The organism is Amycolatopsis sp. NPDC051128, from assembly GCF_040682715.1.
GTDB lineage: Bacteria > Actinomycetota > Actinomycetes > Mycobacteriales > Pseudonocardiaceae > Amycolatopsis.
In genome coordinates, this window is sequence record NZ_JBFBBN010000025.1 from 1 (window position 1) to 57216 (window position 57216).

General features: G+C 70.9%; 48 protein-coding genes (1 of these 48 only partly in view). 16 read left to right on the top strand and 32 right to left on the bottom strand.

Going from position 1 to position 57216, the window contains the following annotated elements; all coding sequences use genetic code 11:
• Positions 1 to 194: 194 nt before the first annotated feature.
• The 9 genes from AB0M82_RS24205 to AB0M82_RS24245 form a co-directional block, all read right to left on the bottom strand.
• Positions 195 to 1082, bottom strand: coding sequence for an alpha/beta hydrolase (locus AB0M82_RS24205; RefSeq protein WP_364725802.1), 888 nt, complete (start codon positions 1080 to 1082; stop codon positions 195 to 197).
• A gap of 189 nt (positions 1083 to 1271) precedes the next feature.
• Positions 1272 to 4025: a hypothetical protein gene (locus tag AB0M82_RS24210; protein WP_364725805.1), complete on the bottom strand. Its 2754-nt coding sequence runs from the start codon at positions 4023 to 4025 to the stop codon at positions 1272 to 1274.
• A 166-nt stretch (positions 4026 to 4191) separates the two neighbouring features.
• Positions 4192 to 5298 (bottom strand): acyl-CoA dehydrogenase family protein, encoded by a 1107-nt coding sequence (locus tag AB0M82_RS24215; RefSeq protein WP_364725808.1) that lies wholly within the window; start codon positions 5296 to 5298, stop codon positions 4192 to 4194.
• The gene (locus tag AB0M82_RS24220) at positions 5295 to 6479 is read right to left on the bottom strand and encodes an acyl-CoA dehydrogenase family protein (RefSeq protein WP_364725811.1); all 1185 of its coding nucleotides are present in this window, start codon (positions 6477 to 6479) and stop codon (positions 5295 to 5297) included. The genes AB0M82_RS24215 and AB0M82_RS24220 overlap by 4 nt, the downstream gene beginning before the upstream one ends.
• Positions 6476 to 7699 (bottom strand): acyl-CoA dehydrogenase family protein, encoded by a 1224-nt coding sequence (locus AB0M82_RS24225; protein ID WP_364725814.1) that lies wholly within the window; start codon positions 7697 to 7699, stop codon positions 6476 to 6478. Before AB0M82_RS24225 ends, AB0M82_RS24220 begins: the two co-directional genes overlap by 4 nt.
• On the bottom strand, positions 7699 to 8724 hold the full coding sequence (locus AB0M82_RS24230) for a phosphotransferase family protein (RefSeq protein WP_364725817.1): 1026 nt from the start codon (positions 8722 to 8724) through the stop codon (positions 7699 to 7701). The genes AB0M82_RS24225 and AB0M82_RS24230 overlap by 1 nt, the downstream gene beginning before the upstream one ends.
• A gap of 151 nt (positions 8725 to 8875) precedes the next feature.
• Positions 8876 to 9328, bottom strand: a complete 453-nt coding sequence (locus AB0M82_RS24235; RefSeq protein WP_364725820.1) for a MaoC family dehydratase — start codon at positions 9326 to 9328, stop codon at positions 8876 to 8878.
• Positions 9329 to 9333: 5 nt separating this feature from the next.
• Entirely contained in the window at positions 9334 to 10095 is a 762-nt protein-coding gene (fabG, locus tag AB0M82_RS24240) for a 3-oxoacyl-ACP reductase FabG (protein WP_364725823.1), read from the bottom strand.
• 335 nt (positions 10096 to 10430) lie between these two features.
• Positions 10431 to 10733 (bottom strand): hypothetical protein, encoded by a 303-nt coding sequence (locus AB0M82_RS24245; RefSeq protein WP_364725825.1) that lies wholly within the window; start codon positions 10731 to 10733, stop codon positions 10431 to 10433.
• Positions 10734 to 10890: 157 nt separating this feature from the next.
• Here AB0M82_RS24245 and AB0M82_RS24250 point away from each other — a divergent pair, with 157 nt between their 5' ends.
• Complete coding sequence (locus AB0M82_RS24250; protein ID WP_364725828.1) at positions 10891 to 12153, top strand: MFS transporter; 1263 nt, start codon at positions 10891 to 10893, stop codon at positions 12151 to 12153.
• 322 nt (positions 12154 to 12475) lie between these two features.
• Here AB0M82_RS24250 and AB0M82_RS24255 read toward each other — a convergent pair whose 3' ends face one another.
• Positions 12476 to 13219 carry a helix-turn-helix domain-containing protein gene (locus tag AB0M82_RS24255; RefSeq protein ID WP_364725831.1) on the bottom strand — a complete coding sequence of 248 codons (744 nt, stop codon included), beginning with the start codon at positions 13217 to 13219 and terminating at the stop codon, positions 12476 to 12478.
• Between the two features lie 146 nt (positions 13220 to 13365).
• Positions 13366 to 14814 carry an amino acid adenylation domain-containing protein gene (locus AB0M82_RS24260; protein ID WP_364725834.1) on the bottom strand — a complete coding sequence of 483 codons (1449 nt, stop codon included), beginning with the start codon at positions 14812 to 14814 and terminating at the stop codon, positions 13366 to 13368.
• A gap of 78 nt (positions 14815 to 14892) precedes the next feature.
• Here AB0M82_RS24260 and AB0M82_RS24265 point away from each other — a divergent pair, with 78 nt between their 5' ends.
• Entirely contained in the window at positions 14893 to 15651 is a 759-nt protein-coding gene (locus tag AB0M82_RS24265; RefSeq protein ID WP_364725837.1) for an NAD(P)H-binding protein, read from the top strand.
• Between the two features lie 203 nt (positions 15652 to 15854).
• Here the strand turns inward: AB0M82_RS24265 and AB0M82_RS24270 are convergent, their stop codons facing one another.
• Positions 15855 to 16181 (bottom strand): hypothetical protein, encoded by a 327-nt coding sequence (locus AB0M82_RS24270; RefSeq protein ID WP_364725840.1) that lies wholly within the window; start codon positions 16179 to 16181, stop codon positions 15855 to 15857.
• Between the two features lie 316 nt (positions 16182 to 16497).
• Here AB0M82_RS24270 and AB0M82_RS24275 point away from each other — a divergent pair, with 316 nt between their 5' ends.
• Entirely contained in the window at positions 16498 to 17460 is a 963-nt protein-coding gene (locus tag AB0M82_RS24275; protein ID WP_364725843.1) for a zinc-binding dehydrogenase, read from the top strand.
• Between the two features lie 39 nt (positions 17461 to 17499).
• Here AB0M82_RS24275 and AB0M82_RS24280 read toward each other — a convergent pair whose 3' ends face one another.
• Entirely contained in the window at positions 17500 to 18081 is a 582-nt protein-coding gene (locus AB0M82_RS24280) for an SMI1/KNR4 family protein (RefSeq protein ID WP_364725846.1), read from the bottom strand.
• A gap of 490 nt (positions 18082 to 18571) precedes the next feature.
• Here AB0M82_RS24280 and AB0M82_RS24285 point away from each other — a divergent pair, with 490 nt between their 5' ends.
• The 4 genes from AB0M82_RS24285 to AB0M82_RS24300 all read left to right on the top strand — a co-directional run bounded on the left by AB0M82_RS24285 (position 18572) and on the right by AB0M82_RS24300 (position 25376).
• Positions 18572 to 20971, top strand: a complete 2400-nt coding sequence (locus tag AB0M82_RS24285) for a ricin-type beta-trefoil lectin domain protein (RefSeq protein WP_364725849.1) — start codon at positions 18572 to 18574, stop codon at positions 20969 to 20971.
• Between the two features lie 34 nt (positions 20972 to 21005).
• Positions 21006 to 22460: an arabinofuranosidase catalytic domain-containing protein gene (locus AB0M82_RS24290; protein ID WP_364725852.1), complete on the top strand. Its 1455-nt coding sequence runs from the start codon at positions 21006 to 21008 to the stop codon at positions 22458 to 22460.
• An 84-nt stretch (positions 22461 to 22544) separates the two neighbouring features.
• Positions 22545 to 23927: an endo-1,4-beta-xylanase gene (locus AB0M82_RS24295; protein ID WP_364725855.1), complete on the top strand. Its 1383-nt coding sequence runs from the start codon at positions 22545 to 22547 to the stop codon at positions 23925 to 23927.
• 159 nt (positions 23928 to 24086) lie between these two features.
• Positions 24087 to 25376 (top strand): ricin-type beta-trefoil lectin domain protein, encoded by a 1290-nt coding sequence (locus AB0M82_RS24300; protein WP_364725858.1) that lies wholly within the window; start codon positions 24087 to 24089, stop codon positions 25374 to 25376.
• On the opposite strand, the gene AB0M82_RS24305 is transcribed toward AB0M82_RS24300, so the two are convergent.
• Both AB0M82_RS24305 and AB0M82_RS24310 read right to left on the bottom strand, forming a co-directional pair.
• On the bottom strand, positions 25321 to 26265 hold the full coding sequence (locus AB0M82_RS24305; protein ID WP_364725861.1) for an ROK family protein: 945 nt from the start codon (positions 26263 to 26265) through the stop codon (positions 25321 to 25323). The genes AB0M82_RS24300 and AB0M82_RS24305 overlap by 56 nt on opposite strands.
• 548 nt (positions 26266 to 26813) lie before the next feature.
• A complete protein-coding gene (locus AB0M82_RS24310; RefSeq protein ID WP_364725864.1) occupies positions 26814 to 27245 on the bottom strand; it encodes a VOC family protein in 432 nt (143 codons plus the stop codon).
• 73 nt (positions 27246 to 27318) lie between these two features.
• On the opposite strand from AB0M82_RS24310, the gene AB0M82_RS24315 reads away from it, so the two are divergent.
• Positions 27319 to 27984, top strand: a complete 666-nt coding sequence (locus AB0M82_RS24315; protein ID WP_364725867.1) for a GntR family transcriptional regulator — start codon at positions 27319 to 27321, stop codon at positions 27982 to 27984.
• 250 nt (positions 27985 to 28234) lie between these two features.
• Positions 28235 to 28858, top strand: a complete 624-nt coding sequence (locus AB0M82_RS24320) for a hypothetical protein (protein ID WP_364725870.1) — start codon at positions 28235 to 28237, stop codon at positions 28856 to 28858.
• 293 nt (positions 28859 to 29151) lie between these two features.
• Here the strand turns inward: AB0M82_RS24320 and AB0M82_RS24325 are convergent, their stop codons facing one another.
• The 3 genes from AB0M82_RS24325 to AB0M82_RS24335 all read right to left on the bottom strand — a co-directional run bounded on the left by AB0M82_RS24325 (position 29152) and on the right by AB0M82_RS24335 (position 32122).
• Positions 29152 to 29844 (bottom strand): DUF4142 domain-containing protein, encoded by a 693-nt coding sequence (locus AB0M82_RS24325; RefSeq protein WP_364725873.1) that lies wholly within the window; start codon positions 29842 to 29844, stop codon positions 29152 to 29154.
• A 542-nt stretch (positions 29845 to 30386) separates the two neighbouring features.
• Complete coding sequence (locus tag AB0M82_RS24330) at positions 30387 to 31703, bottom strand: replication-associated recombination protein A (RefSeq protein ID WP_364725875.1); 1317 nt, start codon at positions 31701 to 31703, stop codon at positions 30387 to 30389.
• A 41-nt stretch (positions 31704 to 31744) separates the two neighbouring features.
• Positions 31745 to 32122 carry a VOC family protein gene (locus AB0M82_RS24335; protein ID WP_364725878.1) on the bottom strand — a complete coding sequence of 126 codons (378 nt, stop codon included), beginning with the start codon at positions 32120 to 32122 and terminating at the stop codon, positions 31745 to 31747.
• Between the two features lie 90 nt (positions 32123 to 32212).
• On the opposite strand from AB0M82_RS24335, the gene AB0M82_RS24340 reads away from it, so the two are divergent.
• The 3 genes from AB0M82_RS24340 (at position 32213) to AB0M82_RS24350 (ending at position 34760) form a co-directional block, all read left to right on the top strand.
• Positions 32213 to 33208 carry a YafY family protein gene (locus tag AB0M82_RS24340; RefSeq protein ID WP_364725881.1) on the top strand — a complete coding sequence of 332 codons (996 nt, stop codon included), beginning with the start codon at positions 32213 to 32215 and terminating at the stop codon, positions 33206 to 33208.
• 101 nt (positions 33209 to 33309) lie between these two features.
• Positions 33310 to 33648, top strand: coding sequence for a PadR family transcriptional regulator (locus AB0M82_RS24345; RefSeq protein WP_364725883.1), 339 nt, complete (start codon positions 33310 to 33312; stop codon positions 33646 to 33648).
• The gene (locus tag AB0M82_RS24350) at positions 33645 to 34760 is read left to right on the top strand and encodes a hypothetical protein (RefSeq protein WP_364725885.1); all 1116 of its coding nucleotides are present in this window, start codon (positions 33645 to 33647) and stop codon (positions 34758 to 34760) included. Before AB0M82_RS24345 ends, AB0M82_RS24350 begins: the two co-directional genes overlap by 4 nt.
• A 33-nt stretch (positions 34761 to 34793) precedes the next feature.
• Here AB0M82_RS24350 and AB0M82_RS24355 read toward each other — a convergent pair whose 3' ends face one another.
• Positions 34794 to 35240: a hypothetical protein gene (locus tag AB0M82_RS24355; protein WP_364725887.1), complete on the bottom strand. Its 447-nt coding sequence runs from the start codon at positions 35238 to 35240 to the stop codon at positions 34794 to 34796.
• A 249-nt stretch (positions 35241 to 35489) separates the two neighbouring features.
• Between AB0M82_RS24355 and AB0M82_RS24360 the strand changes: the two genes are divergently transcribed.
• On the top strand, positions 35490 to 36581 hold the full coding sequence (locus tag AB0M82_RS24360) for a DUF2235 domain-containing protein (RefSeq protein ID WP_364725890.1): 1092 nt from the start codon (positions 35490 to 35492) through the stop codon (positions 36579 to 36581).
• A 3-nt stretch (positions 36582 to 36584) separates the two neighbouring features.
• On the opposite strand, the gene ligA is transcribed toward AB0M82_RS24360, so the two are convergent.
• The 4 genes from ligA to AB0M82_RS24380 form a co-directional block, all read right to left on the bottom strand.
• A complete protein-coding gene (gene ligA, locus AB0M82_RS24365) occupies positions 36585 to 38576 on the bottom strand; it encodes an NAD-dependent DNA ligase LigA (protein WP_364725892.1) in 1992 nt (663 codons plus the stop codon).
• Positions 38577 to 38626: 50 nt separating this feature from the next.
• Positions 38627 to 39265 (bottom strand): DedA family protein, encoded by a 639-nt coding sequence (locus tag AB0M82_RS24370; RefSeq protein ID WP_364725895.1) that lies wholly within the window; start codon positions 39263 to 39265, stop codon positions 38627 to 38629.
• 287 nt (positions 39266 to 39552) lie between these two features.
• Complete coding sequence (locus tag AB0M82_RS24375; RefSeq protein WP_364725898.1) at positions 39553 to 39948, bottom strand: bacteriophage spanin2 family protein; 396 nt, start codon at positions 39946 to 39948, stop codon at positions 39553 to 39555.
• A 22-nt stretch (positions 39949 to 39970) separates the two neighbouring features.
• Positions 39971 to 40897 (bottom strand): TerC family protein, encoded by a 927-nt coding sequence (locus tag AB0M82_RS24380; protein WP_364725901.1) that lies wholly within the window; start codon positions 40895 to 40897, stop codon positions 39971 to 39973.
• A 185-nt stretch (positions 40898 to 41082) separates the two neighbouring features.
• Between AB0M82_RS24380 and AB0M82_RS24385 the strand changes: the two genes are divergently transcribed.
• Positions 41083 to 41397: a winged helix-turn-helix domain-containing protein gene (locus tag AB0M82_RS24385; protein WP_364725904.1), complete on the top strand. Its 315-nt coding sequence runs from the start codon at positions 41083 to 41085 to the stop codon at positions 41395 to 41397.
• 78 nt (positions 41398 to 41475) lie between these two features.
• Here AB0M82_RS24385 and AB0M82_RS24390 read toward each other — a convergent pair whose 3' ends face one another.
• The 6 genes from AB0M82_RS24390 to AB0M82_RS24415 all read right to left on the bottom strand — a co-directional run bounded on the left by AB0M82_RS24390 (position 41476) and on the right by AB0M82_RS24415 (position 51434).
• On the bottom strand, positions 41476 to 45174 hold the full coding sequence (locus tag AB0M82_RS24390; RefSeq protein WP_364725906.1) for a glycoside hydrolase family 2 TIM barrel-domain containing protein: 3699 nt from the start codon (positions 45172 to 45174) through the stop codon (positions 41476 to 41478).
• 123 nt (positions 45175 to 45297) lie between these two features.
• Positions 45298 to 47313, bottom strand: a complete 2016-nt coding sequence (locus tag AB0M82_RS24395; RefSeq protein WP_364725909.1) for a DUF2264 domain-containing protein — start codon at positions 47311 to 47313, stop codon at positions 45298 to 45300.
• The gene (locus AB0M82_RS24400) at positions 47310 to 48323 is read right to left on the bottom strand and encodes a hydroxyacid dehydrogenase (protein ID WP_364725912.1); all 1014 of its coding nucleotides are present in this window, start codon (positions 48321 to 48323) and stop codon (positions 47310 to 47312) included. Before AB0M82_RS24400 ends, AB0M82_RS24395 begins: the two co-directional genes overlap by 4 nt.
• A complete protein-coding gene (locus AB0M82_RS24405; protein WP_364726113.1) occupies positions 48320 to 49129 on the bottom strand; it encodes a carbohydrate ABC transporter permease in 810 nt (269 codons plus the stop codon). Before AB0M82_RS24405 ends, AB0M82_RS24400 begins: the two co-directional genes overlap by 4 nt.
• 53 nt (positions 49130 to 49182) lie before the next feature.
• Positions 49183 to 50118, bottom strand: a complete 936-nt coding sequence (locus AB0M82_RS24410; protein WP_364725915.1) for a sugar ABC transporter permease — start codon at positions 50116 to 50118, stop codon at positions 49183 to 49185.
• Positions 50118 to 51434, bottom strand: a complete 1317-nt coding sequence (locus AB0M82_RS24415; protein WP_364725918.1) for a sugar ABC transporter substrate-binding protein — start codon at positions 51432 to 51434, stop codon at positions 50118 to 50120. The genes AB0M82_RS24410 and AB0M82_RS24415 overlap by 1 nt, the downstream gene beginning before the upstream one ends.
• Positions 51435 to 51543: 109 nt before the next feature.
• Here AB0M82_RS24415 and AB0M82_RS24420 point away from each other — a divergent pair, with 109 nt between their 5' ends.
• Together AB0M82_RS24420 and AB0M82_RS24425 are read left to right on the top strand one after the other, a co-directional pair.
• Positions 51544 to 53352, top strand: a complete 1809-nt coding sequence (locus AB0M82_RS24420) for a heparinase (protein ID WP_364725921.1) — start codon at positions 51544 to 51546, stop codon at positions 53350 to 53352.
• Complete coding sequence (locus AB0M82_RS24425; RefSeq protein ID WP_364725924.1) at positions 53352 to 54446, top strand: substrate-binding domain-containing protein; 1095 nt, start codon at positions 53352 to 53354, stop codon at positions 54444 to 54446. The genes AB0M82_RS24420 and AB0M82_RS24425 overlap by 1 nt, the downstream gene beginning before the upstream one ends.
• A 181-nt stretch (positions 54447 to 54627) precedes the next feature.
• Here the strand turns inward: AB0M82_RS24425 and AB0M82_RS24430 are convergent, their stop codons facing one another.
• From AB0M82_RS24430 to AB0M82_RS24440, 3 genes are all read right to left on the bottom strand, one after another.
• Positions 54628 to 55677, bottom strand: coding sequence for a LacI family DNA-binding transcriptional regulator (locus AB0M82_RS24430; RefSeq protein WP_364725927.1), 1050 nt, complete (start codon positions 55675 to 55677; stop codon positions 54628 to 54630).
• A 146-nt stretch (positions 55678 to 55823) separates the two neighbouring features.
• Complete coding sequence (locus AB0M82_RS24435) at positions 55824 to 55970, bottom strand: hypothetical protein (protein ID WP_364725929.1); 147 nt, start codon at positions 55968 to 55970, stop codon at positions 55824 to 55826.
• A gap of 48 nt (positions 55971 to 56018) precedes the next feature.
• Positions 56019 to 57216, bottom strand: the 3' portion of a protein-coding gene (locus tag AB0M82_RS24440; protein WP_364725931.1) for a protein kinase. The gene runs 188 nt beyond the window's last position; only the last 1198 of its 1386 coding nucleotides appear in the window; its start codon lies off the right edge, out of view — the gene reads right to left on this strand; it ends in the stop codon at positions 56019 to 56021.

Sequence of the window (57216 nt, forward strand, 5' to 3'; positions counted from 1 at the left end):
CATCAGCCTCTGCCCCCACCGCATCGGCCCGATCGTCCAAGCAGCACTCGTCCTCACCCACCACGAACACCACGGACGCTACTGAGAAAACCTCATTGGGGCCCTCGTACCCGGGTTGTACTCGGGCGATCCCGCGGTGCCGCCAGGGGCCGCCTGGGCCCGGCTATCGCGAACACGGATCCGGGAAACACGCCCTAGTGCCGCCGGAGGTGGTCGAGCAGCAGGGCGATGACCTCGTCCGGGGCTTCCATCGCCATCCACTGGCTCGCGCCCTCGATGATCTGGAACCGGTACTCGGCGTCGATGTGGTGGACGGTCAGTTCGGCGGCGTTCTGGCCGAGGTACGGGTCCTCGCTGCCCCAGAGGTAGAGCGTCGGCACGGCGATCCGGCCGGCGGGGATCTCGAAAAGGTCGTTCGTGGCGCCGCGGTACCAATTCAGCGTCGCGGTGAGCGCGCCCGGTTCGGAAAGGCGCGCGATCGTGCGTTCGACGAACTCGGCCGGAATCCGGCGGTTGTAGACAGCGCGTAATTGCGCGGCTTCGTCGTGTAAAAGATATTTCTCGGCTTTGCCGCCGCCGCGGCGGAAGAAGCGGATGTAGCCGAGGTCGTGGAGTTGCCCGTCGTCGGTCGCGACCGCGGCCTGCAGGGCCGCCGGGTGCGGCGTGGAGAGCACGGTCAGCGACCGCAGCCGGTCCGGGTGCGCGGTCGCGAGCGCCCAGGCCACCATGCCGCCCCAGTCGCGGGCGACCAGGTGGAACCGCTCGGCGCCCTGGCTGTCGGCGAAGGCCAGCGCGTCGCCGACCAGGGCGTCGAGCGAATAGTGCTCGACGCCGTCCGGGCGTGCTCTCGGGGCGTAGCCGCGCTGGTCGACGGCCACCGCGCGGTAGCCGGCCTCGCCGAGGGCATGGAGCTGCTCGGTCCAGGCTTCGGCGAACTCCGGCCAGCCGTGCAGGAACAGGACGAACTCGCCCGACGCGGGCCCGGCGGCGAGCGCGCTGTGGCGGTGGCCGCCGACGGCGATGGTCAATTCCTCGAGCCTGCCGGGCGAACCCGCGTCCGTCGGCGCGACGGCGATTTCCATGGCGCCAGGCTAGAGCGGAGCCGTCGGGAAAAACCATGGGAAGAAGGGCATTTTTGCCACCCTTTTGCCACGGCGGTGTCCTGGCTCACAGGATTTTCGCTCAAGTGAGCGAAAATATGAAAGAAAGCTGAAGTTTCTTCATGAACCGGGCGGGGCTCACCGGTTCCGGAAAGCCCCGCCCGTGTGTGCTCAGTCGCCCGCCGCCGACGCGTCCCGGACGGAGAACGAGTAGTACGCCGTCTCGGTGAGCCCGCCGTCGGCCCGCCGGCCCTGGACGGTGAAGTAGTAGCTGCCGTAGCTCTCCGGGGTCCAGTCGATCGCCGCCGTCCCGTCCGTCCCGGCCGGGACGGCGCGTTCCGGCTCGTCGGTGCTGTCCGGCCAGCTCTTGTGCACCTGGTAGACGTACTCGGTCATCCCGGGCGCGTTCGGGGTGAAGGTGAAGGTCCCGGGCACCCCCGGCCCGACGGAGGTCTCGTCGGCGGGGTAACCCGCCGACGACACCAGCGGCTTGTCGGTCACGGTGAACGAGTAGTACCCCCATTCGGACGTCCGGCCGTCCGCGGCCCGGGCCCGCACGTAGACGGTGTGGTATCCGGACGTCGTCGGCGTGTACGCCGCGGTCGCCTTGCCGTCGGGACCCGCCGGGACGTCCGTCGTGGTGTAGCTGTCCACCGCGAACTCGAACGCCACCGTGCCCGCCATCCGCGAGCTCAGCTGGAACGTGCCGGGCCGCATCGGCCCGGCCGGCCACCGGACGAAGTCGGCCGACGTGACGACCGGGCTGTCGTACACGGTGAAGAACGTCGAACCCTCGGCCGAGAGCACTCCTGCCGTGTTGCGCGCCTGCGCGGTGAACCAGACGTTCCCGGCCTCGGTGGGTGTCCAGGTGACCTCGGCCGTGCCATCCGGCCGGGCCGGCACGGTCAGCTTGTGCGCGGGGTCGGTGGACGGCCAGTAGACGAACTCTGCGGTGTCCTTCATCGACGACCGGAAGGTGAACGTGCCCGGCTGCCCGGGCGCGTCCGCGCCGCCGGTGCGCGTGACGTACGGTGCCGCGCCGTCGACCAGCAGGCTCAGGTAGCGCACTTCGGACCGGACTCCGGCCGCGTCGGTGCTGCGGACCCGCAGGCTCACCGAGCCGGGCTTCGGCGGCGTCCAGGTGAACGAGCCCGTGCCGTCGGCCCGGGCGGGCACGGTGACCGGGTCGCCGATCGGCGCGTCCTGGTAGTCGGTGAACCAGTAGGTGTACGAAGTGGTGCCGGCCAGCCGGGGCGTCAGCTGGAACGTGGTCGCCGAACCGATCTGGACGCCGCCGTCCACGGTGATGTCCGGCGCGGTGTCGACCTGGAACTTGTACTCGCGGTCGAGCGAAACCGTCCCGTCAGCGCCGGTGTTGCGCACGTACAGCACGTTCTCGCCGCCGTGCGTCGGCGCCAGTGTCACGTGGGCGTTGCCGTCGGCGTCGGCCGCCACGGTCTGCTCCGGCGCGTTCTCCAGGTGGTAGGTGTAGCTCACCGTGTCCGGCAGGCCCGGACTGAGGTCGAACACCCCGGGCACGCCGACGTTGCCGTCGCGGTTGGGGTAGTAGGGCGGGTAGAGCGTCGACCAGACGTACGGCCGGATGTCCTTGACGGTGAAGACGCGGCCCTGGTCCCAGGAGTAGTTGTTCGCGCGGTCGACGCTGCGGACCACGACTTCGAACAGGCCGCTGTCCCGTGGCGTGAAGGTGATCGTCGCGGGTCCGCCGAGCGATTCGGCCGGCACCGACGTCCACTCGATCGGGTCCTGGCTGTCGAGGTCGTAGATCCGGTACTCGTAGCGCGCGACGTCGGTGGACCCGTGTGCCGTGAACGTGAACTGCCCGGGCACGCCGATGCCGCCGCGCGGCTCCCACTGGTTGTCGGTCAGGTAGACGTCGGAGGTGACGTCGGGAACCTCCGGCTTGATGCTGTCCGGGGTGAGGTAGCAGGTCGGGGACCAGTCCGAGGTGTCGACGCCGTCGGTGACCCGCAGCCGCCACGCGTAGGTGTGGTCCGCCGGCAGCCAGGGGTTGTCGAACTGGGCGTACGCGTGCCCGTCCGTCACCGCCCAGTCGAGGTCGCGGCGCACCGACGGGTCGTCGACCGACCACATCTCCCAGTGCGCGGTCAGCTCCTGGCCGGGATCCGGATCGGTGACGTCGGCGTAGTGGCCGGTGATCGGGATGTCGTAGGCCCGGGTGAACACTCCGGGCGCGGTCGTCGCGCACGGCGCGTCGGGGTAGGCCGTACGCAGGTTCGCCGGCACGCTCGGCGGCGTGTTGTAGGAGACCTTCAGGCTGACGTCATCGGCGAACCAGCGGCCGTAGCGGGGGTCCAGCTCGTGCGCCGCGGGCACCCGAAGCTCGAGGGTGAGCGTCTTTTCCCCACCCTGCACGGCTTTCGTGACGGCGGCGGTGAGGTCGAGGTCCGTGAGGTCGGCCGGGCAGCCGGCGGTAAGCGCCCCGGCCGTCGCCAGCCGGGTCTGCTCCTTGGGCGGGTTCGCCCACGACGACTTCCCGGTGAGCGGGGCGGTTGACCAGAGTTCGACCGCGCGGTGCGCGCAGTCGGTGGCGCGCTTCTCCGGGATGGTCAGGGCGGCGGTGACGACGTGCTTGCCGCGCAGCGACGTCAGGTCGAGCGTGTAGTACGAGCGGGACACGTGCGGCCCCTTGGCGTCCACTCGCGCGCCGACCGGCGCGTCACCGGGCGGGTTCACCTTGACGTGCAAGGGATCGGCGGCGTCGGTGAACGCCCACGACGACCGCGACAGCGTCTTCACGGGCAGGGGTGGCGGTTCGGCGGCCGAGGCGACGGACGGCAGCACGGCCGCCGTCCCGGTGAGCAGCAGCGTGGTGGTCAGCAGCGTGACCACCCGTCTTCTTCGTCCGGGCAGCGTCGAGCGCCGCACATGGGTGCGCAACATCGGTGGGTCCCCTCGAAACGCGGGGGCAACCGGTAGCCACCCCCAGGCGTGTTCACCTCAGCACCCGGACAACCGGGTCGTCAAGGGATCACCAGGTCGCAGCGGATCGCGCGTGACACAACCGAAACACGCCGTGTTTCGGCGGTGCCACGCGCGATCGTGCGGCTCAAACCGGCAGGTTCACCAGGTCCGCCAGCCGGGCCCGGTGGCGGCCCGGGGTGCCGAGGGCGAGCTCGTCGGCCTTGGCGCGCTTGAGGTACAGGTGCGCCGGGTGCTCCCACGTCATCCCGATGCCGCCGTGCAGCTGGATGGCCTCCTCCGTCGCGTGGACCGCGATCGGCGCGTTGCGGGCCTGCGCGACCGCCACCGCGATCGGCACGTCGGTGCCCGTCGCCAGGGAGTCGGCCGCGTAGCGCGCGGCCGCCCGGGCGAGCACCAGGTCCGTGTAGAGGTTCGCCAGCCGGTGCTTGAGCGACTGGAACCCGCCGACCGGGCGGCCGAACTGGTACCGGCCCTTCAGGTACCGCACCGTCTCGGTGAGCGCCCACTCGGCGACCCCGGTCTGCTCCGAAGCCAGGATGCCGGCCCCGAACAGCAGCGCCTCCTCCAGCGCGGAAGCCGCCTGCGCGCCGGACGCCACCAAAGTCGCGGGCGCGTTCGCCAGCACCACGTCGGACACGCGCCGCGTCAGGTCGAACGAGACCAGTTCGGTCACCGTCGCGGCCGCGGCCTCGACGACGTACAGCGCTGGCCCGTCCGGGCCGGCCGCGGGGACGACGAGCAGGTCCGCCACCGACGCGTCGGCGACCGTGCCCACCCGGCCGCTCAAGGTCCCGGAAGCCGATGCCGTCACCGACGACGGGAAGCCCGCGCCCGGCGCCGTCGACAGCGGCACGGCCAGCGCGCCGATCGCCGAACCCGCGGCGAGCCGGCCGACGAAGTCGCGGTCCGGCGTGTGCAGCAGCGCCGTCGTCGCCAGGACGACGCTGCCCAGGAACGGCACCGGCGCCACGCTGCGGCCCAGCTCCTCGGCCACCACGGCGACCTCGCGGGCCGACGCGCCGTGCCCGCCCAGCTCCTCCGGCACCGCCAGTCCGGCCACCCCGACCTCGTCGGCCAGCGTGCGCCACAGCTTCAGGTCGTAGCCCTCGGGGGTCTCGATGCGCGCCAGCAACGAGGCAGCGTCGGCCTTCGCGGTGAGCAGGTTCCGGACCGAAGCCCGCAGGTCGGTTTCAATGTCGGAATACAACAGATCGGGCGGTGTTTGACTCATCGGGGGAGGTCCTTCCAGGCGACGTCCTTGTCGACGCGGGGTTCCGAGGGCAGCCCCAGCACGCGCTCGGCGATGATGTTGCGCAGGACCTCCGAGGTGCCACCCTCGATGGAGTTCCCCTTGGCGCGCAGGTAGCGGTAGCCGGCTTCGCGGCCGGTGAAGTCGACGATCGCCGGGCGCCGGAACGACCAGTCGTCGTACGCCAGGCCCTCATCGCCGAGCAGCTCGACCTCCAGCCCGGTCAGCGCCTGGTTCAGCTCCGAGAAGGCGACCTTCATCGCCGAGCCCTCCGGGCCGGGCGCGCCGGCCGTCAGCTGCTGGCGCAGCCGGGTGCCGGCCAGCCGCAGGGTCTCCGCCTCGACCCAGTGCCGCACCAGCCGGTCGCGCAGCTCCGGCGTGCGCAGCTCGGGCCGCTCGCGCCAGGTCTTCGCGACGATGCCGATCAGCCCGCCCTCGCGCGGCTGGACGTACCCGCCGATCGCGACGCGCTCGTTCATCAGCGTGGTCTGCGCGACCTTCCAGCCCTCGCCGACCGCGCCGAGCCGGTGGGCGTCCGGGATCCGGACGTCGGTGAGGAACACCTCGTTGAACTCGGCCTCGCCGGTGATCTGGCGCAGCGGCCGGACCTCGACGCCGGGCGCGGTCATGTCGCACAGGAAGTACGTCATGCCCTGGTGCTTCGGCACGTCCGGGTCGGTGCGGGTGACCAGGATCGCCCACTGCGACTCGTGCGCCCCGGACGTCCACACCTTCTGGCCGGTGACGATCCAGTCGTCGCCGTCGCGGACGGCGCGGGTGCCCAGCGCGGCGAGGTCGGAGCCGGCGCCCGGTTCGCTGAACAGCTGGCACCAGACCTCCTCGCCGGTCCACAGTGGACGCAGGAAGCGCTCGCGCTGCTCCGGCGTGCCGAAGGCGAGGATGGTCGGCGCGGCCATGCCGAGGCCGATGCCGATCCGGCGCGGGTTGTTGTCCGGCGCGCCCGCGTCGGTGAACACGGCGTCCACAACGGACTGCAGCGCGCGCGGCGCGTTCTGCCCGCCGAGGCCGGCGGGGAAGTGGACCCAGGCGAGCCCGGCGTCGAACCGGGCCCGCAGGAAGTCCATCCGCTCAGTCGTCTTCGGGTCGTGCGTGGCCAGGAATTCGGTCGCCTGGCGGGTCAGGTCTTCGGCGGTGACAGTCACTTCGCGCCCTCCGAGAGGTACTTCTTCAGTTCGCGGCGGGCCAGCGACCGCTTGTGCACCTCGTCCGGCCCGTCGGCCAAGCGCAGCGTGCGGTTCCCCGCCCACATCGCGGCCAGCGGGAAGTCCTGGCTGACGCCGCCCGCGCCGTGCACCTGCACGGCCTTGTCGAGGATCCACTCCACGGTGCTGGGGGTGGAGATCTTGATCGCCTGGATCTCGGTGTGCGCGCCCTGGTTGCCGACGGTGTCCATCAGCCAGGCGGTCTTGAGCACGAGCAGCCGCTGCTGCTCGATCTTCACGCGCGACTCGGCGATCCAGTCCTGCACCACGCCCTGCTGGGCGATCGGCTTGCCGAACGCCTCGCGCGAGATCGCACGGCGGCACATCAGCTCCAGCGCGCGTTCGGCCATTCCGATGGCGCGCATGCAGTGGTGGATCCGGCCCGGCCCGAGCCGGGCCTGGGCGATGGCGAACCCGTCGCCTTCACCGGCGACGAGGTTCTCGACCGGCACCCGGACGTCCTCGAACAGCACCTCGGCGTGGCCGCCGTGGTCGCTGTCGTCGTAGCCGAAGACGTGCATGCCGCGCTTGACCGTGAGGCCCGGCGTGTCGCGGGGGACCAGGATCATGCTCTGCTGCTTGTGCGGCGCGGCGTCCGGATCGGTCTTGCCCATCACGATGAAGATCTTGCAGGCCGGGTTCATCGCCCCGGAGATGTACCACTTGCGGCCGTTGATCACGTACTCGTCGCCGTCGCGGCGGATGGCGGTCTCGATGTTGCGGGCGTCGGAGGAGGCGACGTCCGGCTCGGTCATCGCGAACGCGGAGCGGATCTCGCCGTTCAGCAGCGGGTCCAGCCACTGCTTCTGCTGCGCCTCGGTGCCGAACATGGCCAGCACTTCCATGTTCCCGGTGTCCGGGGCGGCGCAGTTGAGCGCGGTCGGGGCGAGCCGGATGCTGCGGCCGGTGATCTCGGCCAGCGGCGCGTACTGCAGGTTCGTCAGGCCCGCGCCGTGCTCGCCGGGGAGGAAGAAGTTCCACAGGCCGCGCTTGCGCGCTTCGGCCTTGAGCTCCTCGACGACGGGCGGGATCGCCCACGGGTCGTCGCGTTCGGCGAGCTGCTGCTCGAACACCGGCTCGGCGGGATAGATGTGCGAGTCCATGAACTCGAGGAGCTTCCCGCGCAGCTCCTCGGTCTTCTCGTCGAACGCGAAGTCCATTACTTCTCCTCTTTGAGAATCTCGTTGCCGTGCGAGATGAGCGGCGCGACCCCGGCGCCGACGCCTTCGAAGCCCGCCCCGACCGTCTGGCCCTTGGTGTAGCGGTAGTAGATGCCTTCCAGGATCACGGCCAGCTTGAAGAACGCGAAGCTGACGTACCAGCCGAGCTGGGAGACGTCCCGCCCCGAGCGCTCGGCGTAGCGGGCGACGACCTCGTCGGTGCCCGGGTAGCCGGGGGCCGAGCTGGCGTTCGACACGAACGGCAGCGACACCTTGTCGCGCTCGGCGTAGGCCACCAGCAGCGCGAGGTCGGTCAGCGGGTCGCCCAGGGTCGACATCTCCCAGTCGAGCACGGCCGAAATCTCGTCGTTCCCGTCGACCAGCACGTTGTCCAGGCGGTAGTCGCCGTGGATGATCGACGGTTCGCCGGAGACCGGCACCGCCGCGGCGAGCCGGTCGTGCAGGTCCTCGATGCCGGGCAGGTCCCGGCTGCGGGACGCGTCGAGCTGCTTCTTCCACCGCCGCAGCTGCCGCTCCAGGAAGCCCTCCGGCCGGCCGAAGTCACCCAGCCCAAGGGCTTCCTGGTCCACCGCGTGCAGGTCGACGAGGGTGTCGACCAGTGCGTCGGCGATGGCCCGGGTGCGCTCCGGCCCGAGGTTCGCGAGTTCGGCCGCGGTCCGGTAGGGCGTGCCGTCGACGAAGCTCATGACGTAGAACCGCGCCCCGACGACGTCGGCGTCCTCGCACAGCAGCAGGGCTTCGGGCACCGGGACAGCGGTGTCGCGCAGGCCCGAGATCACCCGGAACTCGCGGCCCATGTCGTGCGCGGTGGGCAGCACGTGACCCAGCGGCGGGCGGCGCACCACCCAGCGTGACCGGCCGTCGCCCACCACGTAGGTGAGGTTCGACCGGCCGCCTTCCACGACGTCCGCGGTCAGCTCCCCGGCGACCAGGCCGGGGAGCCGCGCGTCGAGGTAGGCGCGCAGGCGGCCCAGGTCGAGACCCGGCGGGTCGGTCTTGCTCATTCGGCCTCCTCAAGCAGGGCGCGAGGATAGCATACCGACTAGTCGGTATGGCGCAAAACAGACTTGGTGAAGCCGCACTTTCCCTATGAAAGATACGTCCAGGGGGCCTTCGGACGTCACTTTCATAGGGAAAGATGCGTTCGGGAGGGTGTCACGCCAGGAACCGCGTCACCCATTCGGCGACGCAGGCGGGCTTCGCCTCGCCGTCGATCTCGACGGTCCACCGCGAAACGGCCTGCTTGCCGCCCGGGATGTCGGTGATCTCGACCAGCTCGGCCCCGGCGCGCACCTTCGAGCCGACCTTCACCGGCTGCGGGAAGCGCACCTTGTTGAGGCCGTAGTTGATGCCCATCTTGATGCCGTTGACCCGGTAGATCTTCGGCCCGAACGCCGACAGCAGCGACAGCGTCAGGAAGCCGTGGGCGATGGTGCCGCCGAACGGCCCCGCGGCTGCCCGCGGCTCGTCCACGTGGATCCACTGGTGGTCGTCGGTGGCGTCGGCGAACTGGTTCACCCGCTCCTGAGTGATCGTGTGCCACTCGCTGTACCCGAGGTGCTCGCCGACCGCGGCGGCGAACTCGTCGAGGTTCTGGAACTCGCGCATCGGCCTCAGTCCTTCGGTCCGCCGGCTACGTAGATGACCTGGCCCGAGATGAACCCGGCGCCCTCGCTGACCAGGAACGACGTCAGGTTGGCGATGTCGTCCGGCGTGCCGACGCGCTGCACCGGGATCTGCGCCGCGGCCGCCGCCTTGAAGTCCTCGAAGCTCATGCCGATCCGCTCGGCCGTCGCGGCCGTCATGTCGGTGGCGATGAAGCCCGGCGCGATCGCGTTGGCGGTGACGTTGAACTTGCCCAGCTCGATGGCGAGGGTCTTGGTGAAGCCCTGCATGCCGGCCTTCGCCGCGGAGTAGTTGACCTGGCCGCGGTTGCCGAGCGCCGAGGTGCTGGACAGGTTGACGATCCGGCCCCACTTCTGCTCGGTCATGTGCTTCTGCACCGCGCGGGTCATCAGGAACGAGCCCTTGAGGTGCACGCCGAGTACGGAGTCCCAGTCCTGCTCGGTCATCTTGAAGAGGAGGTTGTCGCGGGTGATGCCGGCGTTGTTGACCAGCACGACCGGCGGGCCGAGCTCGTCGGCGACCCGGGTGACGGCGGCCTCGACCTGCTCGGCGTCACTGACGTCCAGCGTGACGCCGACGGCCTTGCCGCCCTGGGCGATGATCGCCTCGGCACCCTGCTTGACGCCGGCCTCGTCCAGGTCCAGCAGGCCGACGGCGAACCCGTCGGCGGCCAGCCGCGCCGCGACGGCGGCGCCGATGCCGCGGCCGGCACCGGTGACCACGGCGACACGGGAAGGGGAATCGGTCACGGGGGACCTCCTCGTCGTTGAGAAAGCGGGCTCGTGCCCGCGAGCCTACTAAGCGGTTGGTCACTGACGATACGCGAGAGGTCCCCGAAGTGGTGACACCATGCGCAGGATCATAGCCACTGTCGGGGTCGAGAAGCCGGTAGTCCGCTTGGGGGAACCGCTTCGGGTAGACGTGACTCGCGTGATTGGGCCCGTAACTCGCGTGATTGAGGCCGTAACTCGCGAGTTACGGCTCCAGTCACGCGGGTTACGGCTCTGATCACGTCGGTTACGGCCCCGGTCACGCGGGTTACGGGTTTGGGACCAGCCGGCTGGGCCCTTGAACTTGGCCGGCGTCAGCCCGGGATATTTGAGCGCTGGAGTACCTCGTCTCTGTCGCCGACGCCTTGGCCGTGCCCGCGGACTTGCGCCGAGCAGTCAGGCCGATCGGTGGCGTCGAGGTGACCTGCCTGCACCATCGTCGGCGCTCGAGTGTCATGTCTACGGGTCAGCTCGTCGCGGTCGATGTCGGCGGCGCCGAGGTGCTGGCGGGCGGCGTCGGTGAGGTGCTGGCTGATCGCAGCGGCCAGGCTTCCGCAGTATCTGATTCGAATATCGATACCTGTCACTTGGAAGCCGCAACTGAATCTCTTCCGCACGTTCTCTCGTATGCCTGCTGTTTGGTCGTCGAGAGAGTTGGAAGCTGGGTTCCAGCAGTGGTGGGACGAGTGAATATGCGATCCTGTAGCGCGGATCTGCTAATCTTGCTGCCAGGAGTAACCAGCTTCTAACGCCTGACTGAAGGAACTCTTGAAGGTGTGTAAAAAGGAATACGGTAACGCTAAGGTGAAATTAGGCGGCCGCTTCCACCGGCTCTTTGCTGCCACGTTGGTGTCGGCTACCGGCACCGGCATGCATGCGGCCGCGTTACCCCTGCTGGTCCTCCAAATCACCAGTAGTCCGGTGGCGTTGAGTCTTGTTGTCGTGGCTGTCGAGATTCCCTGGGTGCTGGTTTCGCTGCACGCCGGTGTCGTGGTCGATCGGCTGGATCGCAGGCGGGTGATGGTGTGGGCGGACGTCGCCCGTTTCGCGGTCCTGGTCGCTCTCGTGGTACTGATCCTGACTGCGCGAGTAAACCTGACCTGGCTGGTGCTTGCGGCCTTCCTGTTGGGTGTTGGCCAGGTCTTCTTCGATCTGGCGGCTCAGTCGGCTGTTCCTGATTTCGTGTCACGGGATCAACGGCGCCTCTCGATCGCGAACGGGCGGATCGCCGCGGCGGAAATCAACGGCGAGGACTTCGTCGGGCCACCGCTGGGCTCCACGTTGTTCGGTTTGTGGAATGTCCTGCCATTCGCAGGTAACGCACTCTCCTTCGCGGCCAGTGGTGTGTTGATCCGGTCGATCCGTGCGGGCGCCACGACTGAGGTGACGTCCGACGATCCACGCAAAAGCGCGCGGAAGGAAATCGTCGAGGGTATCCGGTGGCTGCTCGGAAACCGCACCCTTCGGGCACTGGCCGCGATCACCTGCCTTAGCAACATTGTCGCCTCGGCTCAGTTTGCGATGCTGGCCCTGCTCGCCAAGCAAGTTCTCGGACTTCCGGACTTCGGTTTCGGCTTGTTGTTGACTGCCACCGCGGTGGGGGCAACGGCTGGGGGGCTGGCGTCCTCGGTCGTCAGCAAGCGATTCGGCCCCGGCACGGTATTGCTTGCGGGGAAGGCGGGCGTAGGTGTGGCCGTTCTGGTGCTGGGACTCGTCGCCAATACATGGGTTGCGGCTCTCATGATGATGGCGACCGGTGCGCTGACGACTGCGCAGAATGTCGTAGTCAGCACGCTCCGCCAGCAGATCGTGCCCCGTCGCCTCTTGGGAAGGGTGCTCTCGTCGAGCAGGATGGTAGTAATGATCGGAGGCCCGGTTGGTGCCGCACTCAGCGGCGTCCTTGCCAATGCGTTTGGGGTCCAGATCCCGTATGTGGCGGGCGGAGTTTTCCTCTTCTTGGTGACGCTGATCGCCTATCCCAGACTGAATAGCCGCGCGCTGGCAAGCGCCATGGAAGAATCAGCCGTGCGGACGTGACCATCAGAAACTTCACGCAGCGCGGTATTGACTTTCGGTTAGCGATTTCTGCAGCGTAGCCGGGCCGGGTGTTGCCCGCATCCTGTGACCATCGTGTCGCTCGGTTGACGCTGATGCCGAGAAGTCCGCTGACGGCGGCGGCAGACATTTCGGCCGCCAGTTCGAACAACGCGCTGTTGCGGCTTGCGGGCAGGATCGGCTGCCCGGGCACGACCCCTTCGGCACCACGTCATCGCGAGGCCGGATGTCCGCCTCCGCACGTCAGGTCGCTGGTTGAGTCGGGCAGCGCGCATGGACCCACACGCAGATCCGGGGAGGCGGGCTAATACCGCTGCGCGTACCAGGTCGGCGGCTCGCCGAACATGCTCTTGAAGTCGCGGATGAAGTGGCCCTGGTCGGCGTAGCCGAGGTCCGCCGCCAGCGCGGCCCAGTCGATCACCCCGCCGGCGGCCATGCGTGCGGTCACCTCGTGCAGGCGGTAGCGGCGGATCACCCACTTGGGCCCGATGCCGACGTACTCCGCGAACAGCCGTTGCAGCGCCCGCATGCTCAGCCCCAGCTCGGCGGCGAGGCGTTCAACCCTGGTCACGGCCTTGTCCTTGGCGACCAGGTCGACCGCGGCCACCGCCTGGCGCACCCGGGGATCGTCGTCCGGCAGGTGGTTCAGCAGGAACGCATCCACGGTCGGCACGTCGAGCGTCGTGGGCAGGTCCGGGCCGAACACCTCGGCCGCGGGGACGACGCGGTCGGTGATCGTCGAGACGGAGGCACCGAGGAACGGGCGGAAGCAGCCCGGCCGGAACGCGACGCCGAAGACGTGATCGCGGCCCTCGAGGACCCTGAGCTGGTAGCCGCTGCACACGCCGTTGACGTTCGCGCGGCCGCCGCCGAACGACAGGTGCACGTTCGGGTACGGCACGATCTTCTGCCGGTAGGGCTCGGCGTAGTCCCAGCGAGCCTCCCAGTACCGCGCTACCCATGGCGCAAGCGCCGGCGACGGGTCGTGGAACGCGTGGCGCTGATAGCTGGTCCACGCACTCCGCAGCTCACGAACGTCCCGCCCCACACCGCAGAGTGTACGTCGCCTTTGTTCAAGGATTCCTCTGCCGCGCAAGCGGTCAACGGAACGGCCGTGAATGGCCCGGCCTGACGGCGATGTCGTCACCCGGCCTCTGCCTCGGCGCGTACGGACAGAAGGGGCCGGACACGACGTCACCCGGCTGGCGTAGGCAGCTCGCGGCGGTTCAGCTTCCCGTTGGGCAGCAACGGCATCCGGTCGAGGACGAGCACCCGATACGGGATCAGGTGCGCCGGCAACCGCGCGGCGAGCGCGGACCGCAGGTGTCCGGCGTCGGCGGGGCCCACGACGTAGCCGATCACCCGCCCGTCGCGCAGCGCGGCGGCGGCGCGGACGACCCCCGGCTCCCGCAGCAGCGCGTCCTCGATCGCGCCGAGCTCCACCCGCTGACCCCGCTGCTCGACCTGCTCGGTGCCGCGGCCGAGGTAGTCGTGGTTGCCGTCGGCGCGGGCCCGCACGACGTCGCCGGTGCGGTACATCCGCGCACCCGGCACGAACGGGTCGGCGACGAACAGCGACGCGGTCAACGCGGGCCGCTCGCGGTACCCACGGGCCACGCCCGCGCCGCCGATGTAGAGCTCGCCGATCCCGCCCGGCTCGACCGGCCGGAGCCGGCCGTCGAGAACGTAGGCGTGGACACGGGGTATCGGCGTGCCGAGCGGCACGATCGCGGTGTCGCCGAGCACGTCGACGTCCGGGCGCAGCAGGAGGGAGTCCACGGTGGTTTCGGTGAGGCCGTAGGCGTTGAGCACCACCGAGCCCGGTCGCAGCCGCCCGGCGAGCTCGCGGAAGTCGGCTGCCGGCCATCCTTCCGAGCCGACCGACATCAGCCGCATGACGGGCAGTTCCCCCGCACGGCCGAGGGCCTTCGCCTGGGCGGGGACCAGTTCGGTCGCGTCGGCGCCGTAGCGGCGGAACTCGGCGAGCAGCTCGACCGGATCGGCCACCGCCTCGCGGGTCGCGATGACCATCGTCCCGCCGGCGAACACCGAGCGCAGCAGGTCGGCGAAGAAGAGATCCACGCCGATCCCGATGACGGAGACGAAGGTCAGCGGCTTCTCGCGCAGCCCGAACAGCTCGTCCCACGCCGCGAAGACGTGCTCGAGGTGGCGGTGCTCGACGCCCACCGGCTTGGGCTTGCCCGACGTGCCCGAGGTGTACATGACGTAGGCGAGGTTCTCGGGCCGGAGCTCGACGTCCGGGGCGTGGTCGGGCTGCCCGGCCACGGCGTCGCCGAGCCGCACGTCGTCCGCGACCTCCGTGGTGTTGGTGAGCACGAGCGAGACACCCGCGTCCGCCCCCATCCAGGCCACGAGGTCGGACGGGTACACCGGATCGAGCGGCAGGCAGGCCGCACCGGATTTGAGGACGCCGAGCGCGCCGACCGCCATCTCGAACCCGCGGTCCATCCGCAGCCCCACCAGGTCCTCGGGCCGCAGGCCCCGCCCGACGACGTACTGGGCGACCCGGTTGGCCTCGCGGTCGAGCTGCGCGAAGGACATGCGCTCGCCCGCGTGGACGAGAGCGGTGGCGTCGGGCGTCTCGGCGACCCTGGCCGCGAAGAGATCGAGCAAACGTTCCATGAGTGCCCCCAGACAGTCGTATTCTCATCGTGCGCGAACGGGCGCGCTCTTGCAGCGTGGATGGTGGGAGGAGAAAGAGTGCACATCGCCGTGGCCGGAGCGGACGAACTGGTCGGCCCGCACGTCGTCGAGGCGGCTCGCGGGCGCGGCCACACGGTGGTCGCGCTGGCCCCCTCGACCGGCGTCGACCTCCTGGACGAAGCCGGGCTGAGCGCCGCGCTGGAAGGCGTCGACGTCGTGGTCGACGTCAGCAATTCCGCGTCCCTGGACGAGGAGCCTGCCCGGCGGTTCTTCACCGGTGCCGCGGCCAACCTGCAGCGCGTCGGCGCCGAGCGGGGGGTGCGGCACATCGTGACCCTGTCGGTCGTGGGGATCGACGACACCGGTTTCGGCTACTTCCGCGCGAAGGTGGACCACGAGCGCGCGGCGGGTTCGGGCCCGGTCCCCGCCACGATCGTGCGCGCGACCCATTTCCACGAGTTCCCCGGGCAGCTGGTGGGCCGGACCCGCGACGGCGACCACGCCACGGTGTTCGACCTGCGCGTGCAGACCGTGGCCGCGACGGCCGTGGCCGCGGCGCTCGTCGAGGTCGCCGAGGGCCCCGCGCAGGGCCGCACACCGGATATCGCCGGCCCTGAGCCTGCCGAGGTGCTCGACTTGGCCCGTGCGTTCGTCGACTACTTCGACCTGCGGCTGGAGCTGCGAACCGACGACCACACGGTGACCGGCATCGCCGAGAACGGCCTCCTCCCCCGGCCGGGCGCGACCATCCTCGGGCCGACCTATGCCGAGTGGCTCCACAGTGCCGAGGCCGCCGCGCTGGTTTCCGACGGCTGACCCGCAACCACACATGGTTGCCGCGAAACTCGGCAGTCGGCCGTCGAGATACCGACATTCGGCGGTAGTCAGGAGTCCCACGCGCTTCTTCAGGAACGGCTTGCCGACGCGGTACGAGCGAGCAGGGCGGACGTCTGCCCCGTAGGTTCAAGCTGTCGCAGTTGCGCGTCGGTGTCGCACTGCTCCACGCGCCGCCGACGCGGTCACCGCGCCGGCCGCGTCCGCACCGCCGCCAGCACCGGGCGTTCGCCGGCGGCGGCCCGGATCTCCTCCGCCGTGTGCCGGCATTCGCGGGCCGCGGCGGGGCCGGTCAGGCTCGCTCGCGCCTGTCCGAGCACCACGAAGGCGTACGCCTCGCCCAGCCGGTGCCCGGTGGCCCGGAACCCGGCGATCGCCCGAACGGCCAGGCTTTCCGCGGCCCCAGGAGAACCCGCGTTGAGACGCACCAGAGCCAGGCTGGTCAGGGCCTGCTCGGCCAGCAGCCGGAAGCCGCCCTCCTCGGCGTGCGTGGCCGCGTCGTCCGGATCCACAGTGGACAGACCGATCAGGGTGGCGATCCGGCCGCGCAGGTAGCTGATCTTCTCCGAGCTGCCAGGCGACCGGCACCCTCCACCGGCAAGTCCCCCCGGCCGGTGAGCTCCGGACCCCCGCCCCTCGCACCGACCGCCTGGCGGAACCGATCTTGCCGGGCGCCGGTTGAAGCCGGGCAAAACCGGCTCAGGCGGCCAGGTGCGCGGCGGCGGCCCGGCTGGGGAGATCCCGGGCGCCGGCCACGATCCTGGTCCTGGCAGACCCAGGCACGGCCGGGCCTGTTCCGGTGCTCCCGGCGGCCGCAGGATCGTAGCCATGACGAACAGCATGAAGGCGGTCACCATCCCCGAGTTCGGCCCGGCCGAGGTCCTGCGGCTCGACGCCGTGGCGGTTCCGGAGCCCGGGCCGGGCGAAGTCTCGATCGACGTCGCCTACGCCGGCGCCAACTTCGCCGAGGTCCTCTACCGGCAGGGTGTCGTGGACATCCCGCTGCCCTTCGTGCCCGGCATCGAGGTTTCCGGCCGGATCCGCGCGTTGGGCGAAGGCGTCGAGGGCCTGACGGTGGGGGAGCCGGTCGCCGCGTTGACGATCGTGGCGAGCGGCGGCTACGCCGAGATCGTCACCACCTCCGCCGACCTGGTCGCCCCGCTGTCCGGGACCGCGCTGGAGGTGGCGGCCGCGGTGCCGTCCAACAGCACCACCGCTTTCCTCGTCCTCGAGCGCGTGGCCGGGCTGAAGCGCGGCGAACGCGTCCTGGTGCACGCCGCGGCCGGCGGGGTCGGCAGCCAGCTGGGGCAGGTCGCCCGCCTGCTCGGCGCGGGCCGGGTCGTCGGCACCGTCGGGAGCGAAGCGAAGATCGCCACCGCGAAGGCGTTCGGTTACGACGAGGTCGTCCTGCGCGACGAGGTGGCGGGCACCGGCGAGTTCGACGTCGTGGTGGACATGGTCGGCGGGCCGTCGCGCCGCGCGAGCCTGGACCGGCTGGCGCCGATGGGGCGGCTGGTGGTCATGGGCAACGCCTCGGGCGCCGTGGACGTCGGCATCTCGGCCAACGAGCTGTGGTTGACCAACAAGACCGTGTCGGGGTTCAACCTCGCCGCGTTCTCCGCCGTGGCACCGGAAACCGTGGGCCGGGCGTTGCGCCGCGCCGTCACGGCCGTCGCGGACGGCACCCTGCGTGTCGACGTCGAGTCGTTGCCGCTGACGGACGCGGTGACCGCGCACCGCCGCATCGAAGCCGGTTCGACGACCGGCAAGCTCGTGCTCCGCGTGCGGTGAACCACGTCAGGTGCCCATCTGAGTACGTGCCGACGGACGTCACCCGAGGTCGCTGTCCCAGGTCAGCATTCCTTCTTCGTTAGCAGCGGCTGCACCGAGGCGTCCGGCGACGTCGGTGAGCAGGTGGGTCACGCTGTACCACTCGGCCGCGTATGCGCCTTCGCTGGCGTACCAGTCCATGAGGCAGCCGTACCGTTCACCAGGCCGGGTGTCGACGCACAGCATTCCGCCGTCGATGGAGCGACAGACGGGGATCAGCGCCGCGCAGTACGGGAAGACGGTTTCGCCGGCCGGTTTGTGGTGGCGGTTGTCGTCGGAGCAGCAGTCGAGATCGCGATATTCCCGCTGCTGGAGGTATTCGTCCCGGGCCCGTCGCACGGCAAGGGGCACGAAGTGGTGAGGGATCAGCGCCCCGGCCCGGTAGTCGCGCTCGTCGTCGATGCCGTCCATGACCGCCCACCACGCGAGAAGGTCGGTGGGCGGCTCGGCGGGGAGCACGTTCAGCACCCGCCGCACCTCCGTGGCCGGCGCCGGAGGCCTGATCACCCGTGCGGTCGCGGGCGCGCGGTCCTGGAGCAGAGTGACGATCTGCTGCCACGTCCGTGTGACCAGCGCAGTCATCCCGGATCCCCCTTTCCTGGTCCGTGAGCTCGTACCGGGAACAGCCTATCCATCGCCCGGACGAATTCGCTGAATCGATACGAACAATGCCGATCCGTCCGGCGGCAAGAAAGTTACATCCGCGCGGAGCGGGAACCGGTGGGCGGCAGATGTCCGCAACACCCCTGTCACCTGCGGTGATGGCCGGCGCGCGGGCCGGTGGACACGAAGTCCCGGAAGGTGCGGCCGGTGCTGGAGTTCGGCGGTTGTTCGCCGACAGTGTCCCTGTTAGCGTTAACGCCCAGCCTGCTCGCCATCGACGAAGATGGGGTTCTCATGTGCGCTGTTTCGCGTGCCTCCCCGGGTGGAACGGCGCGTTTCCCGTTCGCTGGTTGATCGATTCGTCCACGGCGCTTTCAGCGTTCCCGACCTCCGCGGGAATCCGGCGCACCGGCAAATCCTGGGCCGTCACGGCCGTTCGATCCGCCCTCCGTCGAAAGTGAGGACATCCATGGCCGTGAGCCAGTTCAAGAGCGGGAGAACCGTGATCGCGGTGATCACCGCGGTCGTCTTGGCCGTAGCCGGCAGCGTCGTCGCCGCGGCGCCGGCCCAGGCCGCCACCTCGATCACGATCAACGGAGGTTCGGGCGGACGCACGTTCGACGGCGTCGGCGCGGTCAGCGGTGGCGGCGGCAACAGCCGCCTGCTGATCGACTACCCCGAACCGCAGCGCGGCCAGATCCTCGACTACCTGTTCAAGCCCGGGTACGGCGCCGCCCTGCAGATCCTCAAGGTGGAAATGGGCGGGGACACCAACTCCACCAGCGGCGCGGAGCCCAGCCATGCCCACTTCCGCGGGGATCTCGACTGCAACCGCGGGTACGAGTGGTGGATCATGGAACAGGCCAAGGCGCGCAACCCCGGCATCAAGCTCGTGGGCCTGCCCTGGGGAGCGCCGGGCTGGATCGGCAACGGCACCTTCTTCTCCAACGACCTGACCGGCTACTACCTGTCGTGGCTGGGGTGCGCCAAGCAGCACGGGCTGACCATCGACTACCTCACGAGCGTCCAGAACGAGAAGCAGTGGAGCGCCGACTGGACCGTCACCCTCCGCAACGCGCTCAACGCCAACGGGTACAGCGCCGTCAAGGTCATCTCCGGTGACTCCTGGCCGGGTGACTGGGGACCCGCCAGCGCGATCTCGACCAACACGGCCTACCGCAACGCGACCGACGTGCTGAGCGCCCACTACACGTGCGGCTACCTCAGCGCGCAGACGTCCTGCGGCGTCCCGGCCAACGTCGCCAACTCCGGCAAGACGCTCTGGTCCAGCGAAAACGGCTCCCAGGACTACAACGACGGCGCCAAGCCGCTGGCCCGCGGCATCAACCGGGTCTACCTCGACGGCAAGATGACCGCCTACCTCAACTGGGACCTGATCGCCGCCGTCACCCCGAACATCCCCTGGCCGACCGTGGGGCTGATCCTCGCCAACCAGCCGTGGTCGGGCTACTACTCGGTCGGCAAGGACGCGTGGGCCCTGGCGCACACGACGCAGTTCACCGCGCCGGGCTGGAAGTACCTCGACTCGTCGAGCGGCTACCTCGGCGGCAACCGCAACAACGGCAGCTACGTTTCGCTGAAGTCGCCGAACAACACCGACTACAGCACGGTCATCGAGACGATGGACGCCACGTCGGCCCAGACGCTGAACCTGAACGTCACCGGCGGGCTGTCCACCGGCCCGGTGCACGTGTGGGCGACCAACCTCAACTCGAACAATCCCGCGGACCACTTCGTGCGCGGCGCCGACATCACGCCGTCCGGTGGCGCCTTCTCCCTGACCGCCCAGCCCGGCTACCTCTACACCATCACGACCACCACCGGGCAGGGCAAGGGCACCGCGACCAGCCCACCGCAGGGCTCGCTGAACCTGCCCTACAGCGACAACTTCGACGGGTACGCGGCGGGCAAGGAAGCCAAGTACCTGATGGACATGGAGGGTGCCTTCGAGACGGGCGCCTGCGGCGCCGGCCGCGCGGGGACGTGCGTGCGCCAGGCCGCGACGCAGAAGACGATTCCCTGGAAGAAGTTCGTCGATCCGTACGCGTTGCTGGGCAATGTGGCCTGGAGCAACTACACGCTCAGCGTGGACGTGCTGCTGGAGAAGGCCGGGTACGTCGAGCTGCTCGGCCGGGCCGGTTCGCAGGACACGGGCAACCAGGGCGCGCTCAACGCCTACTACCTGCGGGTCGGCGACAACGGGGCCTGGTCGATCCGGCGCAACAACACCAGCCAGCAGAACACCACGCTGCGGACCGGGACGACGACCGCGCTCGGCACCGGCAGCTGGCACAAGCTGTCCCTGGGCTTCTCCGGCAGCACCATCACCGCCTCCGTCGACGGCGCCGTGATCGGCTCGGTCACCGACGGCACCTTCCCGGCCGGCCAGGTCGGCATCGGCACGAGTGTGGGGGAGACCGCGCAGTTCGACAACCTCGACGTCGCCGGCTCGGGCGGCGGGTCGACCTCCGTGCTGCGCAACAACGCTGCCAGCCGCTGCCTCGACGTGCCGGGCGTGTCGCAGACCAATGGCACCCAGGTGACGCTGTGGGACTGCAACGGCGGCACCAACCAGCAGTGGACCCTCACCTCCGGGAAGCAGCTGCAGGTGTACGGCAGCAAGTGCCTCGACGCCGAGGGCTCCGGCACCACCGCGGGCACCCGGGCGATCATCTGGGACTGCGCGGGCGGCGCCAACCAGCAGTGGAACGCCAACGCCGACGGGACGATCACCGGTGTCCAGTCGGGGCTGTGCCTCGCCCCGAACGGGGGCGGCACGGCGAACAGCACACCGGTCACCCTGCAGGCCTGCACGGGCGGCAACGCCCAGAAGTGGACCCGGAGCTAGCAGCCGCATTCCCTCCGGACAAAGGAGTTCGCCGATGACCGCACGAGCACGGTGGAAGAGATTGTGGCCGGCCGTGGCACTGGCCGCGGGCGCGGTGGCCGGCACGGCCACGACGTCGCAGGCGGCCACCCAAGGGCCGTGCGACCTCTACGCGGCGGGCGGCACGCCGTGCGTCGCCGCGCATTCGACCACCCGGGCGCTGTACGGCGCGTACAACGGCTCGCTCTACCAGGTGCGGCGAGCCTCGGACAACACGACGCGGAACATCGGGCTCCTGACCGCGGGCGGTGTCGCGGACGCCGCGGCCCAGGATGCGTTCTGTGCCGGCACGACCTGCCTGATCACCGTCATCTACGACCAGTCCGGCCGCAACAACCACCTCACGCAGGCGCCTCCGGGCGGGTTCCCCGGGCCGGCGTCAGGCGGGTACGACAACCTGGCCAACGCGGCCGCCGCCCCGATCACCGTCGGCGGACAGAAGGCCTACGGCGTGTTCGTGGCTCCCGGTACCGGGTACCGGAACAACAACGCCACCGGCACCGCGACCGGTGACCAGCCGGAGGGCATGTACGCGATCTTCGACGGCACGCACTACAACGGCGGCTGCTGCTTCGACTACGGCAACGCCGAGCGCAACAGCCGGGACAACGGCAACGGCACGATGGAGGCCATCTACTTCGGCAACATCAAGGTCTGGGGTTACGGTGCCGGAAACGGGCCATGGATCATGGCCGACCTCGAAAACGGCCTGTTCTCCGGAGTCAACCAGCGCTACAACGCCAACGACCCCACCATCAGCCACCGCTACCTGACCGCGATCATCAAGGGCGAACCCAACCACTGGGCCATCCGCGGTGGCAACGCCCAGTCCGGCAGCCTGTCGACCTTCTACGACGGCAAGCGGCCGAACGTCTCGGGCTACAACCCGATGCGCAAGGAAGGCGCCATCATCCTCGGAACCGGCGGCGACAACAGCATCGGCTCCGCGGGCACGTTCTACGAGGGCGTGATGACGTCCGGGTATCCGTCGGACGCCACGGAGAACGCCGTCCAGGCCAACGTCGTCGCGGCCGGCTACGGCACCGGGAGCTCGAACACGGGCACCGGCCCGCTGCACGCGGTCGGCGCGGGCAAGTGCCTGGCCGCACCGAATTCCACCCAGGGCACGCAGCTGCAGATCGCCGGCTGCACCGGCCAGCCGAACCAGACCTGGACCAGCACGTCGGACGGCAGGCTGACGGCCACGCTCGGCGGCGCGACGCTGTGCCTGGACGCGTCCGGCCAGGGCACCAGCGCGGGCACGAAAGTGGTGACCTGGTCGTGCAACGGGCAGGTGAACCAGCAGTGGACCGTGAACTCCAACGGCACGGTCACCGGTGTCCAATCCGGACTGTGCCTGGACGTCACCGGCGCCGCCACCGCCGACGGCGCCCCGGTCGAACTGTGGACCTGCAACGGCGGCAGCAACCAGCAGTGGACGCTGGGCTAGCCACCCCTCTTCAACGACGAAACGAGGGCTGCAATGATCACTGGCTCACTCCCACGGAGTCGCCTCAGAACCGCCTTCGCCGCCTTGGCCACGGCGGGCCTGTCGGCGACCGCGCTGGTGCTGTCCACGGGAACCGCCGAGGCGGCGAGCACGCTCGGGGCCGCGGCGGCGCAGAGCGGGCGGTACTTCGGTGCCGCGATCTCGACGAGCCACCTCGGCGAGGCGGCCTACGTGAACACGTGGACGTCGGAGTTCAACGGTGTCACGCCGGAGAACGAGATGAAGTGGCAAACGGTCGAGCCGAACCGCAACCAGTTCAACTTCGCGCCCGCCGAACAGATCGTCAGCCAGGCGAGAAACAAGGGGATGAAGATCCGCGGGCACACGCTGGTGTGGTACCAGCAACTGGCCCCGTGGGTCGGTGGGCTGGACGCGAACAACCTGCGCTCGGCGATGCTGAACCACATCAGCCAGGTGGCCGGCCACTGGAAGGGCCAGGTCATCGCGTGGGACGTGGTCAACGAGGCGTTCGAGGAGAACGGCACCCGGCGGCAGGCGACCTTCCAGGAGAAGCTCGGCAACGGCTACATCGAGGACGCGTTCCGCGCGGCCCGCACGGCCGACCCGAACGCCAAGCTCTGCTACAACGACTACAACACCGACGGTATCAACGCCAAGAGCACCGGAATCTACAACATGGTCCGGGACTTCAAGAGCCGTGGCGTGCCGATCGACTGCGTGGGCTTCCAGAGCCACCTCTCCTCGAACTCGAACCTCGGCAGCTATCAGGCGAACCTGCAGCGCTTCGCCGATCTCGGCGTCGACGTGCAGATCACCGAGCTGGACATCGGCGGCTCGGGGTCCGGCCAGGCGAACGTGTACCGGCAGGTCACCCAGGCCTGCATGGCGATCTCCCGCTGCACCGGCATCACCGTGTGGGGCGTCACGGACAAGTATTCGTGGCGTTCGCGGGACACCCCGCTGCTGTTCGACGGCAACTACGGCAAGAAGCAGGCCTACACCGCTGTCCTCGACGTGCTCAACGGCGGGATCCCGAATCCCGGCGGCGAGGGCACGGTGCGCGCCGTGGGCGCGAACCGCTGCCTGGACGTGCCTTCTTCGTCGACCACGGCCGGCACCCAGCTGCAGATCTGGGACTGCAACACCGGGGCCAACCAGCAGTGGACCCGCGGAAGCGCGGGGGAGCTGAGCGTCTACTCCGGTGACACGAAGCGGTGCCTGGACACCGCGGGCGGCGGGACCGCCGGAGGAACGGCGGCCGTCATCGCGACCTGCACCGGGGGCAACAGCCAGAAGTGGACCGCCGGCGGGAACGGCACCCTCACGAACGGCCAGTCGGGACTGTGCCTGGACGTGAACGGCGCCGCGACCGCCAACGGCACCAAGGTGATCATCTGGGCCTGCAACGGCGGATCCAACCAGCAGTGGGCCGGGCCGACGACCTGAACCCTGCCGTCCCGCCATACGTGAGCTCGCGGGAAGGGGAGCACCGGCCGGCGTCGCAGTGAGAGGCGACGCCGGCCGGGCCGGTCTCCTCTGGCCGCGCGGCCCGAACGACGCGGAGCTGATCGCCCATGGCGCACGTCAAGGAAGGGATACGTTCGCATGTTCCGTAAATTGAGATGGGCGGTGGCTCTGGCTGCCGTGGCGGTCGCTTTTGGGGCTGTCGCGCCGGCCGGTGCCCGGCCGGCGTTCGCTGCTGACAATCCGTATCAGCGGGGTCCGGATCCGACGACGGCGAGTGTCGCGGCCACGCGAGGGACCTTCGCGACCGCGGAGTTGACTGTGGGCGGCGGGAACGGCTTCGCCGCGGGGAAGATCTACTACCCGACGGATACCACCCAGGGGACGTTCGGGGCGATCGCGATCGTGCCCGGGTATACCGCGACGTGGGGGGCCGAGGGTGCGTGGATGGGGCATTGGCTGGCGTCGTTCGGTTTCGTCGTCATCGGGATCGACACGCTGAGCCGTAACGACTTCGACACCGCCCGGGGGACGCAGTTGCTGGCGGCGCTGGACTATTTGACTCAGCGTAGTTCGGTGCGGGACCGGGTGGACGTCACGCGGCTGGCGGTGATGGGTCACTCGATGGGTGGGGGTGGCGCGATGTCCGCGGCGTTGCGTCGGCCTTCGCTGTGGGCCGCGGTGGGGTTGGCGCCGTTCAGTCCGTCGCAGAACCTGACCACTGACAAGGTCCCCACGTTGCTGCTGGCCGGGCAGAACGATGGGACGGTCAGCCCGTCGAGCGTCCAGGGCCTGTACAACGGCATTCCGGCCGGAGTGGAGAAGGGGTATCTGGAGCTGGCTGGTGCGGGGCACGGGTTCCCGACGTCGTCGAATTCGGTGATGATGCGGCGGGTCATTCCGTGGTTGAAGATCTTCGTCGATCATGACACGCGGTACAGCAAGTTCCTGTGTCCGTCGTTGGCGGATTCGGCGGGTGTGTCGGGCTATCGGAGCACGTGCCCGCTCGATGTTCCGGGTGGTGGTGATCCGGGGCCGGGTGATCAGGCGGTCAGTTTGGTCGGGGCGGGCTCGGGTAAGTGTGTGGACGTGCCGAACGCGTCTCAGGCGAACGGTGTCGCGCTGGTCGTGTGGGCCTGCAACGGCGGGACAAACCAGCGCTGGACCCCGACGTCGGCTGGTGAGTTGCGGGTTTACGACGGCGCGAAGTGTATGGACGCGGGGAGCGGGCAGCCGGGGGCGGCGGTGACGATCAACTCGTGCGGCGGTGGCAACGGTCAGAAGTGGACGGTGAACGCCAACGGCACGATCACCAACGCTCAGGCCGGTGCCTGTCTCGACGTGTCCGGTGGCGGCACCGCCGACAACACGCCGGTCATCGTGTGGAACTGCACCGGCGCCTCCAACCAGGTCTGGACCCGCCAGGCGTGAGGGGGGAGCATGACGTGCGCTTTGATAAATGAGTGAAGTAAGATGATTCGCCGGTGGCCTGGCGATCGCCGCGCTCGAGCGATGTCAGGAGGCGGATGACAGCGGGGGTTCGGACGGCTGGAGGTTCTCCGGCCAGCCGCACGCCGCTGTGCAGCGGCACGAGCTCGGACTGCAGCACCATCGCGGCGGCGTCGATCGCCGGCGCCGTCGCCGCCGCCCGGGACAGCCGCATTTCGACCGGGTGGTTGGCGCGGGCGAAGAACGTCTTGTCCAGTTCCCGTTCGACCGCCGGCAGGTAGCTCGGTCCGGCGATGGCGAAGCTGGGGCCGGTGAGGACCACGGCTTCGAGGTCCATGATGTTCGCCAGGTTCCGCACGGCGACGGCGACGTAGCGGGCCGAGCGCTCCAGCAGGGCGACCGCGCCCTCGTCGCCGCGTCGCGCGGCCCTGCTGACCGCGGCGAAGTCCGGGATCACCGACTGATCCGGTGTGCGGTCCCGCCGGGACAGCCCGGCCGCTCGGGCGAGCCGCCGGTCGGCGCGCGCCGCGGCCACGACCGCGGCCGGTCCGGCCAGGATCTCGAGACAGCCGTGCGCGCCGCACCAGCACTCGGGACCGTCCAGGTCGAGGCAGGTGTGGCCCAGTTCGCCGGTGTTGCCGCTCGTGCCCCGGTAGCTGATTCCGTTGACGATCAGCCCGGCGCCGATGCCGCTGCCCATGTACAGCGCGGCGAAGGTGGCCGGCAGGTCCACGCCGCCGGACCAGTGCTCGCCGAGCGCGGCGGCGGTCGCGTCGTTGTCGAGCACGACCGGCAGGCCGGTGGCACGGCGCATCTCCCCGCCCAGCGGGAAGTCCGCCCACCGCCGCATGGCCGGTGGGGTGATCGCCATTCCTTCGTTGGCGCTGAGCGGGCCGGGAAAGACCCAGGCCGAAGCCCAGCAGGCGCTCGCGGTCGACGTCGGCGCTCGCGACGAGCGCCCACGCCTCTTCGGTCATCCGCTTCACCACCGCTTCCGGAGCGGCGTTCCCCGCGCCGGGCCGAGAGATGCGCGCGACCACGGCGCCCGCCAGGCCCGCGCGGTCGCCTTCGGGATCGAGCACTTCCGGTCGTGTGGCCGCGCACCGCCGGAGCGCTCGTCTGGCAGCTCAACGACTGCTGGCCGGTCACCTCGTGGGCCGCGATCGACTCGGACGAACGGCTCAAGCCCCTGTGGTACGCCCTCAAGCACGCCTTCGCCCCCCGGCTGCTGACGGTCCAGCCGCGCGACGGCGAAGACGTCGTCATCGCGGTCAACGACACCGCCACACCCTGGTCGGGTGATCTCGAGCTGGAAACGAACTGGTCGACGGCGGCCCGGTCGCCGAACGCTGGTCGCCCGCCGCGAAGTGCGTGCTGCGCGCCAGCACCGCCCCGCCCGCCTGAGCAAGCGACGGTCGTTCAGGCGGCGAAGACCTGCGAGTCGTCGGCGAAGGCCTTGAACTCCAGGGCGTTGCCCGCGGGGTCCAGCAGGAACATCGTCCACTGTTCGCCGGTTTGGCCCTCGAACCGGACGTAGGGCTCGATGACGAACTCGGTCTTCGCGGCGCGCAGCCGTTCGGCCAGTTGCTGGAACTGTGGCACGGTGAGGATCAGGCCGAAGTGGGGGACGGGCACGTCGTGTCCGTCGACGGGGTTGTCGATCCGCCGCGGGCGCGCCGGCGCGAGGTGGGTGACGAACTGGTGGCCCCGCAGGTTCCAGTCGATCCACGTCTCGGAGCTGCGGCCCTGGGGCAGACCGAGCACGTCGCCGTAGAAGGTGCGGGCGGCGGCCAGGTCGTCGACCGGCATGGCGAGGTGGAAGCGGGGGATGGGTGAGTCGAGAACGGTCATTTCCGAAGTGGTCCCTTCCGGCAGCCTGAGTCTTGTAGCAATGTTAACATTACGACAAAATGGGAGGACGGCGATGAGCGAACCTGGCCGGGTGGCACCCGCGCGCCGCAGGGGCTTGGCCGACGAGGTCGCCGACCGGGTCAGGGACGCCATCTTCGGTGGCGCCTACCCGCCTGGCGCGCAACTGCGCGAAGTGGAGCTGTCCACGGCCCTGGGGGTCAGCCGTGGGCCGGTGCGGGAAGCCCTGCTCAGGCTGGAACGCGAAGGTCTGGTCCGCAGCGAATGGCATCGCGGTGCGACGGTGACGACACTGTCCGATGAGGACGTCGCCGAGCTCGACAGCCTGCGTGCGGCGCTGGAGCAGCTCGCGGTCCAGCTGGTGATCGCCACCGCCACGGACGCCCAGCTGACGGCGATCGACGAGGTCGTCGAACGGATGGAGCGGGCACGGGACGAGCACGAGATGGTGCGCTGCGACATCGACTTCCACGACGCCGTCTACGCCGCGTCCGGGCACCGGCGGCTGAACGAGGCGTGGCAGGCCATCCGGTCCCAGGTCCACTTGTTCCTGCTGACCCGCATCGGCGTCGAGTCCGAGGGCTACCTCACCCGCGTCCCGGCCGAACACCGGCGGCTCTCCGACGCCCTGCGCGCCCGCGATCGGGACACCGCCCTCGAACTCTTCGCGACACACCGTGGCGAAGCCTTCGACATCCTCATCGCCCGGGGTTCGGATTGAAGACGGGGTGGAAGCTTTCCGGCGGGGCGAGGTAGGGACGTGTTCGCCCGGCCGGTCCACGGTGATGCGGGCGCCACGGTCACCCTGCCGCGCACCCTTGCGCCGTCCATGGGAAAGCATGCCGCCACTCGGCCGACGAGGCGGTTGTGGAACCGGGTCCGGCCGGACTCACTCACGTCGGCAGACGTCGTAAGAGATTCCTAATCATCGATCCGGCGGGTGCGCGGCCGACCAAAGCTAGTCTCGGCCGGTGCATGGATCACGATGGTTTCAGGTCGCGCTGTCAGCGGTGCCGGGTTTGCTGCTCGCCGGGTTCGGTGCCGTCCATCCCGCGGCGCTCGACGCGGCCACCGCGCCGTCGTGGACCACGTTGCACATCATCCTGCTGCCTGTGTTCCCCTTGCTCGCTGCGGCGCAATGGTTTCTGCTGGCGTCGGCGCCGCTGTGGCTTCGTTGGCCAGGGCGGCTGGCGACGTTCGGTTTCGCGGCCTTCTACGGAGGTCTCGACGCGGTCGCCGGTATCGCCGCCGGCACCGTGACGGAAGCACAGCACGGCGTCACGCCCGAGGTCGGCTCCCTGTTCGAGGTCGGCGACCTGCTCGGGCACATCGGCGCCGGGTGCTTCCTCGCCGCCACCGTCCTGATCATCGCCGCGACGACGGCGCGCGCAGGGTGGCGAGCACTGCCCGGCGCGGCGTTCCTGCTGATCGCGAGTGTGTCCTTTCTCGACAGTCACATCTTCTGGCCGCACGGCGTGTTCACCATGATCGGCGTCGCCATCGGGATGTCCCTGCTTCAGTACGCCGGTTCGGCCGTGCCCGGCACACCGACGGCGCCCGCGAGGACCTGGTGTCGCGCGTCCCAGGTTCGTTGACGGGGCCCGGGGTTGCGCCCCAATGTGGCGTTGGGTGCGTTGGACGCACCGAACGCCACATTGGGGCGTAGGGTCCGCCGCCCCTTCGGGCGTTTCCGGGCCGGCCACGTCCGTGTCCTCTGTGGACCGAACTCGGACACGGGCCGGATCATCGCTGTGCTGTGCCGAAGGGTCGTCCGACGGCCGGCCATCAGTGGTAGCGGTCCTGTGTGGTCGACCGTTTCGGCAGCAACGCCCGCAGCTTGCCCGCGCCGTCCGTGATCGGGTCCTCCGCCGGGCACCTGGGATGCCGCCTACTTCGCCGGTGTGACAGCCGTCGCCACTTCTTCGAGTGTCTTCGGGTCGACGAGCCCCGTGTCCTCGAGGACCTCCATGTGGTCGAGCACGGTCTGGTTCGCCTGCTTCGCGTGCCGCCGGATGAGATCGTTCTGCGTGCCGGCGCGCACCTCGCCGATGGTGGCGAAGATCTTGCCATGGGACGCGCGAAGCAGGTTCGCGAAGAGCTTGTCGAACTCGAGCCCTTGTGCGTTGGTCAGCTGCCGAACCCAGCCTTGCTGCTCCGCCGTGGCCTGGTCCGGCAGCCGCACGCCGAGAATCTTGGCGTCCTCGCGGACCAGCTGGTCCAGGTGGGAATGGCCGTCGAGCAGGTGCAGGCCGGCGCGTTTCACCGCTTCGCTGCTGGCGTGGGTCTGGGCCAGGTCACCGGCGGGGATCTCCCACAACCCGGCCTGACGGACTTTCACGAGGAACGTCTTGTCCAGTTCGGTGACCGGACCGACGCCGGTCGCGGTCTCCCCGGACCCGGCTTCGGCGGCCGAGCCCATCTGCATGCCGTCGTGGGCGTAGCCAGCCGAGTTCCCCGCCGGTTGCTCCGCATTGGCCTGCAGAACCATCACGGACCCCGTCCCGAGCACGGCCAGGGCGGCCGCCGCCACGAGTGCTGTGCGAGCCTTGGTCTTCGCTGTGATGCCACGGTGATCCGGCATTTGAATCTCCTTCTGCGTCCGTTCACAAATTCATTCACGTGAACGTCCATTTTGGACTCGATGTGGCGCTGAACACGCACACCTGCGACTGGAATCAAGCGGCGCCGCCTCAGGTTACGACCACGAGCCACTGTGGACACGACGAGAGAGCGATCGTCACATCTCGGTAATCTCCGCCCGCGCGGCCTTCTTCCGGCGACTCGTGGTTCGCCCGGAGACGCCTGGGCAGGCTCCGCTCCGGACCGCCGACGGTCAGAGTTCGGGCTCCACCCGGATACACGGACCGCGGTTCATTTCGGTTCGACATATTTCCGAACATTTCCCCGGCTGCCGGGATCGACCGCGCTCGTATTTGACGCGTGTCGGCGCGCCAAGGCGCCTTCGCCGACTACGAAATCGGCACGACGGTGACGCTGCGGAACACCGGTGCCGAGCCGTTGACCGACCTCTACGCGGGCTGCGACCCGGGTGGTTTCGAGCGGGAGCTGGACGTGCCGCACGAGCAGTGGGCTGAGCCGGCGGTCCGACGACGACGTGCGCGCTCAGTCGTCGTCCTCCCGTTGGGCGCGGAGGGCGGCCCATTGGCTGAGCCGTCGCCGGATCTCTTCCTCGTACCCGTTGGAGGTGGGGCTGTAGAAGGTTTCGCGGTCCATCTCGGCGGGGAAGTAGTTCGCGCCCGAGAAACCGTCCGGCAGGTCGGGGTCGTACTGGTAGTTCTTGCCGTAGCCGATGTCCTTCATGAGCCGGGTCGGTGCGTTGAGGATGTGCGCCGGCGGCATCAGTGAGCCGGTCTGGCGCGCGTGTCGTTGTGCGGCGCCGAATCCGCGGTACACCGCGATGGATTTCGGCGCGGTCGCCAGGTAGACGACGGCCTGCGCGATCGCGAGTTCCCCTTCGGGGGAGCCGAGGCGTTCGTAGACGTCCCAGGCGGCGAGGGTCTGGTGCACGGCCTGGGGGTCGGCCATCCCGATGTCTTCGTTGGCGAAGCGCACGAGCCGCCGGGCGACGTACAGCGGATCCTCTCCGCCGTCGAGCATGCGGGCGAGCCAATACAAGGCCGCGTCGGGGTCGGAGCCGCGCAGGGACTTGTGCAACGCCGAGATCAGGTTGTAGTGCCCTTCCTGCGCCTTGTCGTACAGGGGTGCTCGCTTCTGCACCTGCTGGGTCAGCCCGGCGACGTCGAGCGGTGGGGTTCCTTCGGGGAGCGCCTGGAGCTGCTCGATCATGTTGAGCAGGTAGCGGCCGTCGCCGTCGGCCATGGTGATCAGTGCCTGGCGCGCGTCCCGGTCGAGTGGCGGCGGGCGCCCGGTGAGGTGTTCGGCGCGGTCGAAGAGGGTTCGCAGCGCGGTCTCGTCGAGTCGTTTCAGCAGGAAGACCTGGCAGCGGGACAGCAGGGCGCCGTTCAGTTCGAAGCTGGGGTTTTCGGTCGTCGCTCCGACGAGCACGATGGTGCCGTCCTCCACGTACGGGAGGAAGCTGTCCTGCTGGGCGCGGTTGAACCGGTGGATCTCGTCGACGAACAAGAGGGTGCCCTGGCCGACCTGTCGTCGGCGCTGGGCGGCCAGGAACACCTTTCGCAGATCGGCGACGCCGGAGAACGTCGCGGACAGTGGTTCGAACGCCAAGTCGGTCTGCCGCGCCAGGAGCCGGGCGATCGTGGTCTTGCCGCATCCTGGCGGTCCCCACAGGATCGCCGAAACCAGCCGCTGCCCCGCGACCATGCGCCCGATCGGGGCGTCGGGCGCCAGCAGGTGGTCCTGGCCGACCACGTCCTCGAGGGTCCGGGGACGTAGCCGGTCGGCCAGCGGACGCCGCGCGTCGTCGTCGAACAGCGGCAGCGGCGGGTCGGGATCCTTCATCAGCAGCGTTCAGGCCGGTCTTCGGTGATCATCAGGACACTTTACCGGCCACCTTGCGGGGTGAAGAAGTTCACGAGGTTGCCGTCGGGGTCGCGGAACAGCAGCGAGCGGTTGCCCCAGGGCATCGTGGTGGGTTCGTTGACGAAGTCCGCCACGAAGCCGGTCAGGTTCCGGTACACGCGGTCCACGTCGTCGACGAGGAACTCGAGGATGACGCTGCGGTTGGCGGCCGGGTGGGCGGAGCCGGGCGCGAACAGGGGGACGGTGCGGGTGCCGGCGATCGCGAGGGTGGCCGAGGCAGTCCTGATCTCGGCGAAGTCCTCGTTGGCCCAGGTCGCCCGCACTGCGGTGACGCGCTCGTAGAAGTCCACGAGGCGGGCGACGTCGCCGGTGATGACGCGGATCGAGACGAAGTTCATGGGTGCTCTCCTGGTGGTCGGTGCCGGTGACCGCACGCTATGACCGATACCGGACAGAACCCGCCCGGTATCCGAGGCAGAATCTGGGGCGTGTCCCGACCCATCGCTCGCGTGCTCGCCCTGCTGGAGCTCCTGCAGTCGGGCGGCATCCGGACCGTGGCCGAACTCGCCGACCGGCTCGACGTCGACGAACGCACGGTGCGGCGCTACGTCGACCACCTCCTCGACCTCGACGTGCCCGTCGAGTCGGTGCGCGGCCGCTACGGCGGCTACCGGCTCGCCGCCGGTTACCGCATGCCCCCGCTCATGCTGAGCGACGACGAGGCGCTCGCCGTGCTGCTCGGCCTGGTCGCGGGTCAGCGTGCCGGCTTGATGACGGCCACGGGCATGGCGAGCGAGACCGCGGCGGCCAAGATCCGGCGGGTGCTGCCCGAGCGGCTCGGCCGCAGGCTCGACGCCGTGCTCGGCTCCCTCACCTTCACCGCTCCGCCCGGCGAGCCGGCCTCGCCGGAGACCACGGTCCTGCTCACGATCGCCGACGCGGTGAGCCGGCACCGGCCGGTCTCGATCAGGTACACCGCCGCCGACGGCCGGCGCAGCGAACGCACGTTCCACCCGTACGGGCTCGTGGCCCACTCGGGCCGGTGGTACGTGACAGGTGCCGATCCCGCGATCGGCGAGGACCGGACGTTGCGGCTGGATCGCATCGCTGGTGCGAGGACCCTGCCCGGCTCGTTCGAGCCACCCGCCGGGCTCGATCCGGCGGAGCGCGTCCTGTCAGGGCTCGCCACGGCCCCCTACCGGCATGAGGTGACCCTGCGCATCCAGGGGACGACCGAGCAGATCCGCACCCGGCTTCCCGCCGGCGTCGCGATCGTGACGGAGCCGCCGTCCGCGAGTGGCGCGGACGCGGAGATCGAGCGCTGGTCCCGCGTCGAACTGCGCGCGGAACGGCTCGACTGGCTGCCCGCCGTCCTCGCGTCCCTGGACCTGCCATTCGTCATCGAGCGACCGGACGAACTCCGCGACCTCGTCGCGGCACTGGCCGATCGGCTCACGGATTCAGCGCGGCGAATGTGCTGGTAGCGGCCGTAGCCATGGCCACCGGTGATCCCGTTCGCGGTGGTGTCCGGCGAAGATGGCGTCGCCCTTGACAACTGCCTTGCGATGCAAGGTACCTTGTGTGCGTGACCACGGATGCCCAGTTGTTGGCCCAGCTTCGCCGCGGGGTGATCGAGCACTGCGTGCTGGCTTTGCTGGACCGCGGCCCCCGTTACGGCTTCGACCTGGTCCGCGCGCTCGCCGCGGTCGACGGTCTGGGCACCAGCGAGGGCACGATCTACCCGCTGCTGTCGCGGCTGCGGAAGGACGGGTTGCTGGAGACCACCTGGCAGCCATCGGACCAGGGCCCGCCGCGCCGCTACTACGAGCTGACCGCGCAGGGCCGGACCGCACTGGAAGTGTTCCACCGCCACTGGCGCAGCTTCCGCGCCGCGGTGGACGAGGTTCTCGAGGGAGACAAATGAACACCGTCAAGCAGTCCGCTGCTGCCACGGAGTGGCTGGCGCGCTTCGACCGCGTCGCTTCCGTTCTGCCGCAGGCCCGTCGGGGGGAACTGCGGCAGGAGCTCGCCGAACACTGGGATGCGCTGATCGCCGAAAGTACGTCCGAGGAGGAACTCGCCGCCGCAGTGGCCCGGCTGGGCGACCCGGCCGACATCGTCGCCGCGGAGGGGCTTCCGCCGGTGTCCCCGGCCCGATCCCGCGCCGCACTGGGCCTGCTGTTGTTGCCGCTGACCGGCTTGCTCTACCTGGCCCCGGCGCTGCCGCCCGGCCCGCCCAGTGTGGCGCTGGTCGTGCTGGCGTCGCTGGTCGTGCTGGCCATGGTGCTGCGTGCGGAGGCCACGGCGGGCACCCGGGCGCTGGGCGTGCTGGGCGCGCTCGCCCCGCTGCTGGCCGGGCTGGGCGGCATCCTGGACAGGGTGTTCCAAGCCGGGCATCTGGGGACGCACGAGCCCGCCGGACCCGGACGGGAACTCCAGTACGTCTGGGCGAGTGACTCCTGGGTGGTGGGGCTCGGTCAGCCGGCGATGCTGTTGCTGGGTCTGGGCCTCCCGGTGCTCGCCGGACTGCGCCTGCGCCGCCCGGAAACGCCGGGGGACACCCGCTTGTTCCTCGGCAGGCTCGCCCTGCTGCTGACGCCGGCGGTGGGCCTGGCCGCCGCGCTGCTGCTGTCCGGCGCCCGCCTGGGCACCTCGGTCGGGACTCTGCTCGACGGTCCGCTGCTGGTCGTCGCCCTGGTGTGCGGCGCGGCCCTGCTCGCCGCCGGGGGGCTGCTGCTGGTCCGGCCCGGAATCGTCCTGGCCACCAAAGTTCTCGTCGCGGCCGCGGTCGTGGCCGCGCCGGTCGGTGTGGTGCTGCTGGCCCAGCACGAGACCCGCTTCGCCGGAGTTGTGCAGGACGCCGGAGCGGAGCCGCCGCCGGACGCGATGCGCGCCCAGGCCGTGCCGGACTCCGTACTCGCGCCCGCTCCCGCGTGGGTCCCGGCCGACCAGGGCGTCCGCCGGGGTCTGGGGCTGCTGTTCGTGGTCGCGCTGCCGCTGGTGGCCACCTGGCGCGTCGGCGGCCGCGTGCGGTGACCGGGCAGCCGCTCTGGTGCGGCTGAACCTGGGTCAGCTCCCGCAGGGGCCGAAGTACAGGCACTCGATCAACGCCCTCGGGTCGAGCGCGCGTGCTCGCGGCTCGAGGACGTCGAGCAGGGGAGCGAGCCGGTCGAGGTCGACCGCGCCGTCGGCGGTGAAGGCGAAGAACTGTTCGCGCGTGTCGTGCTCGGCGCAGCCGCTGCCGCGCAGATTGCCCGCCGGGACGACGCCGAACACCTCGTCGCCGTCGCGGTCGTACGTGAAGTAGCTCTGCAGCGGGACCGGGGTGGTGTCGGAGACCGTGTTCACGTGCCGTCCGCCGTAGCTGGCGGGGTAGTGCCACCCGGAGTGCGGGTCTTCGGCGAAGGCGAGGTCACCGGGATCGCTGCCGCCGTCGACCTGCCAGCCCCGCCCGGTCAGGAACTCGTGTACCCCGAGCTGGCGGGCGAGCATCAGCTCGGTCGACGACATGGCCATCGTGGTTCCCTTCGCGACGAGGCGGTCGGGCTCAGTGTCGCCCCCACGGGACGGCCACGACCGGGTGACCCACGGCCGAAACCGGAGGATGGACCCCGCGGCCGCGGGCCGTCCGGACCGTTCCCCCATCCCGGTGCCGGGATTGCTCCTTTAGGGTGTCGTACCGGGGGGAGCGGTAACCGGGCCGCCGATCCTGCGACCCAGGGGGCAGGCGGGGCGGTCTCTGCTCCGCCCGGGGAGGGGAACGGCATGAAGCGTCTGGTGATCTGCTGCGACGGCACGTGGAACACGCCCGACCAGGAAAAGGACGGCCGGCCGTGCCCCACGAACGTCACGAAGCTCGCGCTCGCGGTGGCCGAAGACGGCGGCGGCGGCGTCGCCCAGCGCCTCTACTACCACCGAGGGGTCGGGTCCTACGGCCGGCCGCGGCTGCGCGGGGGCGCGTTCGGCGTCGGCCTGTCCCACGACGTGTGCCGGGCGTACCGGTTCATCGTGGACAACTACGAGCCCGGCGACGAGATCTTCCTCTTCGGCTTCAGCCGGGGCGCCTTCACCGTGCGGAGCGTGGCCGGCCTGATCAACAACGCGGGCGTCCTGCGCGCGGAGCACGTGGACCGGCTCGACGACGCCTACACCCTGTACCGGGCCAGGGCCATCAAGCCCCGCGACATCGAATCCGAGCTGTTCCGGCGCTCCTACAGCCACGAGACGTCGGCCTTCCACACCCGCATCCGGTTCATCGGCGTCTGGGACACCGTTGGCGCGTTGGGGATTCCGACCATCGGGCCGAAGTTCCTGACGAACTGGGTCAACCGCCGGTTCGCCTTCCACGACACGGAACTCAGCGGCCGGGTCGACGCCGCCGTGCACGCGCTCGCGATCGACGAGCAGCGCCGCGCCTTCGAACCGACGCTGTGGTCGCAACGGGACCACGCCGAGGACCAGTGGATCGAACAGGTGTGGTTTCCGGGCGTCCACAGCGACGTCGGCGGCGGCTACGCGGATGCCTCGCTGGCCGACGTCACGCTCGGCTGGCTGGCCGGGCGCGCGCAGAAGTTCGGCCTGGCACTCCGTCCCGGCGCTTTCACGAAGGCGGGCGGCTGGGGCGTGGACGGGTCGATACTCCCGGCGGTCGGGCCGGACCCGTTCGGGAAGATGAACGAGTCCCGGAAGGGTCTCTACCGGCTGCAGCGCCGCCTGCACCGCCTGCAGGGGGACTACCGGAAGGCGGCCGGTGTGTCCGTCGCGTCCACGGCGATCCTGCGGTACGACGAGAACGGCACCTACCCGCCCGGCTTCCCCGGCTTCGCGGACGCTCACCCGGCCACCGAAACCGGGTGACGGCTACACGATCCCGGCGGCGATCAGCTGCTGCCAGATCACGCCCTGGTCGACGACCTCGACGCCGTGCTTCTCGGCCTTCGTCAGCTTGCTCGCGCCCACGTCCGCGCCGGTGATGAGCAGGTCCGTGCTCGCCGAGACCGACGTCGCGGCCGTCGCGCCGGCCTTTTCGCACAGCCGCTGGAACGTCGGGCGGGCGACCTTCTCGCCGGACCGCGGATCGCTGAGCGATCCGGTGATCACCACCGTCTTGCCCGCCAGCGGCGCGCCGGCCGCGACCACCGGGGGCAGGTCTTCTTCCCGCACGTCCAGGGAGACGCCGGCTTCGCGCAGCCGCTCGAGCTCGGGGCGCAGCCGGGTGAGGTGTTCGATCAGCGAGGCGGCCACCTTCGGCCCGATGTCCTCCACCGCCACGAGCCCGTCGACGCCCGCGTCGGCGACCTCTTCCAGCGAGCCGAACCCGGCCCGGCACAACCGGGTGGCGGTGCCTTCCGAAGCCATCGGGACGGCGAGCCCGATCAGCGCCCGGCGCAGGCCGACCGACCGGCTCGTGTCGATCGACTCGATCATGCGCGTGGCCGAGACCTCGCCGATGCGGTCGAACTCCAGCAGCCGCTCCTTGGTCAGCCCGTAGAAGTCGGACGGGCGCTCCAGGATGCCCGCCTCGGCCAGCCGCTCGATCCACACGCCGCCGATCGCGTCGATGTCCGCCGCCGCGCGGGACGCCCAGTGGATCAGCCGCCGCACGGTCTGGGCGGGGCAGGAGACGTTGGTGCAGAACAGTTCCCGGCTGTTGCCCTGCTCGGTCAGCGGCTGCGCGCACGACGGGCAGTTCGACGGCGGGACGATCTCCCGCTCCGCGCCCGTGCGCTTCGAGGCGTCGAGCACCCCGGCGACGAACGGGATCACGTCGCCCGCGCGGCGCACCAGCACGGTGTCGCCGATCTTGATGCCGCGGGCGCGGATCACCTCCTGGTTGGCCAGCGTCGCGCGGGTGACCGTCGTCCCGCCCACGAACACCGGTTCGAGCCAGGCGACCGGCGCGATCTTGCCCGTCTTGCCGACGTCCCAGACGACGTCGGCCAGCACCGTGGTCTTCTCCTCGGCGGCGAACTTGAACGCCAGCGCCCCGCGGGGCGAGCTCGACCGGGTCCCGGCGGCGGCGTAGGCGTCCCGGTCGGCCAGCCGCAGCACGGCGCCGTCGAGGTCGTAGTCCAGGTCGTTGCGCTGCCGCTCGATCGTGGTGATCACCGCCTGCGCGGCCTCGGCGTCCGTGCAGCGCCGCATGTCGGCGGCGGTGAACCCGAGCGTCCGCAACGCGCTGCCGAGGTCGGTTTCCGCGCTGTCGGGTTCGGTGTACAGGTCGAAGGCGAAGAACCGCAGGTTCCGGCCGGCGACGGTGGCCGGGTCCTTGGCCCGCAGGGTGCCCGCGGCGGCGTTGCGCGGGTTGATCAGCGGCTTGTCCGGGTGCGCGGCGTTGTAGGCGGCGAAGGTGGAGCGCAGCATGACCGCCTCGCCGCGGACCTCCACCCGGCCGGGGGCGTCGACGTGTTCCGGGATCCCGTCGGTCAGGGCCCGCACGAGCATCGTGACGTCGTCGCCCGTCGTCCCGTCGCCGCGGGTGATCGCCCGCGCCAGGCGGCCGTTCTCGTACACGACGGCCAGCGACAGGCCGTCCAGCTTCGGCATGACCACCACCGGCTGGCCGGGGAAGCGGTCGAAGAACGCCACGACCTGCTCGGACCGGGTCGCCTTCTCCAGCGACAGCATCGGGCGCGAGTGCCGGATCGGCGCGTGCAGCACCGCGGGCGCGCCCACCTGGTCGAGGGGGTTCGGGTCGGGCGCCAGCCCGGGGTTGGCCTCGATCAGGCTCCGCAGCTCGTCTTCGATCGCGTCGTACTCCGCGTCCGCCACCACCGGCGATCCCCGGTAGTAGGCGTCACGCAGCGCGACGATCCGGTCGGCGAGTTCCTGAATGCGCTCCTGGGCGTTCACAGCGGAAGACGTTACCCGGGCCCACCGACAAAACCCCGGTACGCCCGTGGTCAGCGCGCCTTGATCCGGCGGGCGACGAACAGTCCGGCGGCGGCGGCGACGGCCGCGACGACGACGTACTGGAAGGCCGTCGCGTACCGCTCGACCAGCGCCCAGTTCTCGCCGAGCAGGTAGCCCGCGACGACGAACCCGGTGTTCCAGATCAGGCTGCCCGCCGTGGTGAACAGCAGGAACCGCCCGAACGGCATGCGCTCCACCCCGGCCGGAACGGAGACGAGGCTGCGGAAGACCGGGATCATGCGGCCGAAGAAGACGGCTTTGCCGCCGTGGCGGGCGAACCAGGCCGCGGTGCGGTCGTAGTCGGCGGTGCCGACGAGCGGGATCCGGCCGGCCAGCCGTCGCGTGCGGTCGTGGCCCAGCAGCGCGCCGAGGACGTAGACGACGACGGCGCCCGCGACGGAGCCCAGCGTGGTCCAGAACAACGCGGCGGTGAGGCTGAACATGCCGCGGCCGGCGGCGAAGCCGGCGAGGGGGAGCACCAGTTCGCTCGGCAGCGGCGGGAAGAGGTTGTCGAGCCCGACGACGAGGGCCGCGCCCGGGCCGCCGAGGGACTCCATCAGCCCGACGGCCCAGCCGGCCACGCCGGTGAGTTCTCCGGTGGTGGCCGGCGGAGCGGCGGACGCGGTCATGAAGTCCTTTGGTAGCGGGGTTTCGGCGGGTCTCGGTGCGGTCCGGCTTGGCCGGTGTCGCGCGTCCGAGGTTCGTTGACGGGGTCCGGGGTTGCGCCCCAATGTGGCGTTGGGTGCGTTGGACGCACCGAATGCCACTTTGGGTGCGTTGGACGCACCGAATGCCACATTGGGGCGCATCGCCCCGAGCGTCAACCAGCTTTCGACGCGTGGCACCAGGTCCGGCCCGGTTTCGCCGTCGGCGCCGGGCCGGGAGGCCGCCGCACGCGGCGGCGACCTCCGCTCGGTCAGCGCCCGCAGGCCTTGGCCAGCGCGGAAACCTGGTCGGTCTTCTTCTTCAGCCAGTCCGCCGGCGGGTTGACGAGGTCGTCGACCGTTGTCTGGCGCAGGGTTCCGGCCAGCGTGTCGATCGCCTGGCCGACCGTGGCGTCGCCGGCCCGCGAGGCCAGCCCCGTCAGCTTGTCGGCGGCCGCGTGGGCGTGGTCGGCCGCGGCCCGCGGGTCGGTCAGGTCCGGCGTGGTCGTGGCGATCTGCACCGCTTCCACGCAGACGGCGGCGGACGAGGCGGCGTTGCCCACCTGGCCCGCGGTCTCGGAGGCCTGCTGGGCGACCCCGCATCCGGTGAGGGCCAGCACGAGGCCGCCGGCGATGACGGCCGTCGCGAGGCGTTCGGTCGAGCGCATGGTGATCGTTCCTTTCGAGGGGTCAGGGTTCCGAGCGCGCGGCGACCCGCGTCCGGACGAAGCCGGCGACGATCGCGGTGCCGAGGATCAGGCCGACCACGGCCAGGGAGAGCGCGGTCGGGATCTTGTAGAGGTCCAGCAACAGCATCTTCACGCCCACCCAGACCAGCACCAGGGCCAGGCCGAGCTTCAGGTACACGAACCGGTGCATGAGGTCGGCGAGCAGGAAGTACATCGCCCGCAAGCCGAGGACGGCGAAGGCGTTCGACGTGAACACGAGGAACGGCTCCTGGGTGACGGCGAAGATCGCCGGGATCGAGTCGACCGCGAACACGACGTCGGTGATCTCGATCAGCACCAGGACGGTGAGCAGCGGCGTGGCCACCCAGCGGCCGCCGTGGCGGACGAGGAACTTCTTGCCGTGGTAGCGATCGGTGGACGGGACGAGCCGGCGGAACGCCCGCAGCACGACGTTCCGGTCGTAGTCGGCGGTCTGCTCCCGGTGCAGGGCCATCCGCACCCCGGTGAGGACCAGGAACGCGCCGAACACGTAGAGGATCCACGCGAAGCTCGCGATCAGGGCCGAGCCCGCGGCGATGAACACCGCCCGGAACACGAGGGCGCCGATCACGCCGTAGAACAGGATGCGGTGCTGGTGTTCGCGGGGGACGGCGAAATACCCGAAGATGATCCCGAACACGAAGACGTTGTCGACCGCGAGCGACTTTTCGATGACGTAGCCGGCGAAGTACTGGCCCGCGAACTCCCCGCCCCAGGCCCACCAGACGACGGCGCCGAAGGCCAGTCCCAGTGCCACCCACACCCCGGACCACGCGAGCGCTTCCCGGACGCCGACCACGTGCGCCCGGCGATGGGCGGCCAGGTCGATGGCGAGCATCAGCAGGATCACGCCGAGAACGGCGGCCCAGGCCCAGATCGGGACGGTCATGACACACTCCTCCGGTTCGGTGACGAACCGGAGGTCTCCCCGGTCACACGAGTGTGACGCCGGCACCGGGCTGCTCACGGGCAGCCGGACTGACGATGCCGGACCGGGCGGGTACTCCCCTCCGCTGCCTCCAGAATGACGAACTGCACTTCGTCTGTCAAGTTCGGACGGCTACGGTGTGCGGTATGGCTTCGTGGACGTTCCTCAGCAACCACGCGCACGTCCTGCTGTGCGTGGCCGCGGATCCCGACCGGACGCTGCACGACATCGCCGAGCGGGTGGGCATCACCGAACGCGGGGTGCAGCTCATTCTCGGCGACCTGATCGAGGCGGGCTACCTCGAACGTGAGCGCGTCGGCCGGCGCAACCACTACAAGATCCACCCGGAAGGCCGGTTGCGGCATCCCCTGGAAGCGCACCACCGGGTGGCCGACCTGGTCGCGGCGCTCGGCCTCGACACCGGCGAGCACGTCCCGCCGCGTGTCCAGGCACGTGAGTGAAGTTTCGGTGCGGTGGATGACTCGGTCCTGTCGCCAGGCGACAGGACCGAGTCATCCACCACGGGAGCGCGAGCCCGGTCAGCCGCCCGCGGGCAGCCCCGCCCGGGCTTCTTCCAGGGTCAGCGGGCGGAACGACAGCGTGTACTCGTACGTGGTGTCCGCCGCCACCTGGCTGCGTTCGCGCACCGGGTTCGGGGTGTCACCGACCCCGGTGGCCGCGTAGTCGGCGTGCAGGGTGTTCCAGCCCTTGTTCCGCTGGAGCTGGAACGGGTACGCGGCCCGGTCCAGGTCGTCGTACGGCGTGACGCTGACGTCCTTGGCCCCGCTCACCAGCAGCCCCGACAGCCGGCCGTCGGTCAGCAGCGCCCATCGGGTGTCCGTGTGGTTGCCGTGGTCCTGCGGGCGGTGGTAGTCGACGTACTGCTCGTCCACAGTGGACTTGTTCACCGCCACCGGCGTGCCGTCCCGGCGGTCCACGTAGCTCTCCGCCGTCCGGCCGTACCAGGCGAACTGCTTGAAGCTGTCCGGCACACCCAGCGAAACCCCGACGCGGGGCAGGTAGTCGAGCGTGCGCAGGGTGCCCTGCGGTGTCACGCGGTGGCCCAGCCGCAGCACGCCGGTCGCTTCGACCGTGTACGTCATCGTCTGGTCGAACCACGCGTCGGCCACGTCCGGCGCGGCCACCCGGCTGTCCACCACCACGCGGACGCTGTCCGGGCCCGGCCGTTCCACGCGCACGCCGGTGACCGTCGTCCGCAGGCGGTCGAGGCCCCTCTTGCGCCAGTCCTCGCCTTCGGCCCGGCCCCACGCGAACGTCTCGTTGCTGATCGGGGCGCGCCACGCGTCGAGCTTCGGGCCGCCGGCCAGCAGCTCCTTGCCCCACGACTTCATCGACGAGAGCGTGCCGGTGCGCTTGTCCACCTGGTACGCGGTGGGCCCGGCCAGCGCGGTGACCGCGTCCGCGGTTTCCCACGCCGTCACCAAACCCCAGCCGAGCGGGGCCTTGTCGAGGCCGGGCACCCGCGTGCCGCCCAGGGAGAACTGGTCGTGCGCCAGGACGTGGCCCGCGGGCAGCGTCGGCCCGCCGGCCTTGACGACCGCTTCGACCGTGAGGAACCGTTCGCGGTCGCCCGCCTTGACCGGCAGGGTGATCGGGCTGGTCGTCGCCGGCGAAACGCGCAGCGGCTGTTCGCCGCTCGACACCGTCTTCGATCCCTCGGTGACGCGCCACCTCAGGTTCACGTCGCCGGTGTCGCTGAACTGGCGTTCGTTCGTCACCGACAGCACGCCGCCGGTGTAGGCGAAGCGCAGTGGCTGGTGCGCCCACGCCATCTGCGCCGTCTCCGGCTGCGGTTTCCGGTCCGATCCGATCAGGCCGTCCACACCGGACAGACTGGAGCCGTAGGACAGGTAGGTGCCCCGCTCGGCCACGCTGTCGAAGTCGAGCGCCAGCACCGCCCCGGGCGCCGGCGTCTGCCCGCCGAGTTCCGCCGCGCCGAGGGCGCGGTCGTGGATGCGGACGTCGTCCACCTGCCCGCGCGCCATCCAGCCGATGCTCGACGGGTCGTTCCACGACGTCTCGAAGTCGCGCCCGATGTTCACCTCGGCCGAAGACGGGTCGATCGTGCCGGTGAACGCCTTCTGCGCGACCTCGCGGCCGTCGATGTACAGCCGCAGCGCGGTGCCGTCGTAGGTGCCGCTGACGCGGTGCCAGTTGCCGTAGAAGTCGGCGGGCACCTGGGCCTGCACGGGGATCCACGTGCCGCTGTGGATGAAGAACTCCAGCGTCGTCTCGTTCTTCATCTTGAGCGCGTACTGGTGGTCGCCCTTGGTGATGATCCGGAAGTCGCCGGTCCACCGGCCCGGCTTCACCCACGCGTCCAGCGTCAGCGCGGATCCGGTGAGGTCGAGCCTGCGGTCGCGGTAGACCTCGACGAAGTCGTCGAGGCCGGACAGGTCCAGTGCCTTGCCCCGGTGCCCGTCGACCAGCTTCGGCGCGCCGGACAGGTGGGCGGAAATGCCGTTGCCCGAGACGTCGGGGACGACGCGCACCGGCTGCCGGAGGTTCTGCTCGGCCCAGTCCCAGATGAACCCGCCCTGGGTCTGCGGGTTCGCCCGGATGATGTCCCAGAACTCCCGGAAGTTGCCGAGGCTGTTGCCCATCGCGTGCGCGTACTCGCCGAAGATCAACGGCTTCGTGGTTGTTTTCGCCTGCTGGGCGAACTTCTCCGGCGACGGGTACCGCGGGCCCCAGACGTCCGCGAACGGCGCGTCGCCGTCGGGGTTGTTGGACTGGTGGTAGATCGGGCGGGTCGGGTCGTTGGCGCGCAGCCAGTCCGCCATCGCGTAGTGGTGCGCGCCGAGGCCGGCTTCGTTGCCGGTGTCCCACAGGAAGACGCTGGGGTGGTTCTTGTCGCGTTCCACCATGCCGATCAGCCGGTCGAGGAACGCGTCACGCCATTCGGGCTGGTTGGCCTGGCACCACTTGGCGCAGTTCTCGTGGTTGTGCGTCTCGATGTCGACCTCGTCGTCGATCCAGAGGCCGTTCTCGTCCGCCAGCTTGTAGAAGTACGGGTCGGACGGGTAGTGCGACGTGCGGACCGCGTTGACGTTGAGCTGTTCGAGCAGCGCCACATCGCGTTCCTGGGCTCGTCGTGGCACGTGCCTGCCGTGCTCCGGATCGGTCTCGGCGCGGTTGACGCCCTTGAACAGCACCCGTTTCCCGTTGACGAGCAGCTGCTTGTCGCGGATCTCGATCTCGCGGAACCCGACGGTTTCCCGGGTGATGTGGCCGGCCTTCCCGTCCGGGCCGGTGAGGGTCAGCACGGCGGTGTACAGGTTCGGGGTCTCGTCGGTCCACTTGGCCGGATCGCGGACGGGCAGGCTGAGGGTGACCGCGCCACCGCCGTCCCCGACTTCGACCTCCTGGCTCGCGGCGGCGATCTCCTTGCCGCGCGCGTCGCGGAGACTGAGCCCGGCGGTGTGTTTCCCGGTGGTGCCGCCGGGCTTGTGCGCGACCTCGACGGCCGCGGACAGGACGGCGTCGGTGTAGGTGGCGTCGAGGTCGGTCCGCAGCGTCACGTCCCGGACGTAGGTGGCGGGCGTGGCGGTCAGGGTCACCGACCGGAAGATGCCCGCGTACCGCCACTGGTCGTAGTCCTCCAGGTAGGCGCCCGCGCTCCAGCGGTGCACCTGCACGGCGAGCCGGTTGGGGCCCGGCCGCAGCGCGGCGGAGATGTCGAACTCCGCCGGGGTGTAGCCGCCCTGGTCGTAGCCGATGTACTGGCCGTTGACCCACACGAAGTACGCCGACGTCACCCCGTCGAAGCGGAGGAACGTGCGCCGCTGCGCCCAGTCGGCGGGCAGGTCGAAGTCGCGGGTGTACGCCCCGGTCGGGTTGACGTCGTGGGGGACCTTCGGCGGGGCGTCGGGCTGGATCTCCGTGGCGATGTTGCGGAAGACCGGGTGGTCGAGACCGTCGGTCTGCCAGGTGTGCGGCACGGAGACCTCGCGCCACTTCGACGTGTCGTAACCGGCGGCGTAGAAGCCGGCGGGCACCTGCGCCGGGTTGTCCGCCATCGCGATGCGCCACTTGCCGTCGAGCGACCGCGTGTACGGCGTCTGCTCCCGGCCGCGGACGGCCGACTCGACGTCGGCGTGCGGGGCGAGAAACGCGTGTGGCGGCTCCTGCCCCTCGGCGACCTTCGCGGGGTTTTCGAGGTAGGAGTAGACGTCGTCGGTCGGTGGCGAAGCCGCGCTGCTCGATCCGGCGGGCACGAGCACTCCGCCGAGAGCCAACAAAACCGCACCAAGAGCGCGCAGGCGTACGGGCAGAACCTCCATGTTCCGACATGATCCGGTCATAACTCAACAAAATGGAACGCCACGAGCGGCAGGAGGTCAATAGGACATTCGGCGCAGGACCGACAAAACGCGGGCTGCATGGTCGCGCCGGGGGCCGGCGGGGAGGGAAACTTCGGCGCGGATGCCGTCCGGCCACGTCAAAGCCGCGCGGTGGCCACCTTCTCCGTCCGCGGTCAGCGTCAGAGCCGGGTCGGGCTCGTCGGGGCCGTCGCGGTCCAGGACGACGACGGCCGCGACCACCTCCCCGAACGCCGGGCGGTCGCCGGTTAAGCCGGTGGAGAGGACGGGGGTCGCGGTCCACGCCCCCAGCGGCGAGGTGCCGTGCTCGACCGTCACGTCCGCCGCGGTGAAGCCGCGGAGGTTCCGCAGTGCCGACCGCAACGCGGGGGTCCGTGCGGTGGCGGACGGCCCGGGGCCGGCCCGTGCCACCGGGCGGGCGTCGTCCGCGACCGGCCATCCGCTCAGCTGCAGCGCTTCGCCGGACTGGAACGGCCCGGCCGCGGCGTCGAGCCGGGCGAGCCGGACCTCGACGCCGTGGCGGACGACGGACACCACGGTGAGCACCGGTCCGGGCACCACCGGGCCGGTGCGTCCGGAGCCGTGGTCCGGCGAGTCGTCGCCGGCGGTGTCGACCCAGCGGACTTCGCCCTGCGACGCCGCGGCCAGCACGCCGTCCGGCAGTTCGGTCACGTAACAGGTCTCGAACCCCGCGCGGTGGCTCGACCGCCCGGCCGCGTCGAGCACGGCCACGGTGTTGCCCACCGGGTCCGCCACGGAAGGTCCGGTGAGCGGCGGGACCGTGGCGGTGGAATAGCCGAGCCGGGCGTAGAGCGGCGAATCCGCGCGGAGGTCACCGGGTTCGGCGTGGTCCGTCCCGTGGTTGAGGACCTTGACGAAGCCGTCGCGCCGCCGCGCCGAGACCAGCCAGCCGGGCGCGCGGACGATGCGGGCGATGTCCGCGGTCTCCACCGGGAGCGGCCGCTCTTCGTCCGTCCACACGGGATGGTCCGCGGGCAGGGCCAGCCCCAGCATGCCCTTGGTCGCCCAGTACGGGGAGCCGGGCCCGGAGTACGCCTGGCGCATCGACGGCCAGCCGCCGTGCCAGCCGAGGTTCAGCAACCCGTCCGGCCCGGGCGCGCCCCGGTCGGCGAAGTGCCGCACCATCCCGCTGGCCACCCGCCGCGTCAGGCCCGGCGCCAGCCCGGAAGCCCCGGTGAGCGCGCCGACCCAGAACGGCGCGGCGGCGGCGAACCGGTAGACGAGGCTGCGGCCCTGGAGCAGGGGCGCACCGTCGACGCCCACCAGCCGCACCGCGTCGTCGAGGTACTCCCGGAGGTCGGCGGCCCACTGATCCCGCACCTCCGCCGGGCACAGGGTGCCGGTGACGTCGAACAAGTGCGTCCACAGCAGCGGGTACAGGTGCAGGGCCCAGCCGGTGTAGTGGTCGTAGGCGCGTTCCTGGCCGTCGCTGAGCCAGCCTCCCGGCCGCCGCAGCGAGGCGTGCACGGCGAGGTCCTGCTCGATGTCCGCGGCCGACCACGGGCCACCGGACTCGCGCAGGAACGACTCGACGACGATCCGGAACCACACCCAGTTGATCGGCGGGTAGGGCTGCCCGATCACCTCCGCCAGCCACGCGACGGTCCGGTCCCGGACGCGATCGTCGAGCTTGTCCCACAGCCACGGGCGGGTCAGCTGGAGCACCAGCGCGATCGACGCGGCCTCCACTTTGGACTGGTCGAGCTCGCGGGGGCGGGGCCACGCCTCCGCCGACGCCGGATCGGTGCCGGCGGCCAGCCCGCGCGCGTAGTGCTCGAGGAAGCCGCCGGGGTCCGCGCCGCCCGCCCCGGCGACGCGGAATCCGGCCAGCAGGAAGGTGCGGGCGAAGCCTTCCAGCCCGTCGGACGCGCGGCCGTTGCGGCTGGCCGGGCCGGGCAGGTCGATCCGGGCGCCGCCGGGCGACCGGTACCGGGCGACCGCGCCGAGCATGCCGTCCGCGAGCGCCGCCCACCGTTCGCGCGTCCAGCCGGTGTACGGGGAAAGCACGCTCATGCCTGCACCGTCAGCGCCTGCCGGGTGACCGGGGCGTGCGGCGGGCGACCGGCGGCGTACCGCTCCAGCTCGTCCAGCGCCGCGGCGCTCATGCGCCGGGTCTCGGACCCGAGCGAACCCGCGATGTGGGGGGTCAGGACCACGTTGGGCAGCTCGTAGAGCGGAGAGCCCGACGGCAGCGGCTCCGGCTCGGTGACGTCGAGCACGGCGTGCAGCCCGTCGGTCGCGCAGGCGTGTTCCAGCGCCGTCGTGTCGACGAGGGCGCCGCGGGCCGTGTTGACCAGGACGGCGCCGGGCGGCAGCGCCGCCAGTTCGGCGGCCCCGATCATGTGCCGCGTTTCCGGCAGCGACGGCGCGTGCAGGCTCAGCACGTCGGCCCGGGGCAGCGCTTCGGCGAGCTCCGCGGGCTCGGCGCCGGCGGCCCGGATCTGCGCGTGGTCCACCACGGGGTCGACAACGAGCACCCGGGCCAGGTTCGTCAGCCGCAGCAGTTCGGCGACCCGCCGTCCGACGCGGGAGAAGCCGACCAGCACGACCGTGCGGTCCCGGCCGGACAGTTCGCCGCGTTGTTCGCGGTAGTGCCAGTCCTCCCGGAACGTCCGGGCGTCGGCGGCCAGGAACGGGACCTTCTTGAAGGCCCACAGGATCGCGCCGAGGGTGTACTGGGCGACCGGTTCGGCGTTGGCCCCGGCGGCGGTGGTGACCAGCAGGCCACGGTCGAACACCGCGCCGCCGACGTGGTCGCGGACGCTGCCGGCGGCGTGCAGCACGGCCCGCAGTTTCGGCGCGGCACGCAGCACCGCCGCGTCGAGCGGGGGACAGCCCCACGACGTGATCAGCACCTCCGCCTCCGCCAGCCGTGCCCGCACCGGTGGCGAGGCGAGCTCGTCGGTGGTCAGCGGCTCGCCCAGCCGGGCGGTGGCGCGCAGCCGGGCCAGTTCCGCTTCGCCGAACTGCAGCCGCATCGTGTCGCGCGCCATCACCAGCAGGGTCTCCGGCCGACGGGTCATTTGACGCTGCCCGCGGCCAGCCCGGACCGCCATTGCCGGTGCAGCAGGACGAACGCGACGACCAGCGGCACCACGGCCAGCAGGGAGCCGGTGATGACGAGCGGGTTGTACTGCGGGAACTGGGTGACGCGCGTGCTCCACTGGTACAGGCCGAGGCTCATCGGGAACAGCTTCGGGTCGGTGAGCATCACCAGCGGGAGGAAGAAGTTGTTCCAGATCCCCACGAACTGGAACAGGAAGATCGTCACCAGGCCGGGCCGCATCATCGGCAGCGCGATGGTGAAGAACGTCCGCAGTTCGCCCGCGCCGTCGGTCCTGGCGGCTTCGAGGACTTCGCCGGGCACCGCGGCCTCGGCGTAGACGCGGGCGAGGTAGACGCCGAAGGGGTTGGTCAGCAAGGGGATGAACACTGCCCAGAACGTCCCGACCACGTGGAGCTGGGAGGCCAGCAGGTACAGCGGCAGGGCCAGCGCCGTGGTCGGCACGAGGACGCCGGCCAGCGTCACCGCGAACAGCGCGCGCCGGCCCGGGAAGTCGAGCTTCGCGATCGCGTACCCGCAGGCCGCGCAGATGAACGAGCCGAGCACCGCGCCGAGGCCGGCGTAGAGCAGCGAATTGCGGATCCAGGCGAGGAAGACGCCGTTCTCCTGGGTGAACAGGGCGCCGAGGTTCGCGCCGAGGTTCCACTGCCCGAACTCGAACGCGCCGGTCGTGGAGAAGTCGCCGACGGACTTGGTGGCCGAGGTGACCAGCCAGATCAGCGGCAGGACCGCGTACAGCGAAGCCAGCACCAGCAGGACGTGCACGACCGTGCGTGACGTCCACCGCGAACCTGATGTCGCGGCGGGTGGGGACAGGGTCACCGGGACCTCCGGGCGGACAGGCGCATGACCAGCGCCGAGAGCAGGGCGGAAACGAGGGCCAGCAGCACGGACGCGGCGGCGGCGCGGCCGTAGTCGTTGGCGATGAACGCGGCTTCGTACACGTAGAGACTCGGGGACCAGGTGCTCGTCACCGAACCGGTGAACCCGCGCAGCACCAGGGGTTCGGTGAACAGCTGCAGGGAGCCGATGACGGTGAACACCAAGGCGACGAACATCGTCGGCCGGATCATCGGGACCTTGATGGACCACGCCGTCCGGATGCCGCCCGCGCCGTCGGCACGCGCGGCTTCGAGGACGTCGCGGGGCACCGCCTGCAGCGCGGTGTAGAAGATGATCATGTTGTAGCCGACCCACTGCCAGGTCGCGATGTTCACGATCGAGGGCAGGATGCCGGTCTTGCCCAGCGGGTCGAACGGCAGGAGCGCGGTCAGCCCGGAATTGGGGCTGTAGAGGTAGGCCCAGATGAGCCCGGTGATCACGGTCGGGACCGCGTAGGGCAGGAAGACCGCCAGGGACCACACTCGCTTGAGCCGCACGACGGCGGAGTCGATCAGCAGGGCGAGGCCGAGCGCCAGGCCGAGCATGATCGGGATGTGGACCAGCACGAACAGGGCCACATTGCCCAGGCTGGCGTGGAACGCGCTGTCGGTGAGGACGTCGACGTAGTTGCCGAGCGCGACGAACGCCTGCCGAGGGCCGGAGAAACCCAGGCCGGACAACCGGTCGGTGAACAGGCTGAGGTAGAGCGCGTACCCGATCGGGACGAGCACCGTGACGGTCAGCAGGATCGCGAACGGCGTGGCCAGCGCGAGGCCTGCGCCGCCGCGGCCCCGCCGGCCGCGAACCGGGGCTCCGGCGCGGCCGGCGGGCGCCGGGACGCTCGCGGCTCGCTCGGGGGTGAGGACGGTCATCAGGCTTTTCCTTCCAGCACGGTCAATCCCCGTTCGCGGAGCGCGGCGACGGCGTCGGCTTGCGTCTGCCGGACGGCGGTGGCCAGGGTCGCGCCGCCCGTCTTCACCCCGCTCATCCGGTCGACGACGGTGGAGAAGATCCGCAGGGCGTTGGGGCCCCACGTCCAGTCCGGGACGCGGCGGGCGGCTTCGTCGAGCACGTCGTACACCGGGGTGCCGAGGAAGAACCCACCCTTGTACGCCTTCCTGGCGACGTCCCGGCTCGGCAGGTAGCCGGGGAAGGGCGTGGTGAACGTCGTGCCGATCTTCGCGACGGCCGGGTCGGTGCTCAGCCAGCGCAGAAACTTCACGGCCGCTTCGGGCACCTTGCTTTCGGCCGAGACGGCGAACGCGCTGCCGCCCTGCACGCCGTTGGCCGGCACGCCGTCCCAGGTCGGCATGGTGGTGACCGCCCACCGGCCCTTGTCCTGCGGGATGGACTTGTTGAGGGTGCCGACGCTCCAGGAAGCGCCGAGCAGGCCCCACAGCCGGCCCTGGTGCATCGCGCCGATCCAGTCCTGGTCGCCGGTCGGCGCCGTGGCGACCAGGCCGTCGCGGATCATGCCCTGCCAGAAGTCCGCGGTGCGCAGGGTGCCCGCGCCGTCGATGTCCACGCGCCAGGCGCCGCCGTCGACCCGCCACCACGGTTCGCCCGCCTGCCAGCACATCCCGGCGAAGAAGGAGCCGTCGTTGAGCGGGAACGTCGTCAGGCGCGCGGCCGGGTCCGCCTTCCGCACGGCCTGCGCGGCGGTGCGGAACTCGTCCCACGTGCGCGGCACCGCGATCCCGTGCCGGTCGAACAGGTCCTTGCGGTAGTAGAGCACCATCGGCGCGAGGTCCATCGGCACGGCCCAGGTGCGCCCGCCGGGCCGGACGCCCTGCCAGGCCGCGGGGGAGTAGCCGCGCTCCAGGTCCGCCACGTCCGCGGTGAGGTCGCGCAGCCCGCCCGTGGTGAGCAGCTGCGGCAGCCCCTGGTACTCGGCGTGCAGGATGTCCGGGGCGTTGTGGGCGCGCAGCGCGTTGGTCTGCTGGGCGTAGCCGCCCTTGAGACCGGACGCGATCACGTTGAGCTCCACCGAGATGTCCGGGTGCGCGGCGTTGAACGCGGCGATGTACTTGTCCATGCCGGTCAGCCAGGACCAGACGCGCACGCGGGTGGCCCCGGAGGCCGTGGTCGTCGAGGACCCGCACCCGCCGAGCAGTCCGGCGGCCGCGAGCCCGGCCGAGGCGGTCAGGAACGTCCGGCGGGGCAGGCCCGCCGATCCCCGAAGCGTCATTGCTTCCTCCGTCGAAGTGATGGCTGCCACTTTCAGCTTGTGCCATAGTTCGAGTCAACAATTTGCGGCAGAAGCGATCAGAAACGAACAGAAGCGAAAGGAGGAGCGCGTGGCCGTGCGTGCTCCGGTGCCGGTCCCGGACGTCCGGGACCGGGCGGTCTGGGACGCCGTCGACGAGGCTGTCCTGCTGGCCGAGGCCTCGGCCGTGCTCGCGCGCCCGGCGCCGGTCCTGACGGCGACGGCGTGGGCGAGGACGTTCCGCGACGGCGTGCGGACGGACTACGAAGACGCCGCCCGCGAACTTCGCGAGCGCGTGACGTCGCTGGTCCTGGCCGCGGTCCTCACCGGTGAGGTGCCGCCGGAGCCGGTGCCGTTCCTGGACGGCGCGATCGACGGGCTGGTCGCGCTGGCCGAGGCGACGACGTGGTGCTGGGCGCCCCACGACCGGCACGCCACCCGGCGCGGGGAGGTGCTGGCCGACCCCGATGACCCGTTCCTCGACTTGGGCGCGGCCGAGGTCGCGTCCCTGTTCGCCTGGGCCGACCACGTCCTGGGCCCGCACCTCGACCTCCGGGCGCCGGGGCTGCGCCGACGCCTGCGGCGCGAGGTCGAGATCCGCGTCCTGACGCCGTTCGAGCGGATCCGGGACTGGCACTGGCTCGGCCTGGACGGCGACGCGCACAACTGGAACCCGTGGATCCACAGCGGCGTCCTCACGGCCGCGCTCCTGCTCGTGGCGGACGAGCGGCGACGGCGGCTGGTCGACCTGGTCGTCGAAGGGCTGGGCCACTACCTCGCCGTCCTGCCCGACGACGGCGGCGTCGACGAGGGTGTCGCCTACTGGTGGCACGGCGCCTGCCGGCTGCTGGAGACGCTCGACCTCCTGGCCGGCGCGGGTGGCCCCGACATCCGGGATCTTCCCGTGCTGGCCCCGCTGATCCGCTTCCCGCACCGGATGCACCTGGGCGGCGACGCGTACGTCAACGCCGGGGACGGCCCGGCTCGCCTGTCGCCGGCGCAGCCGTGGCACGTGCTGCACCGGTGGGGCGAACGGCTCGGCGACGCCGAAGTCCGCGCCTTCGCGGTGAGCCGGGCGCGGGCGGGCGGCCGGCTCGTGTGGCCGTCGGCCGGGCTCGGCCGCGCGCTGACCGGGCTGGCCGACCCGCGCTGGCGGCGGGCGGTGGCGGCGGAACCGGCCGGCACCTGGTTCTCCCGCGAGGAATGGCTGCCGCGGGTCCAGGTGCTCGTGGCCCGGGAGACGGCCGGCACGCCGCGCGGGCTGACCGTGGCGGTCAAGGCCGGGCACAACGGGGAGCGGCACAACCACCTCGACGTCGGTTCGTACTGGGTCGGGGTCGACGGCGTGCCCGTCGTGGTGGACGTCGGCCAGCCGACCTACACCGCCGCCAGTTTCGGGCCGGACCGGTACCGGGCGTGGCCCCTGCGCGGCGAATGGCACAACGTCCCCGAGCCGGGCACTCAGCAGGAACCGGGGGAAACCCATGGCGCGCGGGACGTCCGGGTGGACCTCGCGGCGGCCGCGGCGTGCTTTTCGGCGGACCTGGCCGGCGCCTACCCGGCCGGGCCGCCTCGCTGGATCCGGACGGTGCGGCTGGTCCGCGCCACCGGGGACGCCGCCGCCCACGTCCTGGTGGCGGACGAAGGGTCTTCCCGTCCGTTCCGGCTCCGGCACGTCCTGGCGGGGGAAGTCGAGCTGGGCGACGGCGAAGCGTTCGTCGTCCACAGTGGATCGCGGGTCCTGCGGCTGAGCTGGGACGCCCGGTCCGCCACCCCGGAGCTCGAACGAAGGCCGCTGGACGACCCGCTGCTGCGGGCCGCGTGGGGTGACCACCTGACCCGGCTCACCCTGCTGGTGGCCGGCGGCCCGGCCGCGGTCCGGTTGGAGCAGGTCCGGTGATGCTCGCGTCGGAACGGCACCAGATCATCCTTTCGCTGGTGCGCGAGCACGGCGCGGTCCGGCTCGCCGAACTCGTGGACCGGCTCGGCGTCACCTCGGTCACCGTGCGGCGGGACGTCACCGAGCTGGCCGACCGCGGCCTGCTGACGCGGGTGCACGGCGGCGTCACGCTGACTCGGCCGCGTGGTGGCCAGCCGGAGCCCGGCCGCGCCCCGTCGGCGTTCGGCCCGGCCGTCCCCGGCGCGCTGGTCGGCATGGTCGCGCCGTCGGTGGAGTACTACTGGCCGCCGGTGATCCAGGGCGCGCAGGCCACCGTGGCCGCGGCCGGCGGCCGGCTGGTCCTGCGGGCGTCCAGCTACGACGCGGCGGAGGACCGCCGTCAGGTCACCAAGCTGCTCGAGCGCGGCGTGCAGACGCTGCTGGTCGCCCCGGCGACCAGCGGGCGGGGCGCGCTCGAACTGCTGCGCTGGCTGGGTTCGCTCGCCGTGCCCGTGGTCCTCGTCGAACGCCTGCCGCCGCCGGAGCTGCCGACCCTGGCCCTGGACGCCGCCACGACGGCGCACGCCCTCGGCGCGGGCCTGGCCGTGCGTCACCTGGTCTCCTTGGGGCACCGCGGGGTCGGCCTCGTCACGGCCCGGTCCAGCCCGACCAGCCGCGCGCTGCGCACCGGCTGGCGGGAGGCGACCGAGTCGCTGGGGCTGGACCCCGGCGCGGCGCTGGACCTCGACGTCCCGGTCTACGGCTCGCCGGGCTGGGCGGGGGAGTACGACGCCCTGCTGGAGCGCTGCCGCCGGGCCGGGGTCGGTGCCCTGCTCGTGCACTCCGACCGCGAGGCGATCGGCCTGATCGAACGGGCCCGCGACGGCGGCGTCGCGGTGCCCGGCGAGCTGGCGGTGGTCACCTACGACGACGAGGTCGCGGCGGCGTCCGATCCGCCGCTGACCGCGGTGTGCCCGCAGAAGCACCGGCTCGGCGTGGTGGCCGCGGAGCTCGCGCTGGCCCGCCTCGCCGACACGACCGAGCGGCCCGTGCACCGCCTCCAGCTGTGGCCGACGCTCGTCGTGCGTGAATCCTGCGGGAGCGCCCCGGCCTGAGCCTCTCGAGCGGGGCCGGATGCGCCCCAATGTGGCGTTGGGTGCGTTGGATGCACCGAACGCCACATTGGGTGCGTTGGATGCACCGAACGCCACATTGGGTGCGTTGGACGCACCCAACGCCACATTGGGGCGTTTGCGGGTCGTCCTTCCGTGAACGTGTCCGGGTCGATCGGACGTTTCACGACCGGGCCGCGGCCGCGGTGCTTTCGCCGGCGACGAGCCGAGGGGTGACCGAAAACGGCTCGGTCCCCGGTGCGCCGTCGAGCTGGCGCACGGCCCGCTTGACGGCCAGCGCGCCCAGCTCGCGTGCCGGGATCACCACCGCGGTGGGCCGGATCCGCTGTTGCCCCGCCACGGCGGCCGAGCACACGGCCACGACGGAGACGTCGCCGGGCACCCGCAGCCCCCGGTGCCGGAGGGTCGTCATGACCGGGGCGAGTGCCGCTTCGTCGTGGACGACCAGCCCGGTCGGCCCGCCGGTGGTGAGCAGCTCGTCCAGGCAGTGCGTGACGTCTTCGGGCGTGGGCGCGCACGGCCGGGAAACCGCCCGCACGCCTTGGCGGGTGGCGGCGCGCCGGAAGTCCTCGGCGAAGCCCTTCAGGTAGCGGAGCCGGCGGCCGGGCGGCGAGGCGGGGACAAGGTGGGCGATCGACCGGTGGCCGAGGTCGGCGAGGTGGGTGACGCACGCCCGGCCGGCCGGCGCGAAGTCGAGGGTCACCGACGACAGGCCGCGGTGCCGTCCGGGTGCGCCGACCAGCACGGCGGGCCGGCCCGAGGCGAGCAGGAGGGGCACTCGCGGGTCGTCGTCCCCGGCGTCCAGCACGATCACCGCGTCGGCCAGCGCGGCCGACGTCACCCGGTGCAGGCCAGCAGTGCCTTCGTCGTCGGTGACCAGCAACAGGTCGAAGCCGAGTTCGCGGGCGGCTTCCGCGGCCGCGGAGAAGAACTCCATTTCCATGCCCAGTAGCCCTTCGCGGGGCAGGGGCGCCGCCACCGCCAGCACGCCGGCGCGGGCCGGGGCGGGTGAGCCGGTGCGGCGCCGGTACCCGAGCGCGCGGATGCTCTCCTCGACCCGCCGCCTCGTCGCCGGCGAGATCGTCCGTTTCCCGGTGATCACGTAGGACACGGTGCTCGCCGAGACGCCGGCGGCGTGCGCCACGTCGGCGATCGTCACCACACCGCGGCCGGCTTCGGACGGCTCGTCCGCCACGTCGCGGAAATTCGTCATTTTCGAGGGCTTTCTCGCAGGCATTGTCCGGTCGTTGTCCGGCTGGGAGTTAGCGCTAACACTCGGTGGGGAAGTTGACCATAATGCTGGGCAATGACGCTGGTCAAGCCACCTTCGTCGGGTCGTCGAAGAGTGCCTGGACCAGTTCATTCCCCGGCGTGGCAGTCGGTCACCGCCATGCCGCGGTCGCCGCCGCGGGCCAGGGCGATGAAACCGAACGGGGTCGATTCGCCGGGCTTCAGCACCCCATTCCACTCGGCGCTCGCGATCACCGAGGTGGCGCCGGTCCGCACCAGCCGGCCGATCCGGTTGTGTCGAACCGATAGCGGTGTCCCGATCGATCAGTTCGACCGGCAGCCGAGCACCGGAATACCGGGTTCGCCCGTGCCGTCCTGGTTCAGCCCGAACGAGACCGACGCGTCCGGTTCGAGCACGGCGTTCCAGCCCGCGTCGGTGACGGTCACCGTCGATCCGGCCCGGGTGAGCGTGCCGTTCCAGAGGTCCCGGATGCCGGTCCCGCCGGGCAGTTCCCACGTCACCGTCCAGCCGGTGAGCCGCGCCGGCCCCTCGTTGTGGACGGTCACCCGCGCCTGGGCGCCCCCGGGCCAGGAGTTCGTCAGCTCGTACCGCGCGGCGCACCCGGCGCGGTACGGGAGGACGGGCGCGCCGGGTGCGCGCGCCGGTGGTGGCACGGGTGCTGGCGCCGTGGTGGTGTCGCGGACGGTGTGACTGGTGGTCACCGTCGTCCGGGGATACTCGCTGGGGGCCGCGGTGGTCTCGGCCCGGTCCCTGAGAACGAGGCCGGCCGCCACGCCCGCGGAGGTCAAGCACACCACGGCGGCGCTCACGGCGACGCGGCGTGGCCTTCCCGGCCGCCGGGGGACCACCGCGGCGGCCGTCCCGGCCGCGGGGTGCTCCACCGCGGCCAGCAGGTCCACCGCCTCCGGCATCGACGGCCGCGCGGCGGGATCGCGCTCGAGCATCCGCACCAGCACGTCGGCGAGCGGGCCGCCGTGGGACGGCGGGGTGAGCTGGTTCTCGGTGATCCGCCGCAGCAGCGTGATCGGGTCGCCGCTGGTGCCGAACGGCGGCGCGCCCTCGAGTGCGGTGTAGAGCGTGGCGCCGAGCGAGTACACGTCGGACGGGAGGCCGCCCTCGCCGCCCTGGGCGATCTCCGGGGCCAGGTAGGGGAGGGTGCCGACGAGGACGTCCTCACCGGGAGCGGGCTGCTCGCCGAGCGCGCGCGACACCCCGAAGTCCGTGATCCTCGCGGTGCCGTCGTCGGTGACCAGCACGTTGTCCGGCGTGACGTCGTGGTGGAGGATCCAGTCCGCGTGCGCGGTGGCCAGCGCCTCGCCGACCTGCCGCCCGAGCCGGGCGACGTCGCGCACCGGCAGCGGTCCCCGTTCGACGAGGAGATCGCTCAGCGACCGCGCGGGCACGTACTCCATGACCAGGTACATCGATCCGGCGTCTTCGAACACGTCGTGCACCGTGATGGCGTGCGGGTGTCTCAGCCGGGAAGCCAGCCGTGCCTCG

What these genes read in the sequence shown, in the direction of transcription:
- AB0M82_RS24205 (WP_364725802.1), bottom strand. Translation starts at nt 1,082, where the DNA reads ATGGAAATCGCCGTCGCGCCGACGGACGCGGGTTCGCCCGGCAGGCTC.
- AB0M82_RS24210 (WP_364725805.1), bottom strand. Translation starts at nt 4,025, where the DNA reads ATGTTGCGCACCCATGTGCGGCGCTCGACGCTGCCCGGACGAAGAAGA.
- AB0M82_RS24215 (WP_364725808.1), bottom strand. Translation starts at nt 5,298, where the DNA reads ATGAGTCAAACACCGCCCGATCTGTTGTATTCCGACATTGAAACCGAC.
- AB0M82_RS24225 (WP_364725814.1), bottom strand. Translation starts at nt 7,699, where the DNA reads ATGGACTTCGCGTTCGACGAGAAGACCGAGGAGCTGCGCGGGAAGCTC.
- AB0M82_RS24230 (WP_364725817.1), bottom strand. Translation starts at nt 8,724, where the DNA reads ATGAGCAAGACCGACCCGCCGGGTCTCGACCTGGGCCGCCTGCGCGCC.
- AB0M82_RS24235 (WP_364725820.1), bottom strand. Translation starts at nt 9,328, where the DNA reads ATGCGCGAGTTCCAGAACCTCGACGAGTTCGCCGCCGCGGTCGGCGAG.
- AB0M82_RS24260 (WP_364725834.1), bottom strand. Translation starts at nt 14,814, where the DNA reads ATGGAACGTTTGCTCGATCTCTTCGCGGCCAGGGTCGCCGAGACGCCC.
- AB0M82_RS24275 (WP_364725843.1), top strand. Translation starts at nt 16,498, where the DNA reads ATGACGAACAGCATGAAGGCGGTCACCATCCCCGAGTTCGGCCCGGCC.
- AB0M82_RS24280 (WP_364725846.1), bottom strand. Translation starts at nt 18,081, where the DNA reads ATGACTGCGCTGGTCACACGGACGTGGCAGCAGATCGTCACTCTGCTC.
- AB0M82_RS24285 (WP_364725849.1), top strand. Translation starts at nt 18,572, where the DNA reads ATGGCCGTGAGCCAGTTCAAGAGCGGGAGAACCGTGATCGCGGTGATC.
- AB0M82_RS24290 (WP_364725852.1), top strand. Translation starts at nt 21,006, where the DNA reads ATGACCGCACGAGCACGGTGGAAGAGATTGTGGCCGGCCGTGGCACTG.
- AB0M82_RS24300 (WP_364725858.1), top strand. Translation starts at nt 24,087, where the DNA reads ATGTTCCGTAAATTGAGATGGGCGGTGGCTCTGGCTGCCGTGGCGGTC.
- AB0M82_RS24305 (WP_364725861.1), bottom strand. Translation starts at nt 26,265, where the DNA reads ATGGCGATCACCCCACCGGCCATGCGGCGGTGGGCGGACTTCCCGCTG.
- AB0M82_RS24310 (WP_364725864.1), bottom strand. Translation starts at nt 27,245, where the DNA reads ATGACCGTTCTCGACTCACCCATCCCCCGCTTCCACCTCGCCATGCCG.
- AB0M82_RS24315 (WP_364725867.1), top strand. Translation starts at nt 27,319, where the DNA reads ATGAGCGAACCTGGCCGGGTGGCACCCGCGCGCCGCAGGGGCTTGGCC.
- AB0M82_RS24325 (WP_364725873.1), bottom strand. Translation starts at nt 29,844, where the DNA reads ATGCCGGATCACCGTGGCATCACAGCGAAGACCAAGGCTCGCACAGCA.
- AB0M82_RS24330 (WP_364725875.1), bottom strand. Translation starts at nt 31,703, where the DNA reads ATGAAGGATCCCGACCCGCCGCTGCCGCTGTTCGACGACGACGCGCGG.
- AB0M82_RS24335 (WP_364725878.1), bottom strand. Translation starts at nt 32,122, where the DNA reads ATGAACTTCGTCTCGATCCGCGTCATCACCGGCGACGTCGCCCGCCTC.
- AB0M82_RS24350 (WP_364725885.1), top strand. Translation starts at nt 33,645, where the DNA reads ATGAACACCGTCAAGCAGTCCGCTGCTGCCACGGAGTGGCTGGCGCGC.
- AB0M82_RS24355 (WP_364725887.1), bottom strand. Translation starts at nt 35,240, where the DNA reads ATGGCCATGTCGTCGACCGAGCTGATGCTCGCCCGCCAGCTCGGGGTA.
- AB0M82_RS24360 (WP_364725890.1), top strand. Translation starts at nt 35,490, where the DNA reads ATGAAGCGTCTGGTGATCTGCTGCGACGGCACGTGGAACACGCCCGAC.
- AB0M82_RS24370 (WP_364725895.1), bottom strand. Translation starts at nt 39,265, where the DNA reads ATGACCGCGTCCGCCGCTCCGCCGGCCACCACCGGAGAACTCACCGGC.
- AB0M82_RS24375 (WP_364725898.1), bottom strand. Translation starts at nt 39,948, where the DNA reads ATGCGCTCGACCGAACGCCTCGCGACGGCCGTCATCGCCGGCGGCCTC.
- AB0M82_RS24380 (WP_364725901.1), bottom strand. Translation starts at nt 40,897, where the DNA reads ATGACCGTCCCGATCTGGGCCTGGGCCGCCGTTCTCGGCGTGATCCTG.
- AB0M82_RS24385 (WP_364725904.1), top strand. Translation starts at nt 41,083, where the DNA reads ATGGCTTCGTGGACGTTCCTCAGCAACCACGCGCACGTCCTGCTGTGC.
- AB0M82_RS24395 (WP_364725909.1), bottom strand. Translation starts at nt 47,313, where the DNA reads ATGAGCGTGCTTTCCCCGTACACCGGCTGGACGCGCGAACGGTGGGCG.
- AB0M82_RS24400 (WP_364725912.1), bottom strand. Translation starts at nt 48,323, where the DNA reads ATGACCCGTCGGCCGGAGACCCTGCTGGTGATGGCGCGCGACACGATG.
- AB0M82_RS24410 (WP_364725915.1), bottom strand. Translation starts at nt 50,118, where the DNA reads ATGACCGTCCTCACCCCCGAGCGAGCCGCGAGCGTCCCGGCGCCCGCC.
- AB0M82_RS24415 (WP_364725918.1), bottom strand. Translation starts at nt 51,434, where the DNA reads ATGACGCTTCGGGGATCGGCGGGCCTGCCCCGCCGGACGTTCCTGACC.
- AB0M82_RS24425 (WP_364725924.1), top strand. Translation starts at nt 53,352, where the DNA reads ATGCTCGCGTCGGAACGGCACCAGATCATCCTTTCGCTGGTGCGCGAG.
- AB0M82_RS24430 (WP_364725927.1), bottom strand. Translation starts at nt 55,677, where the DNA reads ATGACGAATTTCCGCGACGTGGCGGACGAGCCGTCCGAAGCCGGCCGC.